Origin of the sequence: Pantoea sp. Ap-870 (genome assembly GCF_011752515.1) — a bacterium.
GTDB classification, from domain to species: domain Bacteria; phylum Pseudomonadota; class Gammaproteobacteria; order Enterobacterales; family Enterobacteriaceae; genus Pantoea; species Pantoea dispersa.
Genome location: NZ_VWXG01000012.1, coordinates 1 through 56154, shown reverse-complemented (window position 1 = coordinate 56154; position 56154 = coordinate 1). Strand labels below are relative to the sequence as shown.

Sequence of the window (56154 nt, the reverse complement as noted above, 5' to 3'; positions counted from 1 at the left end):
GTGGTAACGCTGGTGCTTGGCCTGTTGCTGGGCACCTGGAATGGCTGGTGGGTCGCGTACCGTAAAGTGCCCTCGTTCATCGTCACGCTGGCGGGCATGCTGGCGTTTCGCGGCATTCTGGTTGGTATTACCGATGGCACCACCGTAGCGCCAACAACGCCGGCGATGTCGCAGATCGGACAAAGCTATTTGCCCGGCGGCGTCGGCTTTGGCTTCGGCTTCGCCGGTCTGGCACTGTTTATTCTCTGGCAATGGCGGCTACGGCTGCGTCGCCAGCAGCTGGGGTTATCACAACCGGCCGCCAGCGGCACGGTGGCACGCCAGGCGATTACCGCTGTTCTGGTGCTGGGTGCCATCTGGTTGCTGAACGATTACCGCGGCGTGCCGACACCGGTCCTGCTGCTGGCACTGCTGCTGCTCGGCGGCATGTTTATGGCCACACGCACCGCCTTCGGACGACGGATTTATGCTATCGGCGGCAACATTGATGCAGCGCGCCTGTCGGGCATCAACGTGGCGCGCACCAAGCTGGCGGTGTTCGCCATCAACGGCGTCATGGTGGCTATTGCCGGCCTGATCCTCAGTTCACGTCTTGGTGCTGGCTCGCCCTCAGCGGGCAATATTGCCGAACTGGACGCCATCGCTGCCTGCGTGATTGGCGGCACCAGCCTGGCGGGCGGCGTCGGTTCGGTGGCCGGCGCGGTGATGGGCGCCTTCATCATGGCGTCTCTGGATAACGGCATGAGCATGATGGACGTGCCGACCTTCTGGCAGTACATCGTTAAAGGGGCGATTTTACTGCTGGCGGTGTGGATGGATACGGCTACGCGCCGCCGGGTGTAATCGCGTGGGCGATCACAATGTGGCGCAAACAATTTCTGCTGCCTTCTCCGCCGTGCTATGCAATGCGCAACAGGTTTAAGGGAGCGCGCCACGATGCACGAAAAACGTTACCGTATTACGCTGCTGTTTAACGCCAACAAGGTGTATGACCGTCAGGTGGTGGAAGGGGTCGGCGAGTATCTGCAGGCTTCGCAAACCGACTGGGATATCTTCATTGAAGAGGATTTCCGCTGCCGCATCGACAACATCCGCGAATGGCTGGGCGACGGCGTCATTGCGGATTACGACGACAGCTCGATCGAGAGCCTGCTCAGCAATGTGCCGGTGCCGATTGTCGGCGTTGGTGGCTCTTATCACCGGCAGCAGGATTATCCGCCGGTGCACTACATCGCCACCGACAACGCTGCGCTGGTGGAGAGTGCCTTTCTGCATCTGAAAGAGAAAGGCATTCATCGCTTTGCGTTTTACGGCCTGCCCGCCGCCAGTGGCAAACGCTGGGCGCAGGAGCGCGAGCAGGCGTTTCGCCAGCTGGTGATGCGCGAGCGCTATCAGGGCGTGGTGTATCAGGGGATGGAAACCGCGCCGGAAAACTGGCAGCACGCGCAAAACCGCCTCGCCGACTGGCTGCAAACGCTACCGCCGCAGACCGGCATTATCGCGGTGACCGACGCGCGTGCACGCCATTTGCTGCAGGCTTGTGAACACCTGAAAATTCCGGTACCGGAGAAGCTCAGCGTAATCGGTATCGATAACGAAGAGCTGACGCGCTATCTGTCCCGCGTGGCGCTCTCTTCGGTAGCCCAGGGTACGCGCCAGATGGGTTATCAGGCCGCCAAACTGCTGCATCGTCTGCTCGATCGGCAAACGCTGCCGCTGCAACGCATTCTGGTGCCGCCGGTAAAAGTCATTGCCCGCCGCTCTACCGATTTTCGCTCGCTGCGCGATCCGGCGGTGATTCAGGCGATGCATTACATCCGCTTTAACGCCTGTAAAGGCATCAAGGTCGAACAGGTGCTGGATGCGATTGGCCTGTCGCGCTCCAATCTGGAAAAACGTTTTCGCGATGAGACCGGCGACACCATTCACGCCATGATTCACCGCGAGAAGCTGGAGAAAGCGCGTGAACTGCTGGCCTGCTCTTCATTGAATATTAATGAAATTTCGCAGATGTGCGGCTATCCTTCCCTGCAGTACTTCTATTCGGTGTTTAAGAAAAGCTACGCCACCACGCCAAAGGAGTATCGGCAGCATCACGGCGAGAAGGTGCAATAACGCCCCGCTGCGATCAAGATTTTACCGCCAATTGCCGCTATACTGCGCGGCATCTTCAAAGGAAGATCGTCGTCTCCGGTGAGGCGGCCGGATTTCAAATCCGGTTGGGGCCGCCAGCGGTCCCGGGCAGGTTCGACTCCTGTGATCTTCCGCCAATTTGCTTTTTCTGAATTCCACCGCTTCAGGTGATCATTTTTACAACCTATAATTAGCGCTAACTCTAATCTTTCGTTAACGCTAATGAACGCATCTGAGAGAACTACCTTAAATATTTACAGGGTGCCTTTCAGATACGTACTCATTCAAGCTTCCTTATTACTTTTAATATCCCATCCCGACTGCGACTCAGCACCTTTACCGCCAGAGGAAGACTGTTCCCAATACTGAATCTTAACTTTTGAAGCCTGAAACTGATAAGATAAGGCTAAAAGCTCTGAATGGTTTGCTCCATTGAAGAGAACGTTGGTAATAAGGACATCTTCCAATGTTATCCTGCAATATTCAGTTTGGCTGCCCCCTGCCTTACAGGCGGAAAGTTCCACCTTACTAATATGGTTGCCGTTCGAAACATACTTCATCACTGCTGGTGTGGCTTTGTCGATATGAGTCTGAACTGTTAGGTCCCGGTACTGCACTTTTCCTGCACCACCACCGCCACCCACACTCATGTTGCCTGGCTGACTGGCACCCCAGGTAAAAGAATCAACATTAATCCATCCCTTATGATTCGAGTCTTGAGATTCGCCTGTGATGCCTTCAATTTTGAGAAAAATATCAATGCTCATTTGTCTTCCTTTTCGACTCCAGTTATTTTAGGATCTGATTAGCCCTGTTAATTGAAAGCTATGTTTACACAAAGGTATCGTTATGGACAACTACTGGAATAAGAACAGATTTTCAGATTACTTCCTCACAATGGGTAATCTTCAGGCAAATCAAATAGTAAGCTTAGCTAACAATCTTTCTCTCATTCATCTGAAAGATGGAATGCTTAGGATGCGATTTCATGATGAAGTACGGGACTTCATTAATCTTCAACTTAATACCATCCGTTCTGCTACCAGCGATGAACAATGTCAGGAGTGCATTCAGAATCTTAAGAAAGAGTCTCATAACCTTTCAATTCAGGACAGAATGCTCAGAACCGGCCAGGCGACGATATCCTCATCAGTAAAGTTCTACCATGATAATGAAAAGGTCATCGGTTATGTTATTGACGGTATAAGCGTTGTCCTAAGTGGCTTACAAATTGTGGCAGGGGCGGGTGTATTAGTCGGGTCTGCAGCAACAGGCAATGTGCTAGGCGTAATCGCCGGTTCAACACTCATTATGAATGGTGTAGGTTCAGGTATTGAAGGAATTGGAAAGCTGAGAGGTGTACCTAACCCTTCAAATCCGGTCAGAGACGCATATGAGGATATAGCTGAGTTTTTTGGATTTGACCAAAGGCTGGGATTACTTGCATATCAGGTAGTTGATTTAACCACCTCTTATTATGGTATTTTCAAACTTACATTAAAGCCGGAAGCCTGGAGATTATACAAATATCTTCCTGCTGATTATTATCGCAAAGTTCAGACTATGAGCAAGCCCGCCCTTGCTATAAAAGGTGCAGGAGCGGCGATCAAAGGGACTGGAATAGGTTTGAATCTTTATCAAATGCAAAACAACCCTGCAAATAATTAACTATTATCGTTCTTCTTAATAAACCTATAGGCTTTCCAGGATAATCTCAATGGAGTAACGAAATAGATAATCAAAAAAGCGAAGCCAAGGACAATCACATAAGAGAGGAAATCTGATTTATCGGCATTAAGGGCACCATATAATCCTATGAGGATCAATATAGATACTCCGATAACACCTCCCCAAAAACGTTTGCTTAAATCAATAACCAGAGTTTTAAGGGTATCAGATTGGGACTCATCCTTTTTTACGATACTCCTGAGCTTACCGATATCTTTACTAGTGAAACCATTATCAAACAGCTTTTTCTCATATTCGTTCATATAAATCATCCCGATTAGACATCCTGTTCCGAATCAAATATATCACAATCCAATGATGAAAAGCCACATGAAATCCAGGTATGCCACGCCAGTTTGATTGAAATATGAATACAAAGTGGCATGGCTCCAATACCCATCTCAATCTATAAAATAAAAAATACATCAATCCACTCTTCGTCATATAAATCAATGAATTAATAAGTTTTGATATTAACAACCAAGCCTGAGGATTTAAAGTAGCTTCTGGCTTATACGCTCTCACTCAGACTCGTTAGATATGAATCATTAAAAAACTTGCACGAAACTCAAGTTTGATGTGCTGCCTGCAAATCCGGTATCAATTAAGCATAAATGAAACCGGAATCACTACCCTCAAATTCATAAAGTCATCAGACCAAAAGGGCAACACTGTCTTTGCTCGGAACGCTCATAATTTTTCAGGTTTTTAGTTATTGCTGCGATCTGCTGCCAGATTCAGTAAACCGGCTTGTGCTGAATGACTTGATCGGTAGTATGAATGTGAGAGCTGCCCGGTTCTTGTATCAGGTTCAACTCTCCGGTCAAAACCAGTAGCTATGAATCTCTTAAATTCATAATTTAAAAACATCACCCTACATCGGTGATCTTCCGCCACTCACCACTCAGGCCCAGCCATGCTCATCCATCCATCCGACAACCTTCCGTTCTCTGGCGATCCGCGTAAGGAAGAGCTGCGCCAGCGGCTGATGCGACCGGATGCGCCCAAAGTCATTGCCGTGTCACTGTCGAAGGAGCTGGATCGCGAGCGACGCACGCATCGTCATGCCGCCGGTCAGCTGTTTTGTCTGCGCCAGGGATTGATGACGGTGAACACCTCGTCGGGCATTTTTGCTAACCCGCCGCGGCTGGTCGGCTGGATTCCGCCGTGGTTTGACCATGCCCTTGTCGGGCCGGGGCGCGTGCTGGGCTGGACGGTACTGATTGACGAAGCGCTGGCTGCGCCGTTGCCGGATCGGCCGGTGCTGCTCTCCTGCCCGACCGTGCTGGAGCCGCTGGCAGAACGGCTGGCGGTGCTGGAGCCTGAACTGTGGAGCAGCGCGCGCTATACCCGGCTGGGTCAGGTGTTTCTTGATGAACTGTACGAATCCACGCCGCAGGAACTCACCCTGCCGCTGCCGGATGAGCCGCGGCTGCGGCAGATTGCACGCCTGCTGATGGACGATCCGGCTGATACACGCACCGGGCCGGAGCTGGCGCAGTGGGCTGGTCTGAGCGCGCGCAGCCTGAGTCGCCACTGGTCCAGCGCGGTTGGCATGAGCCTGAGTAAATATCGTCAGGTGTCGCGCCTGCTGAAATCGCTGGAAGGGCTGGCGGCAGGCCACAGTGTGCAGCAGGTTGCCTGGCAGGTGGGCTTCGACAGCGTCAGCAGCTATATCAGCGCGTTTCGCGCCGCCTTCGGCTCAACGCCAGGCAAATACTTTACGACGCCAGCCGACTCTGCGAATGCAGCATCAGCAGGCTAGCCGGACCGTCAATCGGTGGCAGGCTGTGCCGGTATTTGCGGCGATAAGCGCCCGGCGGCAGGTCAAACATGCGCCGAAAGGTGCGGCAGTAGGTTTGCTGTGAATCGAAGCCAAACTGCAGCGCAATCTGCATCAGCGACGTGTTACTGCTGAGCAGGGTGATGACGGAAGCCGTCAGCTTGCGTTCACGGATATAGGCTCCCAGCGCCACGCCAGTGTAGCTGCGGAACAGCCGCTGCAAATGCCACTGCGAATAACCGGCCCGCTGTGCGACCGTCTCCAGCATGAGCTTTTGTTCAATATTCGCCTCTATCCACATCATCAGCTGATGCATAAAAGCTGCGTTAATATCCATCCTCTCCTCCTGATGCCGTGGTGCGACTCAATCTGCGACATTGTAAAAACAGGACGACTGGCTGTGTTTGCGCATAAAGCCAATAAATAGCGATAACTCGCCAATATACTCTCCCATGTTCAGGCGCGGGAAACCGCAGTTGCGGCATGACCCATCATGTAATACTGTAAGTTACATGAAAGATGATCAGCAGCTCTCACTGCGCTTAACGACATGAAGGAGAAAAGTCTATGCAAGCATTTATAACGTCTGAATTGGGTGTCTGTGTGGCGATTGCGCTAGCCTCAGCCAGCATCGCGATGACCATGACGCAGACCGAACTGTTTGCCGGTTTGCGCGCCTGGACCGCACGCAAACACGCCTTGCTCGGCCATCTGTTTCACTGTTTCTATTGCCTGAGCCATTGGGTGGTGTTTGCCGCGATGCTGATTTACCACCCGACGCTGCTGAACAGCGGTTGGCCGCTGGTCGACTGGATCATGACAGCCTTCATCACGCTGACGCTGACCACGTTTGTCAGCGGTATGATGTTTAAAGTGTTTCAGGCCGCCGTCACCACGCATGTGATGAAACATGACGCGCAGATCAAATTGCAGAAGCAGGATTAACGGCCGCGCCGGCTAGTCGCTGCAGCGCGGAAAGGTGTGCGGATCCAGCCCAAGACTGGCCATTTTTTGCAGGTAATCGTCGGCGATGTCCGCCACGGTAATCTGGCTAAAGCGCTGCAGCAGTAACGCTTCGGCTTCACCCAGCGCCTGGTCGAGCCGGGCGTCTACCGCATGTTCCACCAGGCAGGGCGAAGGATCGGCCGCCGGGCCAATGCTGAACAGCGCCGGTGAGCCGATGGCCTGGTACACATCCAGCAGCGTGATATCGCGCAGGTCCGCGCGCAGCTCCCAGCCGCCGCCGTGTCCCTTTTCCGACACCAGATACCCCTTTTCACGCAGCCCCGACATCATGCGACGCACCACCACCGGATTGGTGCCGAGCATTTTTGCCATGGCATCGGAAGTAGCGCGTTTAACGTGACGATCAAGATGAATGAGCGCGTGCAGCGAGCGGGACAGGCGGTTATCGCGTGGCATGGACGTTTCCTCTGAAATTCCCGCTACTGTAGCAAACCACGCTGGCGGCAACAATTTATCCCGGCTGAGCGTGGATGACGCCCTGACCAGGCATCCGCGTTAATCAGGCTGCCAAATGGGAAAAGGCAGACCGCCACAGTAAAAGAAATTACGGTGAAAAGGCGATTGGGCATCAGTTAATTAATTAATGAACTGAGTGAAAGAAAGGGAATATTTATTTCCCACCAGGAAAGATAACTCCTCCAGGCGGAATAACCATTTCCCTTTTATAATTAATTTAATCTTGTAGGACATAGACTACAAATAATTATTTTATTGTTCTTGATCATACGCAATATATAAAATTCAACGAGCGGCTAAAGTTTGACCTGTCATTCACTCATCAGGAAAAGGTTAACTATGGCTCAGGTCGTTGTGGTTGATGACCATCCGATCGCGCGGATGGCCATTCGTTATTTGCTGGAACAAAATGGACATACAGTGCTGGCCGAGAGCGCCGATGGCCGGGAAGCGGTAACGCTGATTCAGCAGCAGCAGCCGGATATCGTCATCATTGATATCGACCTGCCGTCACTGGACGGAATTGAAGTGGTTAAGTCATTGCGCGATCAGAGTTTTCCAGGAAAAATCATTGTTATCTCCGGGAAAAATGAAAACGTGTATGCCGTGCAGAGCCTGCGCAGCGGCGCCAATGGCTTTGTCAGTAAAAAAACCGATATGCCAGAGATCGCCACTGCTATTCAGGCGACACAACGTGGTTACGGTTATTTCCCGCTGGGCGGTTTTATGCAGCAAATGGAGCAGGAAAGCACGCAGGCGGAGAAAAAAATGATTGAATCATTGTCACCACAGGAGTTTCAGGTTTTTCATCACATTATTAAGGGCCTGAATAATATGCGCATCGCGGCGCGGATGGGCGTCAGTAATAAAACCGTCAGCACTTATAAAAGCCGGTTAATGGATAAACTGCACTGCAAAACCATGAGTGATTTATTTGCTTTCGTGCATCGCAATCAAATGGAAGCCTCATGATCCGTCTGCTGATGTTTATCGGACTGGTGCTGTGCTGCAGCCCCACGGTGGCGCAGCCGATGCCACAGCTCTATATTCCGCTGGAGCGGGAACCGCTGGCACCGCTGATACCGCAACTGTCGCAGGACGATTGGCAGGCATTGCGTCAGTTGCCCACGCTGCGCATTGCGCTGTGGGCGCCCGATATTCCGCCTTATCTCACCTTCCTTGATATGTCATCTGAGGAAAAAAACGTGGAAGGCGTATTTGCTGATTACGCCCGGCTGATAGGCCAGGCACTCGGCATGCGGATAGAGATGCTGCGCTATGCCGATCGTGACGCGGCGCTGGCCGCTATCGCTGCCGACCAGGCTGATATGCTGTTTAGCAAAGCCGGGAACACTGTGCCTTCCAACGCCCAGCTGGACGCCTCACACAATCTGCTGATCAACCGACCGGTGGTGGTGACCCAGCGCGATCGCGCCATGCAGCCGGTGCCTTATGCAGCGCCAGTCAGACTGGCGGTGGACCAGCACTATCTCAGCGACAGCGCAATCCGGGCGCAATTTCCTCAGGCGCACATCATGCGTTATGCCTCCAGTCGCGTCGCGCTGTCGGCGCTGGCGACCGGCGAGGCGGATTACGTGCTCGATAATCTGACCTCCGCCAGCTTTTTAATTGAACGCAACTACCTCAATCAGCTGGCGCTGGCCGACATTCTCGCCCCACGCGCGCAGGATGCCAGTCGGCTACTGGTGAGTCAGCGCAGGCCGGTATTGCTGCGTGCGATAAATCGCGTCATCGCGGCGATCCCCGCAGAGCAGCATCGCGCGATCTCACGCCAGTGGACACAGCGCCCGGACATCTGGCGTCTGCAGCAGCCGCTGGCGCTTACGGCTGCTGAACAGCGCTGGCTACAGCAGCACGGCAGCGTGCGCGTGGGTTTTAATCCGTTTTTTGCGCCACTGGCGCTGCTGGATGGACGTAATCAGTTTCAGGGCATCAGTGCCGAACTGCTGCACCAAATCCACCTGCGCACCGGTATCAATTTTGTCGCCGTGCCGGAGTATCACGAAGACACGCTTCTGATGCAGCTTCAACAGCATAAAATCGACATGGTGGCCGCACTCTCCTATAACGCGCAGTGGCCAGGCCGTTTTACCCAGCCGTGGCTGCACACGCCGTTTGTGCTGATTACCGCCGCTACCGCGGGTGCACCCGCCGCGCTGCACTCGGGCTTACGTATCAGCGTAATGAAAGGCAGCCCGGTCATTGGCTGGCTGCAGCAACACTATCCTGAAGTACAGCTACAGCTGGTAGACAATGCCAGTCTCGGCATGCAGCAAGTGGTGGAAGGCAAAGCCGATGGCATGGTGCATAACCAGCTGGGCGCCGCTTACCTGATCAAACGCTATTTTTCCGGACGGATGCGCATTGCCCAGCGCGTCGGCACCCAGCCCGCTCACATCAGTTTCGCCGTGCACGCTGGCGATCCCGAGCTGCTCAGCATCATGAATAAGGCCCTGAATGAAATATTACCCAGTGAGATCTCGCAGCTCACCAGCCGCTGGCAGGGTACGCCCGAGGTGACGGCCAGCAGCTGGCCACTGTATCGCACGCCATTTTATGCGCTGGCGGGCGTGGCAGCCGTCGTCTCCCTCGCCTGCCTGCTCTGGGTGTATCAGCGCGGCCGGGAAATCCGCCGCCGCCGCCGGGCGCAGCGGCAATTGCAGATCGCCCGCGATCGTGCCGATCGTGAAAATCAGGCCAAAAGCCGTTGGGTTGCTACCGTGAGCCATGAGATTCGCAATCCGGTCAACGCGATCATCGGCCTGCTGGCGCTGGAAGCGCGTAAGGCCGGTGCCAGCGAGGCGCTGCTGACTGCATGGCAATCGGCACAGGCATTAAGCGGCCTGGTGGGCGATATTCTGGATATGGCGAAGATTGAGCGCGGGCAGCTGACGCTGGCACCGCAGTGGCATAGCATCGCGACCCTGTGCCAGCCGGTACTGCAGCTCTATCAGGGGCTGGCGCATGAAAAAAACCTTACGCTTACCTATCACACTACGCTGCCTGATCTTGAAGTCTGGGTTGATGCGCCGCGCCTGCGTCAGGTGATCGCCAATTACATCAGCAACGCCATTAAATTCACGCCGCAGGGAAACGTGGCGGTGTATCTCAGCGGTGAGCAAAACGCCACTGGCGAACTGGTGCTGGAAATTGAAGTGCAGGATAGCGGCATTGGCATCAGCGAACAGGAGCAACAGCAGCTGTTTCAGCCATTTGCGCAGACCACAGCCGGTCGTCAGCAAACTGGCAGCGGACTGGGGCTGGTGATCAGCGCGCAGCTGCTGCAACAGATGCAGGGCAGCATGCGCCTGCACAGCGAGCCGGGTGAAGGCACCCTGGTTCACGTCACGCTGCCGCTGCCGAGTCGTGCACCGCCGCCGGTAGCCCTGTGCGCGACTGATGCGCCCCCCGCCGTGCCGGCACTGCATATCCTGGTGGTTGACGATCATCCGGCGAATTGTTTGCTGCTGACCCGTCAGCTGGAAGCGCTGCAGCATCGTGTTACTGCGATCGGCCAGCCTGACCTCGCACCTGAGATCATCGCAACACAGCAAATTGACGCGGTAATCACCGATTGCCATATGCCGCAGATGGATGGTTTTACGCTGACCAGTGTGTTACGTCGCCGTGGTTATCGTCACAAAATCATCGGACTTACCGGCAGTGCACTGGTTGAGACGCGCGAACGCGGCCTCGCGGCTGGTATGGATGCGTGCCTGTTTAAGCCGCTGCATCCGGATCAGCTTAACGCTGCCCTGGCGCAGCCTGTTGCCCTGCCGGCATTGCTGTCTTTGCCGCAGCTGCGCGCCATGGTGCACCACGATGACGATATGGTGGCAAAACTGCTGCTCAGGGTATGCGAAGAGAATCAGCGCGATTTGCAACAGGCCCAGCAGGAACTGGCGCAGCAGCAGTGGCCGGCGCTGGCACGCACGCTGCACCGGCTGGCCGGGGCAGCTCAAATTATCTATGCAGCAGATATCAATCAGCTTTGCCAGCAGCTGGAGCAGGCCTGCGTCGATGCGCGCGATGGCGACCTGCTCAGCGTGGGTCTGGCTGGCCTGACTACGCGTATCGAGCAGCTACAGCTGGCCATTGATTGCTGGCTGCCGTTCAATCGTGTTGTAAAGCAATAAACATCCTGCTTACCGCTTCACCAGGCTGATTTGCCAGGCGTGGAACAGGGTGAGCCAGTTTTGCACCGGCAGATGTTGCTTCTGGCCGGTGCCAAAGCCGTGACCGCCCTGCTGGAACAGATGCAGCTCCACGTTGACCTTGTTCTGCCGCAGTGCGCTGAACATGCCCAGCGCGTTTTGCGGTGAGGCGGTGCCATCATTCAGCGCCTGCACCAGAAAAGTCGGCGGCGTGTGCGCGCTGACGCGATCTTCCTGCGAAAGCTGCGCCATTTGTTGGGCAGTGAGATCTTTACCATACAGCGCCGTGCGCGTGCCTGGGTGGGTCACGCCCTGTTTCAGCGACAGCACCGGATAGATGAGCGCGCTGAAATCCGGGCGCGCCGACACCTTATCCTGCGCATCGACCGCCTGATAGTTAGCTTCATCGGGAGTGTTGCTAAGATTGGCGGCAAGAAAGGCACCGGCGGAAAAGCCCATCACGCCAATGCGGTCAGGCGCTACCTGGTACTGCTGCGCATTGGCCCGAATCAGCCGCAGCGCTCGCTGGGTATCGGCAAAAGCCTGCTGGCGATACTGCGCTGAACCGTCGTGTGGCAGACGATAAATTAACACAAATGAAGCATAGCCCTGCTGGCTGAGCACGTTGGCCACATCCAGCCCTTCAAGATCTTTCATAATATAAGAAAAACCCCCACCGGGAATGATTAGCACCGCCGCATGATTATTTTTTCCGGTTGCCGGAACATAAATCATTTGTGGCGCATCGACGTGGGTAACAGCCCGGTTATTAATGGCCGGATTTTTACTAAAATTAATAAATTTATTATTTGCTGACACTTCATCTGGCCAGATCGGAATTTCCTTATTGGCAAACGCGGCCGGAAGATACAGTAAAAAAAACAGGCTAAATATCCGCAACCCTCTCATCGCACTGGCTCCAAATCCTGAATAAAAACAGTAACAAAAGTCAAACTGAGCGGATAAAATCGCTCAGTGACGCTCCAGCTCCCCGCGAGATAATGAAAAAAAATACTCATCGAAAAATTTCTGTGGAAACGGTAGCAAATAAATATGGCAAAACCTATTCAATATAATATCGGACCAGGAAAAATTAGACTTTTCTCATGTTTACGTTAACAAGGCCGTATGTTATAAGTGAATTTTAAACTATAAGAATCTGTGACCATGGGAATTTACTGGATCATAAGTCTTAGCCTGACTTTCGTCGCTATTGTCGAAATCATGTTAAGTAAAAATGAAAACACAGCGCAAATCAGGACGTGGCTTTATTTTGTTGCCGTTGTAGTACTTTTTACTTTTGGCGGTATTCGTGGCCTGGGAACCGGCCTTGATGACTTCCAGTATCGCGACTTCTATGCCCAGTTTATCGATAAAATTATTATCGAAGGTTTCTGGCGTGCGGTCGTGGAATTCCGTTATGAACCAGCCATTTACGCCATTGCCGGCGCGACACGTATCTTTACCGCTAATCCGGACATTTTCATCTTTGTCTTCGCGGTCATCGCTGTTGGTGTCAACGCGCACTACTTCCGTAAGCTGACACCGCTGCCGCTGGTGGCCCTCGCCGTCTACTCTGCGCACCTGTTTATCAACAAAGACATGAACCAGATTCGCTTCGGTTTATGTTCGGCGTTTTTAATGGGCTTCGTCTGGCACATGTCGCGGCGCAGCAAGTCTGGCATGATCACCACCTTCATCCTGTCGTTTATCAGCCACGCCACCGCGATTGTCGCGCTGCTGATTCCGCTGGCGATGATTGTGCGTAAAAACAAATACATCCCGATTGCTATCGTGGTCGCCAGCCTGCCGCTGGCGTTTCTCGGCAGTTCAGCGCTGATCGCCGCGCTCTCCAGCCACCTCGGTGCGCTGGGCGACAGGGCCATGGGCTATGCCGATGCCGATTCTCGCCAGGAACAGGGTATTCTGACCCTGTCGAACCTGAAGAATATCGGCTTCGTCTTTATCTTCAGCTACATGTTGCTGAGCGATAAAATTAAAAATTTCGACCCGGAAAAGTTTAATACCTATTACATTCTGGTGATCACTTTTGCCATCGGCAGTGGCCTGAGGATGGCGCTACAGGATTACGCTTCTGGTGGTCGTCTGGCGAACTATTTGCTGCAGGTTGAGCCGGTGCTTATTTCGCTGTGTATCTGGGAAACCAGAAAGCTGAAGAAGGTGCTTGCCGTGGCTGTCACCATTCTGATGGTGCTGTACTATCTCTACTACAACACCGTATCGAGCAAGCAGTCGATTGTCGGCTATGAGGTGTCACGCACTTTCCAGCTGTTCCGTTAGGTCCAGAAATAACGCTAGCCAACTGGTTAGCGTTTTTTCATTAATAAGCCCTTTCTCATCGTCATCCAGGGAAAATCCGAATATTTTACTGGTCCTGAACATTGCTTGCTTTTTATGTGGATTAAAATTCTAATAGATTGCATCTGCTCACGCAGAACACCTGTGATAAGAATATTCCGAAGCAACCATGCAAAGTCTTTCATGGCTTTTCCTGGCACGTCGTCACTCAATGAAAGAATGCTGACATGAACGAAAAAAACAATTTTGACATCGTACGACTTTCCCTCGCCTTTATCGTAATGCTGGTGCATTCCGCTGAGGTGACGAGAAACGCCGATATCCGTTTCCTGGCGCATTTTCTCAATAGTGATTTTGCCGTCAAAGGATTTTTCGCAATAAGTGGTTTTCTTATTGCAAAAAGTTACTTAAGAAGTAAATCGCTGACGTCCTATTTTATTAAGCGCGCGCAACGTATATTGCCGGCTTATATTTTCACCATCATCATGTGTTTTGTGATTGGCATGTGTCTTACTACTCTGCCGCTGATGGATTTCCTGAAAAATAAAGAAACCCTTAAATATCTGGTCGCCAACTTCTCGTTTCTTAACTTTATTCAGCCGTCGCTGCCGGGCGTGTTTACCAACAACCCCAATCAGCCGCTGGATGGTTCACTGTGGACCATCAAAGCCGAGCTGACGCTCTACGTGCTGCTGCCCTTTATCGTGCCGTTGCTGAAGCGAAGCCCGCTGAAGGTGTGGAGCGTGATTTTTATTATCTCCTGCGCCTGGTACTTCTACTTCACCGCGCTGTACAGCGGCCCGAAAGCCGATACGCTGGCCAAGCAGTTTATTGCGCTGTCGTCCTACTTCTTCTTTGGCAGCCTGCTGGCGGTGCATCAGCCAACCTTTGACCGTCTGAAAGAGATCACCATTGTGTCACTGGTGGTGTTCCTGCTGTTCAAGAGCACGGATTACGCGTTTATCGTTGAGCCGGTGGCGTTTTCGGCGGTAGTGATTCTGTTCTGCACCAGCCTGTGTAAAGAGATTAAAATCAGCCAGTACGGCGATCTCTCTTACGGCATGTACCTCTATCACTGGCCGATTATTCAGGTGCTGCAGCATTTCGGTGTGTTCGATGCCAACGCGTTTGCTGGCCTGGGGCTGACAATTGTAATGACGCTGGCGCTGGCTTACACCTCGTGGAATTTGCTGGAGAGCCGTTTCCTGAAGCGCACCCATCACGCTCAGCCGTCGATTGTGCCGCCCACCGCTGCACGCGACTAAGCGTTAATTATGCAGGCGCACGTCGCGCCTGCACCAAAGCGCCACCGCTCAAATGGTGGCGCCCATCGACAGCTGATAATGCAAATCCACCTGTTCAATGGTGGGCTGCTGGTTAATCTTCTTCAGCACAATTTCCGTTGCCACTTTGCCCATCTCGAAGCGCGGTGTAATCACACTGGCCAGCCGCGGCGTTGTCGCCTGACCAATCTCCAGTCCGTGGAATCCGGCAATCGCCAGCGCCTGCGGCACTGCAATACCTGCCGCCTGACACTCCTGCAGCACGCCGACCGCCAGATCATCGTTGGTACAGAGAATGGCATCCATCTGCGGATAGAGCTGGCGCGCCAGCGTCATCATGCCAGTACCAATCGACACCGAAGAGACTTTGTTCGGAACGATGCGTCCGGCCGGCAATCCGGCCGCCGCCACGGCATCGCAATAGCCGGCGTAGCGCTGCTGGTCACGGCGGTCGGACATCGAGCCAAAATAAATCACCCGCTGTTTGCCGCTGGCCAGCAGCATCGCAGTCATGTCGTAGCCGGCACGGTAATTATCAAAGCCGACGTTAATGCGCCCGCGCGTCTCGCTCAGTCCCATCACTTCGGCGACCGGAATAGTGGCCGCGTTGAGATACTTTTCCGCACGCACGGTGTGCACCGACTCGGTCAGGATCAATCCCTGCACGTTAAAAGCCAGTACCGTGGCAATTTGCTCCTCTTCGCGCTGCGGATTGTAGTCGTAGTTGACCACCAGCGTCTGATAGCCGTGGGCGCTGGTGACCGATTCGATACCGGCCAGCAGATCGGCAAAAATTTGATTATTGAATGAGGGGATCAGCACGCCGATGCGCGGCGGATTGTGCCGCGACGCCGCGGTATTTTCCTGCTCAGCGATATAACCGATTTCGGCCATCACGCTGGCGATTTTCGCCGCCGTTTCCGCCTTCACCTTTTCCGGCGTGCGCAGATAGCGGCTCACCGTCATCTTGGTGACCCCAGCGAGAGTCGCAATATCGTCCAGAGTGATGCGCTGCGTTTTCATTGCGCGGTCCGCAAAGAGAGCCTGTCAATCAACGTATTATGCCCGCTGGCGAGTCAAAAAAGAAACGCTGCTCCGCCGGTCATACCGGTCGCTCGTAGTGCTCAATCACCGCCAGCGCCAGGCCATTGGCCGGATCGATGCGCTGCGGCAGAAAGTGCAGCGCGGTATGGGCAAAGGTAAACGCCAGCGTGCCGGCCTGTGCCGCCTGCTGTACCGCCTGCACAAACGCCGGTTGCGCATTCCACGGACCGTCGATGATGATGCTGGCCGGATTGACCAGCTGCATTACCTGGCTCAGCGCATGGCCGAGATAGCGGCCGGTCTGCGCCATCAGCTCATACACGATCTCCGGCTCGCTGTCGCCAGACTGCCAGCGTAAGCCGGGCTTACGCCGGGCCAGCTGCTGCTGGATCGCCGGCAGGCTCACCAGCGTCTCCAGACAACCCTGTCGCCCGCAGCTGCAGCGCGCGCCGTTGGGCTGCACGCTCAGATGGCCGATCTCACCGGCGGTCCAGCTGCTGCCGCTGAACACCTCGCCGCGCTCCACCAGCGCGCCGCCCACGCCGTCGGCGATGCGCAGATAAAAGTGGCTTTGCGCTTTATTGAGCTCCAGCTGCTGCACCGCAAGCAGCGCGGCCGCTTTGACGTTATTCATGATGCGCAGCGGCAGCTCAACGCCGCGCCGCAGCGGCGTCAGCACATCGACATCCTGCCAGCCGAGCGGCGCAGAAAAGTGCACCCGCCCGCGCTGAGAATCAATGATGCCGGGAAAACCGATGGCGACGCCCAGCAGCGCCGGATGCGCCGCGCGCAGCGTCTGACACACTTCCGTCAGCTCGTGCAGCAGCCCGTCGGCATCGGCCGTTTCGGTGCGCCAGGTTTGCTCGGCCACCACGCGCGAAAAGTAGTCGCACACCCGCCAGTGAATCGCCTGGCGCTCCACCATGATGCCCGCGCTTTTCAGCTGACCCGCGCGCAGTTCGATCTCAATTTTGGGCCGACCGGCCGCAGCCACGCTGACCGGGCCAAGCTCGTGAATCAGCCCCTGCGCCAGCAGGTCATCGATAATCAGGGAAACGGTGTTTTTGCTCAGGTCGAGCGCCAGCGCCAGATCCTGGCGGGAAGTGATGCGGGTGGTGCGCAGCTGCGTCATCACCCGTTTGAGGTTGTTCAGTCGAAGTACCGCTGGTCCTTTCCCGGCTGCTTTCATCGCACCCTCACCTGACAAAGAGTAATAGGTGTAAGTTTAGCAGCCCGCACCGGCGGTTAATCGCCGGTAAAACCGGGTTTTTACCGCTTCTGCCGCGTATCAATACTCGTCGCCGCGCACGCGGCTGCGGTAACTTTCCCAGTCAAAACGCACCCACAGGCTATTACCGAGGCGCATGCGATCCATCACCCGTTCGCCAAGCAGCGTGTTCATGCCGGCCGGATCGAGGTTGGAGAGCATGCCGGTCGGCCGCTTTGACGACGAACGGCGATCGACAATCTGATTGATGATCACTTTCTCGTAGCGCGATTCGCTCTGCATACCGATCTCATCGATCACCAGCAGATCGACATGGCTGAGATCCTGCAGCAGCCGCTCTTCGGTCAGGTCGCTGCCGCCGCTGAAGGTGCCTTTCATGCTCGACATCAGATCGGCCACCGTGACAATCAGCACGCTTTTACCGCGCAGAATCAGATCGTTACCAATCGCCGCCGCCAGATGGTTTTTACCGGTACCGGGACGGCCGGAGAAGACAAAGCTGGCGATGCTGTTCTCGAACCCGGCGGCGTATTCACGCGCCAGACTGAGCGCCTTGCGCTGGCCGTCATTTTCGACGCGGTAGTTGTCGAACGAGCAGTTCATGTGCAACTCACGGATGCCGGAGCGGCCCATGATGCGCTGCATCTTCATGGCGCGGTTTTCGCGCACAATCGCTTCTGAGCGCAGCCGGCCCTGCTCCTGATTCCACGCCAGCAGCTCGGCGCCGTTTTTAAACTTTGGCTGCACATCCGCGGGCATAATTTTTTTCAGGCGACTGAAAAGATCGTTCGGCGTTTTCATTACTCACCTCGGAATCCATCGGGAATATCATAATCAGTATTGCTGATCTGGGTGATATCGCGCTTTGGCTGACCGCCGTTGGCGGCGCGGTTCATCTGCACGCTGCGCGCCAGTTTCTGCTGCCACTGTACATGGTGAAACAGCCGGCCTTCCGCCTGCCAGTAGGCGATGAAAGCCGCCAGCTCTGCGGCGGTCACCGGCTCGCTCAGCGCCACGCCCCAGATCGCCGCCTGGCGCTGGAAGTCGCTGTCCGGCTGCCAGCCCGGATACATGGCAAACTTACCCACCGGCACGGTGATCGGCGCGGCGTCGCTGTGAAACAGGCTGTCGTCCAGCGTGACATCATTCGGCTGCTGCGCCGCTGCTTCCAGCGCCAGCAGGTGCGCAAGGCGCTGCGGCGTGATCGCGTAAAACGCCGGAACATTGTTGTGCAGCACCGCCAGCGTGCCGTTATCGGCCTGCTGCAGCGTGGTGAGGGGATCGTGGCAAAAGCCGTCCAGCCCCACCAGCGTTGAAGATAAGATTTTGACTGACATGAAGAAACCTGACGTTGACTCACCCGGTGCACCGGCGACCCGGTGCTAAGCGGTCAGTGTACCTGTTTTAGCACCGGGGATCGCCATAAAACCGCGCGGATTTAACGCGAGGCGAAGTGCGGTTCAGCCGCCTCAATGCTGACCACGCGAAGGCTGGCGTGGGCCGTTGCCAGCGCCGGGCGGGTTTGCCACAGATAGCGCAGCGATGCCACCAGACACAGGCTGTAGCCAAACAGCTCGCTGCCCTCTTCCGCCATGTTCTTCACCACGCGGTTATAGCCATCCAGCATCAGTTGCTGCCACAGCTCATGCATGCCAAACAGCCGCGAGAACACCAGCACCGCCAGCAGCCCGGCGGCCATCATTTGCCAGCTGCGATGCTGCAGCAGTGCCGCGAGGCCCGGCAGGATTTGCCGCGGCTGACGCAGCGCCATCGCCAGCGAGGCCGCGGTGGTTGCCAGCGCAAACCACAGCCATGCGCCGTGCTGCACCACGTCGAACAGAAAATCCATTTCACGAATCAGCATGCAGCTGAAGAAGCCACCGACCAGGATCAGCGCGCTGCGCTGCTGCGGTCGCTGCCAGGCGGCGAGGAAGAACAGTGCGGCAATGGCCGCCAGCATCAGCTCCTGTGTCGCTTCGGTGAAAGAGGTTTCGTGCAGTGCATCGTTCATCCAGTTGACGTCGATGTAGACCATCGCCATACAAAAGACCAGCACCAATCCACTGATGATAAAGGCCGCCAGTTCGCGGCTAATAAGAATAATGTTTTCGCGCATTGTGATACCAAATCAGAAAATAATTAGCGCGCTTATTATATTTCCGCTGGCTGGCACCACTTCTCATTTCATGCCGCTTCAGAAGCTGGCGCTGACGCCGAGGTTGTAAATGAACTGTTCGCCACTGCTGACCGCACCGGTCTGGGCGAAGGAGGCGAACGCCGCCATGTTCTGGCCGAGCGGCAGACGGGCACCGACGCTGACATCCATCCAGTTCGTTTCCCGGTTCATCTCTTCCGGCCGATCGCGTGGCGCGGCCGTGCCGTCGAAGCTGAGCTGATGGCTGTAACTCACCTGCGCCCACGGCGATATCCAGCCAAAACTGGAATCCACGCGCCAGCCCAGTGAAGCGATGTGTTCGGCGTTGTTACGATCGACCGGCGCGCAGGCGGCGCAGCTCAGGGTGGAATCATCGACGGCAAACTGCGCCACCGGACCGGTGCGCAGGCGGTCATTCATCGGCAGGTTCCAGCCTGCCGAGTAGCGGTTCACCAGCGGCGAGTTGCCGACGCTGGCCGTTTCGCTGTGCAGCGCCATGCCGCCGCCGGGCGGATTGAGCGCGGCATCAAGCAGATCGCTGTCGCGGTTTTCTGTCAACATCAGATGATTACTGGAAATTTTTTCGGCAAGTATCGCATTGTAATCCGGCGCGCTGCTCTCGCTGGCCTGATCCCAGGCGTGCGCCGGCAGGGCCGCCACCAGTAGCCACCCACCGCTAAAGGCCAGCGCAAGGAGACGCTGGCCGGTCCGCTGACTGTTCTGCCACATGAAAGACTCCTGACGAGCCGGAAGGGATCGGGTTGGCCTTGAAATTGATGATCATCCTGAAGCGTTCACCCGGTTGCAGCGCGAACGTCCATGACGTTATTATCGGCACCCATTGATTAACTATTAATCGATTCTTTCAAACGTCAAGCGACTGACCGCTTTTTCTCATGCTTAGGGAGTGATGCAATGCAGCGATGTGGCTGGGTAACACAGGATGCGCTTTATCTGGCGTACCACGACACGGAATGGGGCGTGCCGCAGACCGATAAGCGCGCCTTATTTGAGATGCTGTGTCTGGAGGGGCAACAGGCTGGCCTGTCATGGATCACCGTGCTGAAAAAGCGCGAGAACTACCGCCAGGCCTTTCATGATTTTGATCCGCAGGCGGTGGCGCTGATGGATGAGGCCGATCTGCTGCGCCTGCTGCAGAACAGCGGTTTGATCCGCCATCGCGGCAAGCTGGAAGCCATCATCAATAATGCCAAAGCGCTGCTGGCGCTGGAGGCCACCGGTGAAGACTTTTCCCGCTTTATCTGGTCATTTGTCGATAACCAGCCGATTTTGCACCGTTATGCGGATTATAAACTGGCGCCCACCACCTCCGAACCGGCTATTGCGCTGTCTAAAGCGCTTAAGAAGCGTGGTTTTAAATTCGTCGGGCCTACAACCTGCCACTCTTTTTTACAGGCCTGTGGGCTGATTAACGATCATCAAACCAGCTGTTTCTGCCATCCCGATAATCTTTAAGGCAAAAGTTTACAAATTAAGACTGCGCCTCACGAATTTCCCCATCATTGAACGGCATAATAGTGCCGTTTTGGGGCGTTTTCCCCGTTTCCGTATGAGGGACTTTTTCATGAAAAAGCGTGTACTGGCGCTGGCCTTGTTAATGAGCGGCAGCGTGGCGCTGTCGGGTTGTACCACCAATCCTTATACCGGCGAATCGCAGGCCGGGAAATCGGGCATCGGCGCGGGTCTGGGCGCGGTGCTGGGCGCTGGCGTGGGCGTGCTCTCTTCGTCGAAGAAAGATCGCGGTAAAGGTGCGCTCATTGGCGCAGCGTCGGGTGCGGCACTGGGCGGCGGCGTCGGCTATTACATGGATGTGCAGGAAGCCAAACTGCGCGACAAGATGCGCGGCACCGGCGTCAGCGTAACGCGTCAGGGCGATAACATCGTGCTGAACATGCCGAATAACGTGACCTTTGACTCGAGCAGCGCCAACCTGAAACCGGCCGGCGCGAATACGCTGACCGGCGTGGCGATGGTGCTGAAAGAGTATCCGAAAACCGCCGTCAACGTGGTCGGCTTTACCGACAGCACCGGCACGCGCGCGCTGAACATGCGCCTGTCGCAGCAGCGTGCAGAAAGCGTTGCCAGCGCGCTGATCGTGCAGGGCGTGGCGCAGAACCGCCTGCGTACCCAGGGCATGGGCCCGGATAACCCGGTCGCCAGCAACAGCACCGAAGCCGGTAAAGCACAAAACCGTCGCGTCGAAATTACCCTGAGTCCGCTGGGCTAAGGCACAGGCCGGTCTGCCGCTGCAGGCCGGCTTTTGACGTGTTTTTACGCGCTTATTGACGCGCAAAGCAGCAGATAACGCGTAAACGTCGCCGGACGATAGAGCCAGCGATGACTTTATGCTAGCGTGATCAAAATTTGATCAGTGGAAAGCCATCATGTCACTCAAAGCTATCGCCTCCGCCCTTGGCCTCTCTGTGACCACCGTGAGCCGCGCGCTGAATGGTTTTGATGATGTCGCCGCTGCTACCCGCAAACGCATCGAAGAGGAAGCCGACCGGCGCGGTTATCGCCCGAATGCCGCCGCGCGCCGCCTGAAGACCGGCCGTGCCAATGCGGTCGGGCTGGTCTTTCCGGTCAGCAATGCCTCACTCAACGACAGCTACTACAGTGAAATGCTGCTGACGCTCGATCAGCGCCTTGCCCTGCACGAGATCGATCTGCTGTTGCTCCCCGACAAACCGCAGGATCAGCAGCGCAATTTGCTGCGTATGCTGCGCAGCGGCGTGCTGGACGCACTGATTGTCACCCATACCACGCCGCAGGATGTGCGATTGCAGCGCCTGCAGCAGAAGGGTTTTCGCTTTCTTACGCTGGGGCGCAGTCAGCTGCCGCAGCCTTACGCCTGGTTTGATTATGATAACCATGCCGGAACGCTACTGGCGGCGCAGCACTGCCAGCAGCAGGGCTATACGCGCATCGCTTATCTCGGCGGTAACGAGCCCAGCACCTACATTCTTGACCGCCGGCAGGGGTTTATCGACGCGCTGCCCGCCACGCCCTGCGCGCAGCAGGCTGGCTGGATGGCCGCGCTGCCGCCCTCGCGCCGCGCGGGCTATCAGCAAACCCGCGCCTGGCTGGCGCACGATATCCAGCCTGACGCCATCATCACCGACTGCAGCCCGCTCGGCGAAGGCGCAGCGATTGCTCTGCAGCAGGCCGGGCGTCTGAGCGGCGCGCAGGCAATTCCCCTGTACGTGTACGATGGTTTGCCGCATGACTCGATTATCACGCAACCGGTCAACGCGATTCTGCAATCATCACAGCAGCGGATTGGCGAACGCGTCGCCGAAATGGTGCTGCAGCTGCTGGAGGGCGCGCCGCCCGCGCAGTTACAGACGCTGTGGCAGCCAATGCTGCGCCTCACTTCTGACGCACAGTGATTGCGCGGGTGCCGCGCTGTGATAGTCTTCGCCTGATGCAATTAATCAGGTGTATGTGATGAAAACCAGGCCGCCACGAGCCACAATCAGTGACGTTGCCCGCACGGCAAAAACCGGTAAAACCAGCGTTTCCCGCTATCTGAATGGCGAAGTTCATCTGCTTTCGCCGGATCTGAAAGCCCGTATCGAACAGGCGATTGCCGACCTCAACTACCGCCCCAGCCAGATGGCGCGCGGACTCAAACGCGGCCGCACCCGGCTGATAGGCCTGATCATTGCCGATATCACCAATCCCTACTCGGTGGATGTGCTGAGCGGCATTGAAGCCGCCTGCCGCGCGCGCGGCTTCACGCTGCTGATGTGTAACACCAACAACGAAGTTGACCTCGAACAGCACTACCTGCAGCTGCTCAGCAGCTATCAGGTGGAAGGCATTGTGGTGAATGCAGTCGGGATGCACGAAGAGGTGCTCAACCGTCTGCAGCAGTCGATGCTGCCGATGGTGCTGATTGACCGCAAAATTCCCGACTTCGCCTGCGACGTGGTCGGGCTCAACAACCCGGAGGCCGCCCGCATCGCCACCCGGCATTTGCTGGATAACGGCTACGAAGCGCTGCTGTTTCTCAGTGAACCGCTCGGCAGCGTCAATACCCGCCGCGAACGTCTCGCCGCCTTCTTTGACACCATCAGCAGCGCGCCACAGGTGGTGGCAGAGAATGCCGAAGTGGTGTTGCATCAGCCGGCACAGCTGGAACAGGTGCTGCAGGCGTTTCATCAGCGCCATCCGGGCAAACGCTGCGCGGTGATGGCGGCCAACGGTGCGCTGACGTTACAGGTGGCGCGGGCGTTACAGCGCCTGACGCTGCGCTGGGGCGAGAGCATTGGCCTGCTGGGCTTCGACGAACTGGAGTGGGCGGCGCTGGCCGGCGTCGGCATCACCACGCTGAAGCAGCCCACCTGGCAGATCGGCTATGCCGCGCTGGAGCAGGTGATCGCGCGTATCGAAGGCAGCGAACAGCCGATTCGCGAGCAGGTTTTCTCCGGCGAACTGATTGTGCGCGGCTCCAGCCAGCCGCTGCGCTAATCCCGCTTTTCACGGCTCACTTCGTGAGCAGGATCATAATTCCGCACTCTGCCACTTTCCTTTGGAACCGGTTCCATTAAGCTTTTTACAGCACATTAACGTGCTGTCCGGCGCATAACGGTGCGGCGGGCAGTACAGCGAGACAGGCTGGAGGAAAGATGTCGAAAGCGGAAATTATTGTGGTCACGGCCGCCTACGGCGCGCACAAGGTGGCAGAACTGGGCGGCCAGGCAGCGCTGCTGCCGCTGATTAAAGCGGCCGGTGCCGATGGCGTCGAGATCCGCCGCGAGCTGTTCAGCGACGACGAATTGTGCCAGCTGCATACGCTCGGCGACGCGCTGCGTCTGCATCAGCTCAGCGTCAGCTATTCAGTGCCGGAAGCGCTGTGGCAGGCGGATGGTGCGCTCAATCCGCGTCTGGCGCAGTTCCTGCAGGAAGCTGAGCTGCTGGGCGCTCAGCGCCTCAAGCTGGCATTGGGTCACTATGTCTCGCTGGCCGATCGCCAGCTGGTTGAGGTGCTGGCCGCCTCGCGCGTCACACTGGTCATCGAAAACGATCAGACGCCGGACAGTAAGCTGACGCCAATGCTGCACTTCTTCCATCACGCCTGCGATGCCGCGCTGCCGCTGGATATGACTTTCGACATGGGCAACTGGCGCTGGACCGGCGAAGACGCCCTGCAGGCAGCGGCGCAGCTCAGTCGCTACGTGAGCTACATTCATGTTAAGGCGGCGGTGCCGCACGGTGACAGCTTCCGCGCGATTGCGCTGGATGACGCCGACGACAGCTGGCGCACGCTGTTGCAGGCGCTGCCGGCCGATGCACCGCGCGGTATTGAGTTCCCATTAGCCGGCGCAGATTTACTGGCGGTGACCCGCCACTACGTCGATCTGCTGCGCGCGGTGTAAGGAGTTGAGCATGACACACACCTCTCAGCTGGATGTCGTCACCATTGGTGAGGCGATGGCGATGTTTATTGCCGGGCAAACCGGCGATCTCGCCGCAGCCGATCAGTTCACGAAGCGCATTGCCGGTGCCGAGCTTAACGTGGCGATTGGTCTGGCGCGCCTCGGTTTGCAGGTGGGCTGGGTCAGCCGCGTCGGCGACGACAGCTTCGGCCGTTTTACCCTGCAGCAGCTGGCGAAAGAGCATGTCGACCATCGCTGCGTGACCATTGATAACCGTTATCGCACCGGTTTTCAGCTCAAAGCGCGCGTGGACGACGGCTCCGATCCGGAAGTGGAGTATTTCCGTAAAGGCTCCGCCGCCAGCCACCTGTCACCGGATGATTTCGACGAAAGCTATTTCGGCAGCGCGCGCCATCTGCATCTGAGCGGCGTGGCCGCCGCGCTTTCCGATAGCTCGCTGGCGCTGGCTAAACATGCGGCGAAAGAGATGCGCGCCCGCGGCAAAACCATCTCCTTTGATCCTAATCTGCGTCCGGTGCTGTGGCGCAGTGAAGAAGAGATGCGTAAGCAGCTGAATTTGCTGGCAGAATACGCCGACTGGGTGCTGCCAGGTGAAAAAGAGGGGCTGATTCTGACCGGCTACCGTCAGCCTGAAGCGATTGCGGATTTCTACCTCGATAAAGGCGTGCGGGCGGTGGTGATCAAAACCGGCAGCGACGGCGCCTGGTATAAAACCGCCGCGGGCGAGCAGGGCCAGATTGCGCCGATCCACGTGGAGAATGTGGTGGATACCGTCGGCGCGGGCGATGGCTTTGCAGTCGGGCTGATCAGCGCGCTGCTGGAAGGGAAATCGCTGCCGCAGGCGATTCTGCGCGGTAACAAAATTGGTTCGCTGGCGATTCAGGTTGCCGGCGACAGTGAGGGTCTGCCGACGCGCGCAGCGCTCGGCGATTATTAAACAAACGCACGGACCGGTAGCGGCGCAATTTATTGCGCACATGCAGGACGCAACGTCAACAACGCGCGATGAATCGCGCCGCTACGATGCCGTGCCAATACGCTAAAACTGTCTCTATACCCTAATTTCGAGACGCATCCACAGAATGCGCCCGCCTCAACCAGAGGAGTCACCCATGAAATCGCAGACAATCGCGCCAAAACGCTGGTGGTATATCATGCCCATCGTGTTTATCACCTACAGTCTGGCGTATCTGGACCGGGCGAACTTTAGCTTCGCCTCTGCCGCAGGGATAAATGAGGATCTCGGTATCACCAAAGGCATGTCATCGCTGCTCGGTGCCCTGTTCTTCCTTGGCTACTTCTTCTTTCAGATCCCCGGCGCGGTCTATGCCGAGCGCCGCAGCGTAAAAAAACTGATTTTCTGGTGTCTGATTCTGTGGGGCGGCTGCGCCTCGCTGACCGGTATCGTCAGCAATATTCCGATGCTGGCCGCCATCCGCTTTGTCCTCGGCGTGGTGGAAGCGGCGGTGATGCCGGCGATGCTGATCTACATCAGCAACTGGTTTACCAAATCCGAGCGCTCACGCGCGAATACCTTCCTGATCCTCGGCAACCCGGTGACGGTGCTGTGGATGTCGGTGGTGTCCGGCTACCTGATTAACTCCTTTGGCTGGCGCGAGATGTTCATCATCGAGGGCTTCCCGGCGGTGATCTGGGCGATTGCCTGGTGGTTTATGGTGCAGGATAAACCTGCCCAGGCCAAATGGATGAGCGACGAGGAGAAAGCGGCGCTGCAGGCGCAGCTGCAGAAGGAGCAGGAGAACATTAAAGCGGTGCGCAATTACAGCGAAGCCTTCCGCAACCGCAACGTTATCCTGCTGTGCCTGCAATATTTTGCCTGGAGCATCGGCGTGTACGGTTTCGTGCTGTGGCTGCCGTCGATTCTGCGTAACGGCACGCAGATGGGCATGGTCGAAGCGGGCTGGCTGTCGGCGGTACCGTATCTGGTGGCGACCATCGCCATGCTGGTAGTGTCGTGGGCGTCGGACAAGACGCAAAACCGTAAGCTGTTTGTCTGGCCGCTGCTGCTGATTGGCGCACTGGCGTTCCTCGGCTCGTGGATGGTGGGCTCCAGCAACTTCTGGCTGTCGTATGCGCTGCTGGTGATTGCCGGCGGGGCAATGTACGCCCCGTATGGCCCGTTCTTCGCCATCATTCCGGAGATGCTGCCGCGCAATGTTTCCGGCGGTGCCATGGCGCTGATTAACAGTATGGGCGCACTGGGTTCCTTCATCGGTTCATGGATCGTAGGCTATCTTAATGGGGCGACCGGCAGTCCTGCCGCCTCCTATGTCTTTATGGGTGCTGCGCTACTGGCGTCGGTGTGGCTGACGCTGATTGTTAAACCGGCGGCCAACAAAACGCCGCCGCCGATTCACGGGGCGAAGCACGCCTGAAAGCGTAAGCGATGACTTTTCCGGGCGACTCAGGTCGCCCGTCACACGTTCTACAGGGAGCAAATAATGAAACCTGCTGTGATTCTGTACAAGAGCCTGCCCGATGACCTGCGTGCCAAGCTGGACCAGCACTTCAGCGTCACGGAAGTGAAAGATGTCTCGCCGGAGACGGTGAAACAGCATGCGGCGCAGTTCGCCGCAGCGCAGGGTCTGCTGGGCTCCGGCGGCAAAGTGAATGATGAGCTGCTGGCCAGCATGCCGGCACTGCGTGCCTGTTCTACCGTCTCCGTCGGCTATGACAACTTTGACGTTGATGCGCTCAACCAGCGCAACGTTCTGCTGATGCACACGCCCACCGTACTGACCGAAACCGTGGCCGATACCATGATGGCGCTGGTGCTGAGCACCGCGCGTCGCGTCACCGAGCTGGATAAGTGGGTCAAAGCCGGTGAGTGGAAAAAGAGTATCGACGCTGAGCACTTCGGTGTCGACGTACACCATAAGACGCTGGGCATTCTCGGCATGGGCCGCATTGGTCTGGCACTGGCGCAGCGCGCGCACTTTGGCTTCGGCATGAACATTCTGTACAACGCCCGCCGCCAGCATGAAGAGGCGGAAACCCGCTTTGGCGCGCGCGCCTGCGATCTGGAAACGCTGCTGAAAGAGAGCGATTTTGTCTGCATCAGCCTGCCGCTGACCGAGCAGACGCACCATATGATCGGTGCGGAACAGCTGAAACTGATGAAGCCGAGCGCGATTCTGATCAACGCCGGACGCGGTCCGGTGGTCGATGAGCAGGCGCTGACCGCCGCACTGAAAGACGGCACCATTCACGCCGCCGGGCTGGATGTGTTTGAAGTCGAGCCGGTGCCAGCCGATGCGGAAATCCTCACGCTGCCGAACGTGGTCGCGCTGCCGCACATCGGCTCCGCCACGCATGAAACGCGCTACGGCATGGCGCGCGATGCGGTCGACAACCTGATCGCCGCGCTGAGCGGTAAAGTGGAGAAAAACTGCGTTAACCCGCAGGTCCTGGCCTGATCCCACGGCTTTAGCCATTGCGCCTGCCGGTTGCGGGCGCTATGGTGGTCTTCCCCCTGATAACAATGTTTTTACCTCCTATGGCTTTTTCTCAGTTCGGCGACAAATTTACGCAACATTCCGGCATCTCTCGTCTGATGGAAGATATGGGCGAAGGGCTGCGCACGCCTGGCACGATCATGCTGGGCGGCGGTAATCCGGCGCAGATTCCGGCCATCAATGATTATTTCAGTCAGCTGCTGCTGCAGATGCATCAGGACGGCAAGCTGAACGAAGCGCTGTGCAACTACGACGGCCCGCGCGGCAAAGCGCTGCTGCTGGAGGCGCTGGCCACGCTGCTGCGCGAGGAGCTCGGCTGGCCAGTGACGCCACAAAATATCGCGCTCACCAACGGCAGCCAGAGCGCGTTCTTTTACCTGTTTAATCTGTTCGCCGGCCGCCGCGCCGACGGCAGCAAAAAGCGCGTGCTGTTCCCGCTGGCGCCGGAATACCTCGGCTATGCCGATGCCGGGCTGGAGGAGGATCTGTTCATCTCCGCCAAACCCAACATTGAACTGCTGCCGGAAGGCCAGTTCAAATACCACGTCGATTTCGACCATCTGCCGCTGAATGATGAGACTGGCCTGATTTGCGTGTCGCGTCCGACCAATCCAACCGGCAACGTCATCACCGACCACGAACTGCTGCAGCTGGATGCGCTGGCACAGCAGCATGGCGTCCCGCTGCTGATCGATAACGCCTACGGCGTGCCGTTCCCCGGCATCATCTTCAGTGAGGCACGTCCGCTGTGGAACCCCAACACCATTCTGTGCATGAGTCTGTCGAAGTTGGGCCTGCCGGGCGCACGTTGCGGGATTATCGTTGCCGATGAGAGCACGATCGGTGCCATTGGTAACATGAACGGCATCATCAGCCTGGCGCCAGGCAGCATCGGTCCGGCGATTGCCAGCGAGATGATTGTGCGTGGCGATCTGCTGCGCCTGTCGCAGGAAGTGATTAAACCGTTCTATCAGGCCAAGGTTAGCGAAACTATCGCGATTATTCGCCGCTATATCAGCGAAGATCGCTGCCTGATCCACAAACCGGAAGGCGCTATCTTCCTGTGGCTGTGGTTCCGCGACCTGCCGATCAGCACCGAAGCGCTGTATCAGCGTCTGAAAGCGCGCGGCGTGCTGATGGTGCCGGGCCACTTCTTCTTCCCGGGGCTGGAACAGGCCTGGCCGCACACCCATCAGTGCATGCGCATGAATTACGTACCGGACAGCGACAAGATTGAGCGTGCGGTACAGATTCTGGCGGAAGAGCTGGATAACGCCTGGAACGCTTAATCCGCGCTTAACGACAGCTGGCACCACTGCGCCAGCTGCTGAATCGCCTGTTCGACTTCGGCATTCCAGCCAAAACCGGCGTTGAGCCGGAAGCAGTGATCGTAGCGGTGATCGGTGGCGAAGATGTGTCCAGGCGCGATGCCGATGCCCGCGTTGCGCGCCTTGAGAAACAGCGCGCGCACGTTCAGCGCCTGTTGCGGCATCTCCACCCACAGCACGTAACCGCCCTCTGGATCCGACACACGCGTGCCCGCCGGGAAGTAGCGCAGCACCGCCTGGCGCATATGGTGGATCTGATTTTTCAGCTCGCGCCGCAGCTTGCGCAGGTGCGCATCGTAACCGCCGCTGCGCAGCAGTTCGGCAATCGCCGCCTGCGACAGCACCGACGTGCCCATGCTGGTGGTGTACTTCAGCGAGGCGATTTTGCGCATGTACTTGGTGCTGTGCACCCAGCCAATACGGATGCCGGGCGCCACGGTTTTGGAAAAGCCGCTGCACAGGATGGCATTGGGGCTGAAGGCGCGCATCGGAAACGGCCGGCGCTCGCCGAAAGCCGTATCGCCAAAGATATCGTCCTCAATGATCACTACATCATTCTCATCGGCCTGGCGCGCGATATACGCCTTGTGCTCGTTGGGAATGCTTTTGCCCAGCGGATTATTGATGTTGTTGATGGTGAGATAGGCCTGCACCGCTTTACGCCGGAACAGCCCGGTGAGTTTCGCGACGTTAACGTAACCCTCCGGCCCGGCTTCCACTTCAATGACGCGCAGGTTGAGGTTGTGCAGCATCTGTAGCAGCACGAAGTAGCACGGCGACTCCACCGCCACGATATCGCCTGGCCGCGTGGTGGCGCGCAGCGCCAGCGAAATCGCCTCAATACAGCCGTTAGTGACCAGGATGTCATCAGCGCTGATATTGCAGCCATAATCCACCGCGCGCCGGGCAATTTCCGCCTTGAGCGGCGCATAGCCGGTGCCTTTCACCGTATTACCGAGCAGCGCCGGTTTGCTGTAACCCATCTGCCGCATCAGCAGGCCAATTTTTTTCACCGGATAGAGCGAGATGTCGCCGTTGGCCAGATCGAGCCGCACGCGGCAGTCCGATCCCAGCATCGCCAGGTGCAGTTCGGTTTGCTCATCCAGCGGTGCCACTTCGCGCGGCTGCTCGCTGAATACTGCCGGCACTTTTTTCTCTGTGGGACGCGGTGCGACAAAAAAGCCAGACTTCGGCCGCGCCACCGCGTAGTGCTCATCCTCCAGCGTGCGTAATGTTTTCAGCGCAGTGGTCATACTGACGCGATACTGCGTCGCCAGCGTGCGCACCGACGGCAAACGGCTGTCGGGCGGCAGCGATCCGCTGTGAATGGCCTGTTTTATCTGCTCAGCGATCTGACGGTAACGACTGCTCTGACTCTCCTGTTCCTGCGTTTCACCCGCCATCTGTTCCACCCCATATCGTGCTGATCTGTGCGTATTCATCAGATTACATTCAAAGTACTTTAGGCTGCATCTGTTAATTCAGCTTCACGCAGCACCTTCGTGGCCCGTTTTCCAGCCCGTTGTCGCCCGCACGGCAGCGGCGATTTTATTAGCCAAAGGATGAAGTGAAAAATGAATAATCTGTCCGCGATGATGAGTGAAATTGAAGAATACCTGACGCCCGCGATTCTCGATTCCGCCCAGTACTGTGCTCAGCGACTGCTCGCCGCCCTGCCCGATCCCGACCATCCCGAACGTAACCGCGTACTGCTGGCCTATGGCGGCGGCAAAGACAGCAGCTATATGGTGGCCTACGTACGTTACATTCAGGGGTTAATCTGGCAACAGCGCAACAGCACGTTTCAGCTGCGCATCAGCACTAACCGCCATGCCGCCATGAACGACAGCGTGATGGAAAACATCGACCGCGTCTATCGTGCGCTGCGTATCCATGACGACGCGTTCACCGAGTGCCTGGTGACCGACGGGCTGCAGATTCGTCCCTTCGATCGCCATTTGCCGATGCCGCAGAGCGTGCGTCAGCAGAACCGCGACGATGTGCTGATGAATGGTCACCGCTTCCGTGCCGACGCGCGCTCCACCTTCTGCAACGCCTGCAACCTGAGCATGGTGAATTCGTTTGGCCTGGCGGCGCACTACGATGGCGGCGTCGATGTGATCATCACCGGCGATTCGCCGCAGGAACAGACCGCTTACCTTGCGTGGGCGCGCCACCTGTCAAAACTGTTTGATGCGCCGATGGCCGATAAGTCGCGCGGCTTCAGCGGCTTTCTGCACACGCTGGACGGCGTGGCGGCACGCTACTTCGCCGACATTTACGGCGCTGACCAGGTCACGCCGGCACATCGCATTACCTGGCAGCTGGCGCGCGACCCGCTGTTCTTCAACATCTATCAGGACACCGCTTATGAGGCTGGCGCGCACTGGGCGCTGCTGACCGAATTCATGCATTTCCGCTTCGATGAGCTGATGTTCAGCTTCTCCGAGTCGGACTGCGGCAACCCGACGTTAATGGCACATATTCGCGGTCTGCGTGCGGAGACGCTGTTGCAGCGCAGCTACGCCGAAGGCATTCGCGAATATGTGCGCTTTGCGCTCGGCCTGATGGTGCAGAAGGACTTTCCGCCGCAGCTGATCGATGAGATGGCCGCGCGCTATCAGGACGATGCCGCGATTGCCCGCGCACGCCAGCGCGCCGCGCAGTTCGCACTCGACGCTTTCGGCCTCAGTGAAACCCAGCTGGTATGCATGATCTATTCACCGTTTATCGCCGCCGGCCAGCAGCTTAAAGCCTGGCTGCTGCAGCTGCCGGCCGCGCCGGAAGAAGCCGCGGTGCGCGCCTTGCTGAGCGGAGAGAGCGAGGATGTGGCGCTGGCGCAGCAGCTCACGCAGCTGTCGGGCCTCAGCGTGGCGCAGATGCGGCACTGCTGGCGCAGCGCGGCGGTGAGTTCGCTGCTGGACGGCGCGCGCGGCGATGCGCTGTCGCGCGTGTTGCGTTTCGACCCGCACAAAGCGGTGATTCAGGTTAACAACGGTGCGTTACAGGACATCGTTACTGAAGTGATTTCCGGGCGTTAACCCGGTAAGGCGACGCGATGAGAAAGATTTTTCTGCAGATTGGCGCCACGCGCGACGGGCAAAATCCCTACTGCGCGGTGGCAAAACGCGAAGGCTATTTTACTGTACTGGCCGAAATGGGGGATTTTGTCGACTATCAATCGCTCAGCATCGCCCTGCCGTTCGATCTGATTGTGCGTCTCGATCGCCCGGAAAACCCGTGGGATGTCCTCAATGCCTGTCTGCACGCCGGTCTGCTGGAGCATCCACAGGTGGTGCTGGCCGGTTTTGAGGCTTACAACGCCAGCGCTGGCCGGGTGCGTGAACTGCTGGCCGGCCCGGATGCCGGTCCGGGCTTTATCCCGCCGGATAAATACGCACAGCGCATGGCGCTGCGCAAAGCCTGGCCGCGTTTTCCCCAGCCGGAGTTCCGCTTCTTTGCTTCGCCGCTCAGTATTGGCGACGCGCGGGATGCGCTGCTCTACCCCTGCGTGATCAAACCGGTCGACGGCGGCGGCGGGCTGGGCATCTGGCTGGTGGAAGAGGCCAGCCAGCTGGATGCGGTGATTGCCCGGCTGCTCGACACCATGAACTATGGCGGACGCGGCTTTACCGGCTTTATCGTCGAAAGCTGGCTGGCCGGCGACGAATATTCGCTGCAGGGCGTGGTGGAGAATGGACACGCGGTGGCGCTGACCTGCTGCCAGAAGGTGATTGAGCAGCATACCGAGGCCGACGGCTGTATCAGCTTTTACGAATCCGGCCATGTGGCGATGGCGGCGCAGCAGCTGCCCGCCGCCTTCACCAGCCTGATGAGCTTCTGCTGTGAAACCTTCGGCTACCGGCGCGGCGCTTTTCACATTGATTTCATTATGGTAAACGGCGAACCGCACTTTCTCGAAATGGGCTTTCGCCTGTCCGGCATGGGCGTGGTGAACCTGGTGGAAGAGGTCACCGGCATCAACTGGGCCGAGGTGGCCTTTCAGGTTGAAGCCGGACGCGGCCTGCCTGAACTGCACTTCGCCTCACCGTCACAGGCCGTCGGCCGGCTGCGGTTGCGCCAGCGGCTGCAATATGACGCCGCCGGGCGCTGGATTGCCGAGCATCAGCGCGGCCAGCTGTTGCCACCGCTCAACTTACCGGCGCTGGAGGTCTCGCCGCGCTCATCGCTGTACGCCGATCTGACGCGCCACGCCGGGATTCTCGCCACGCTGCGTCTGCCTGCCGCTAGCCGCGACGAAATTCTGGCGGTGTTTCACGCCCTTCTTGCTGTTCCCGCTTTGACCTCACGGAGAGATTTACTATGTGCAGAATGATTCTGGCACACGGCCAGTTTGACGCCGCTGCGGTACTGGACGCCGCACGCGCCATGAGCTGCGGTGAAACCGCCGCGCACGATGGCCCGATTAAACAACATCCCAACGGCTGGGGCTGTCTGTGGCTGGAGCACGGTCAGATCCGTACGCTGCACGGTACCGGCACCTTTGCCGAAGCCCTGCCAGGCATTGACGTCACGCGCATGCAGCACAGCCGCTTTCTGGCGGTGCACGTGCGTCACGCCACGCTGAGCAAAAACCACGGCATTGCGTTCTCCCATCCGCTGCAGCGCACCAGCGGCACCACTCAGTGGTACATGATGCACAACGGCTTTTTGCCGACCGTTTATGCGCAGCTCGGCATGGCGCAGTCGCGTTTTGATTCCGCCGAGTATCTGGAATATATCGTCGATCGCATCACGCCCGCCGATTTCACCCGCGACTATCTGCGCGAAAAAATGGCCCGGGTGGCGCCAGGTGGCAGCGCGGCGAACGCCATTTTCGTCACCCAGGATAAGGCGTGGGCGTGGCAATGGCATCCTGATGACACGCCCTATCCCGACTATTTCACCCTGCATCGTTGTCAGCAGAACAACAGCACCTTTATTTCCTCTGAACCTGTTTCAACACTGGGCACGGCGTCAGCATGGCACCGTATGAGCAACCATGAACTTCATGAAATTCCTTTTGGAGAGTGAACCCATGGCCATTTTCAATCAGATTCGCGTCATTAACCCCAACATGTTCGTCGAAAGCACCTGGCTGGATGACATCGTCACCGCGCGCGTGCCGCTGCTGGTGCTGCGCAATTTCCTCACGCCAGAGGTGCGCAACGCGGTGGTGGCTGATCTCCAGCAGTGCCGCGAGCAGGTACGGGTTTCTCACTATCCAAATGGCGCGCTGACCACGCTCGGCCCGTATCTGGCGAAGCACACCGCCGCGCCGGAAAACTATTTCACCGAACTGCGCGACATCCAGCCAGCGCTGCCGGCCTCGCTGCACGCCCTGCGCGCGCAGATTTACCACTGGGTGCAGCATGCGCTGCGCCTTGAGAGTCTGCAAACCGCCAACGAACCGGCACTGGGTGATTACGCCGGCTCGATTGTGCGTTTCCACGCTGACGGCGTCGCTAATCCGCTGCATAACGACAACATCGTGCGCGATGCCGCCGGCAGCGGTCTGGCGGTGACGCACATTCTGCATCAGCTGAGCTGCGTCGTGTGCCTGCAGGAGTGCAACGCCGGCGGCGCGCTGCGCATCTTCAATAAGAAATGGCAGCCGGAAGACGAGCGCTTTAAAACGCCCGGCGAGCTGGGCTACCAGAGCGGCGTCATCGCCGGCAGCGAGACCTGCGAGTTCGCGCCGCGCAGTGGCGATATCTATCTGTTTAATCCCGCGTTTTATCATGAAATCGATCGCGTTGAAGGCGACACGCGCATCACCATGGGCTTTTTCTTTGGCCTGACCGACAAAAAAATGAAGCACGCCATTGCCTGGAGTTAATCCCGGCCTTAGACGAGGAAGACAGTATGACAACCTATGACAAAGTGATTGCGCTGCTGGATGCGCAGCAGGCCCGCTACCGCGTGGTGGAGCATGAGGCCATCGGCCAGACCGAGGTGATCAGCGCTATCCGCGGAAACGATCTCCAGCAGGCGGCCAAAGCCATGGTGCTGGAAGTCACTATGCCGGACGGTGCCGCGCCGCGCTATCTGCTGGCGATCGTACCCGGCGACTGCAAAATCAACTTCAAACACGCCGCGCGTGCCATTGGCGGTAAGAAGTCGACGTTTGCCACCCCTGAGCAGGCACAAGTGCTGACGCAGTGCGTGATGGGCGCGGTGCCGCCGTTTAGTTTTGATGACCGACTGGCGCTGCGCGTGGATGCGCGGCTGCGTGATGTCGGGACGCTGTGGTTTAACGCCGGTGCGCTGGACCGCTCGGTAGCGTTGGATGTGGATGATTATTTTCGACTGATCGGCGATGACTGCGGTGCAGAGATCGCCACACCGGTGACGGCAACCGCCTGATTGCCGCGCTGAGGAATGCGTATGTCCGTGAAAGATATGTTGTTAGCCCTGTGCGTCGTGGTGGCGTGGGGCGTAAATTTTGTGGTGATTAAGCTGGGTTTGCAGGGCATGCCGCCCTTTTTGCTGGCGGGACTGCGTTTTACGCTGGTGGCGTTTCCGGCGATCTTTTTCGTGCGTCGTCCGGCAATTCCGCTGCGCTGGCTGGTGGTGTATGGCATGACCATCAGCTTTGGTCAGTTCGCGTTTCTGTTCCTCGCCATCAAGCTTGGCATGCCAGCCGGGCTGGCTTCGCTGGTGCTGCAGGCGCAGGCATTTTTCACCCTGCTGCTCGGCGCGCTGCTGCTGGCCGAGAAGCTGCGCTGGAACCACATCGCCGGCATTCTGGTCGCCACGCTCGGCATGTTTATGCTGGCAACCGCCGGTATGGAGGGCCAGACAACCGCGGGCATCACGCTGACCACCATGATGCTGACGCTGGCGGCGGCGCTGTCGTGGGGGCTGGGCAATATCACTAACAAGATTATCCTGCGCAACCGCAAGGTGCCGGTGATGTCGCTGGTGGTGTGGAGCGCGCTGGTGCCGATTGCACCGTTCTTTGCCTGTTCGTGGTGGTTCGAGGGCGAATCCGCCATTGTCACCAGCCTGCTGGATATTTCGCTGCAGACGGTGCTGGCGCTGCTCTATCTGGCGTTTTTCGCCACCATCATTGGCTACGCCATCTGGGGCAATCTGCTCAGCCGCTACGAAACCTGGCGCGTGGCGCCGCTGTCGCTGCTGGTGCCGGTGGTCGGCATTCTCAGCGCCGCGCTGATCCTCGGTGAAACTCTGTCGGCGCAGGAGATTCTCGGCGCGTCGGTGATCATTCTCGGGCTGCTGGTGAATGTGTTTGGCGGTATGGTGAGCCAGCGCCTGCTGGTACGTACCTGATGATGCAGCCATAAAAAAACGCCGCGTTGCAGCGGCGTTTTTCTTTACTTCGTTAGCCTTATTTCAGGATTTCAATCCGGCGTGGTTTCGCCTCTTCCGGGACGATGCGTTCCAGATCGATACTCAGCAGGCCCAGTTCGAGACGCGCATCGCGCACCACGATGTGATCGGCCAGCTGGAATTTGCGTTCGAAGTTACGTTCTGCGATGCCCTGGTACAGGTATTTACGTTCCTGCTGCTCTTCAGGGTGGGCGCCGCGCACCACCAGCATGTTGTCATGGGCGGTGATATCCAGTTCGCTCTGCGCAAAGCCGGCGACGGCAATGGTGATGCGATAGTGGTTTTCGTCTACCAGCTCGACGTTGTACGGAGGGTAGCCGCCGTTAGCCTGGTTTTGGTTGGACTCAAGCAGGTTAAACAGACGGTCGAAACCAATAGCAGAACGATAAAGCGGAGAGAGATCAAAGTTACGCATAATAAGACTCCTGATAATCAGCAAGTTTTGGCAACCTTCCACCATGGACAGGTTGTCCGGCCCGTCGGTGTCCCTGTCGGCGACCGCGTCGTGACCGTAGCTTAAAGATGGGTGCGCTCAGGTCGCTTTCAAGGGTCAATGCGCTTTTTTTTGCAGCAATTCTGACGATATGGCATACACTCAGGGGACGCCTCGCCTGACGGGAAGGACATAACCACAGAGTTATGCGGATGTTAGGTGACACACTCCAGCCAGGGCCATGCCATGACTGTAGGGATGATGATGATGAAAATGATGAAACGCTTTCCACTCACCGGCCTGCTGGTCTGCTGCGCCTGTGCCACATCAGGCTGCTCCAGCGTGATGTCGCATACCGGTGCCAGCCAGGGTTACTACCCCGGCACGCGCGCCAGCGCAGAGATGCTGACCGATGACAATACCAGCTGGGCGATTAAACCGCTGGCGCTGATCGATCTGCCCTTCTCGGCGGTGATGGATACGCTGCTGCTGCCGTGGGATTACTTCCGCGCCGACGACGATAAAACCAAAGATTCGCCGCGCGAACGCGTGCTGCAGAGCGAGAAGATGGCTGGCACCCAAGCCAGCCTGGCCACCGCGGCGGCTATGCCGGCGGAATCGCACTGACGCAGAACAGCTGTCGCCAGCCGTCAACCTCGCGCATGTAGGCGATCTGCTTCCCGTCCGGCGACCACACCACCGCGTCGCCGCCCGGCGGTTGCGCGCTGCGCGCGGTAAGGCGCGTACACTTTCCGCTGGCTATCTCACACCGCATCACGCTGTTATCACAGATAAAGGCGATGGCCGTACCGTCCGGCTGCCAGCTGAAAGCAGACTGAATGCTGCTGCGCAGTGAGGTGATCTGACGCGCCGCGCCACCGTTGGGTGAGACCGTCCACAGCTGCACAATGCCCTGCTCGTCAGCCTGCAAAAAGGCGATCGCGCTGCCATCCGGCGCAGCGCGCAACCAGTGGCGCGGCTGCAGCGCCAGCCCTTTACTGTACGTGATCCGCCGCTGCTGCACGCCAGCCGGCGGTGCCGGCAGTTGCTCTGCCGTGCCCTGCAGCGGCGCATTGCCGGCTCTGGCATAGTCCGCCAGCGCCTCAGGCAGATCGACCACAAACACTTCCGGCACTTTTTCACCACTGGCATTGCGCGTATCGCCGATAAAGGCGATGGCCCAGCGCTGCCAGCTGCCGTCCGCTTTCTGATAGCCGCGCGCGCCAATCCAGCACTCTTCATAGGCTCGGTCAATCTGATCGCTGCCCGGTTGTGGATCGCGCCGGGTGTGGCTCACCAGCACGCAGTAGTGGCTGCCGTCATATTCGCGCGGATGCTGTTTTGGCGGGCACACCGGATGCAGCGGCACCGCCACGCCGACGTTGCGCAGGTCGTCACGCACATCGCGCTCATGCATCACGTGATCGTTATAGGTAAAGCTCAGCCGCGAGCCATCCGGACTGAACACATGCACGTGCGAGCCACCACGCAGCGCACCCGGAGTGTAGGGCGCGGTGATATCGCAGGCGTCGAGGTTCTCTGCGATGCCCTGCTGAACAATCACGCCGCGCCGGTGATGAAAGTCATAATGCCAGTGCGCATCGGGATGCTCCGGCCCATGAATACAGACATAGCGCGGCGGCAGATCCGGACTCACGGTTACCACGCCGACGTGCGCGCCATCGCGCGCCTGATACAGCACCTCGACCGCGCCGCTATGCACGTTGACGCGCTCAATGGTCAGGCTGGTAAACGAGGCGCCGGACGGCCGCACATCAAATGCCAGCCACTGGCTGTCGGCGGTCCAGACGTTGATATTGGTCAGCTGATGATGGCGCTGAGTAAAGGTGAGTTGTTTTTCTGACATGGGGCAACCTCAGATGTAACCGTTGCCGGACAAATTACGTGATGCCGTTCAGTTAAGCAAAAGCTGAGCAGCTAATGCGGGTGCGCAGGCATGCGCACCCGGAAGCTTAGCCCACGCGCTGCACATCCCCCACCAGCAGGATGTAAGAGAGCGCGCCAATCAGCGCAACGACGGAGATATACACCAGCGCGGGCGCAAAGCCGTAATCCTGCGCCAGATACCCCACCACCAGCGGTACCGTGATGCCACCGAGGCCGCCGATAAAGTTAAACATGCCGCCGGTCAGGCCAATCAGGCGTACCGGCGCCAGTGACGAGACCAGTGACCAGGTGATGGACGCAAACCCGTTGCCGAAAAAGGCCAGCGCCATCAGCACCATAATCCACAGCGGATCGTTGGTGTAGTTTGCGCCCATAATGCAGGTGGAGATCAGCAGGCCGCAGATGATCGGCGTCTTGCGGGCAAAACCGAGCGAGCGACCACTGCGCACCAGACGATCGGCCACCATCCCGGAGAGGATCACGCCAACAAAGGCGGCGAGAAACGGCACGGTAGTCATAAAGCCGGCCGTCAGCGCGGCAATATGTTTCTCCTGCGTCAGGTAGTTGGGGAACCAGGTAAGGAAAAACCACAGCGTTGAGGTCACTGCAAACTGGCCGAGATACACGCCGCACAGCTTGCGATGAAACACCAGTTTCCAGTCGGCCGCGGTGAGTTTAACGCGTGCTTTTTTCTCGCCGGGTGCATCGCCGTCGACCATCGCGCCACCGGCACGAATGTAATCCAGCTCGGCCTGATTGATGCCTTTGCTCTGGCTCGGCGCCTGATAAACCTTCATCCACACCAGCGACCAGACAATGCCAATGCCGCCGGTGATGATAAACACCCAGTGCCAGCTCAGCAGTTCCTGAATCCAGATCAGCAGCGGCGTGAGAAACGCCAGGCCGACAAACTGACCGGAGGTGTAAAAACCGACGGCCGAAGCGCGCTCCTGTTCCGGGAACCAGCTGGTAACCAGGCGATTATTGGTCGGGAAAGCCGGCGCTTCAAAAATACCGGTAATGGCGCGCAGACCTATCAGCGATAATAAGCCGCTGGCGAATCCCTGTAATAACGTCGCCACCGACCAGCCGAGAATAGCAATAAAATAGGTCAGGCGTGAACCTACGCGATCGAGAAACCAGCCGCCGGGAATCTGGCACAGCGTATATAACCAGGCAAAAGCAGAAAACACATACCCCATTTCTGCTTTGCTGATGCCAAACTCCTGCTGAATATGCGCCGAGGCCACGGCTAAATTAGCGCGATCGACATAACAAATGACCACCGTAATAAAAATCATCAGCAGCGTAATATAACGGCGACGCGTAGGTTTCGCCTGAACAGCAGAGAGATCCATGGTGTTTCTCCGTCAGATGTCAGCTGGCGGACGTGCCGAAACACGCCGCAGCCAACGCAGGGTAAGGTTATCGAAGATAAAAGCCGCAGCTGCGGCAAACTGGCAGCGCGGTGAAAACAGGTTGAGCGCTGCCCTGTGCCTTATATATTCCGCACATAGTTTAAATAGTCAGATGTTTAATCGCCTGATAATCGGCGCTGTTATAAATCGGTAAACGCAGCGACCGGGCGCAATACCACGGTTATTACCACTCGGCTACCGATCCATCCGGAAAGCGCCATAATGGGTTACGCCAGTCTGGCGCATTTTTACTGCGCGCAATCACCAGCTCTTCATTAATTTCCACACCGAGGCCGGGTTTATTTAACGGATAGAAATGGCCGTCATCCATTTTAAAATCATCTTTATTGATCACGTAATCGAGCAGTTCAGCGCCCTGATTATAGTGAATGCCCATGCTCTGCTCCTGGAACACCGCGTTACGCGACACGAAGTCGACATGCAGACAGGCAGCCAGCGCAATCGGCCCCAGCGGACAGTGCGGCGCCAGCGCCACGTCGTAGGACTCGGCCATCGCCGCGATTTTGTAGCATTCGGTGATGCCGCCGGCGTGCGACAGATCCGGCTGCAGAATCGCCAGCCCACCGGCTTCCAGCACGCGCTTGAACTCGAAGCGGGAGAACATGCGTTCGCCTGCGGCAATCGGCAGGTGCGTCTGCGCCGCCAGGCGCGGATAGTATTCTGCCTGCTCGGCCAGCACCGGTTCTTCAATAAACAGCGGGCGATACGGCTCCAGCTCTTTGATCAGCACTTTGGCCATCGGCGCGCTGACGCGACCGTGGAAATCGAGGCCAAACTCAATGTCACTGCCAAAGGCTTCGCGGATCTGCGCTACGGTGTTAACAGCGGCATCGACCTGACGAGAATTGTCGATGATGCCCATCTCTTCGCAGCCGTTGAGTTTGAAGGTGTCAAAGCCGATACCACGTAATTTCTTAATGCCATCAATCACTTCAGCCGGACGATCGCCGCCTACCCAGCTGTATGCTTTGATGCTGTCACGCACCAGACCACCCAGCAGCTGATACACCGGCACGCCCAGCGCTTTGCCTTTAATATCCCACAGCGCCTGATCGATACCGGCAATGGCGCTCATTAAAATCGGGCCGCCGCGGTAAAAACCGCCGCGATACATCACCTGCCACAGATCATTAATCCGCGCCGGATCCTGCCCAATCAGATATTCCGACAGCTCATGCACCGCCGCTTCGACGCTGCGCGCGCGCCCTTCAATCACCGGCTCGCCCCAGCCGATGATGCCTTCATCGGTTTCGATTTTCAGGAACATCCAGCGCGGCGGCAGGCGATAAGTGGTCAGTTTCGTAATTTTCATCGTACAGCGTCCTTATAGGCAGCAATAAATGCGCGGGCCTTCTCCACGGTGCGCGACAGCGGCTGACCGGCGCGATAGAGATCGCTGCCCAGGCCAGCCCCGACGCAACCGGCGGCGATAAATTCATGCAGGTTTTCCGGCGTGACGCCGCCCACGGCAAAGACCGGCACCTCCGGCGGCAGCACCGCTTTCAGCGCTTTGATGTAGCCCGGACCAAACGCCGACGACGGGAAAATTTTCAGCGCCTGCGCCCCAGCCTGCAGCGCGGTGAAGGCTTCGCTGGCGGTGGCACAGCCTGCGGCAACCAGCATGCCGTGCGCCACGGCCTGGCGAATCACCGCGGCATCGGTATTGGGCGTCACCACCAGCTTGCTGTTGAGCGCCGCCAGCTGATCGACCTGCGTCACCTGCAGCACGGTGCCGGCACCGATCAGCGCTTTATCGCCGAAGGTTTGCACCATCGCGCCGATACTTTTCGCCCACTCTGGCGAGTTGAGCGGAATTTCAATCGCATCGAAACCGGCGTCGATTAACGCCGCGACGTGCGCTTCAGCTTCATCCGGCGTGATGCCACGCAGAATGGCGATCAGCGGAAGTTTAGTGGGCCAGGACATGCGCAATACTCCTTATTCCGTGCTGGAAAGCGCGATCGCCCTCCAGCGTGACTGAATCTGTTCCGATAAAGGCCAGCGCCTGCTGATAACGCTGTGCCAGTTCACTGCCAGCGATAATGACAATCGGCTGGCGGCTATGCGTTAACTGCTGCGTCATCTGCGCTACTTCATGGCCGATTAACAGGCCAGAGAGAAAATCACTGATATGGCGCCGATCGCGCGCGCCGAGCACGTGGGCGGCCCGCACTTCAAACAGGCGCGCCAGAATTGAGCGGTCGTGGCTGCCCATCTGCAAACCGTCCCGGAACGCGTCCGGACTGGCTTCCTGCACAGGTAAACCGGCACCAATCAGCGACTGCTTCAGCAATAAATGGTGCAGCTCGCCAGTCATCACGGTGCGGAAATCGATGACGCGATCCTGTTCCATCTGCACCCACTTGGCGTGCGTGCCCGGCATGACATACAGCGGCGCGGGCTGCAGCGTGACCGCGCCGAGCAGCTGGGTTTCTTCACCGCGCATTACGTTGTAGTTGTCGTCACGTTCGACGCTCAGTCCCGGCACAATCCACGCTTTTCCTTCCACGCAGGTCAGGCGATCGCTTAATGCATTGAGCGCCACCGGACAGGCGAGATAAGGCACTGCCAGCCAGCCAGCGTTGCTGCCCACCATACCGGCCATGATCACCGGGACTTCGGCCACCGGCCAGCCGTCGGTAATGGTGGCAAACACCTGAGCAGGCGTGCGGTCGCCGAGGCGCGTCACACCCGCTTCCGAACGGCGCTCATCGACGCATTCACCGGCGCGGTAATACCAGGCGCGCAGGTTGGTGGAGCCCCAGTCAATGGCGATATAACGGGTCACAAGATCTCCTTGAGTCGGGCGGTTGAGCTGGCAATCATCGCCTTCGCCGCCTGTTCCGCCGCATCGCCATCCTGGTGACGAATGGCATCGAACAGCGCTTTATGTTCGGCTAACGTGCGCGGCATGTTGCCGGAGTCCGCCATGTAGGTTTGCGCAAACACCGCTTTTTGCAGCTGGCTGATCGCCACATTGAGCTGCTGCAGCACCGGGTTATGTACCGAGGCCATCACCGCTTCGTGATAGCGGATATCTGCGTCGTTAAAGGCATCACGGTTGAGGTGGTTGGCCACCATCTCGTTGTAGGCCAGCTCAATCGCCGCCAGATCGGTCGATGTTGCCCGCTCGGCCGACCAGCGCGCAATCTGCGGCTCCACCAGCACGCGCACCTCGTTCATGGCCGCAATCAGGCGCGGATCGTGATCGTGCGCCAGCGCCCACTGCAGTACATCGCTGTCGAGATAGTTCCACTGGTTACGTGAAGTGACAAACGCGCCGCGGTAGCGCTTCATCTCCATCAGGCGTTTAGCCATCAGGGAGCGATACACTTCGCGGATAATGTTGCGCGAGGTTGAAAATCGCTCGCACAGCTCCGCTTCCGCCGGCAGCGCGGCGCCCGGCACATATTTTCCGGCAACAATCTCTTCACCCAGCGTCTGGATGATGCGCTCTGTTTTACTCAGTGGTTCCTGCGTCATAGTGTTCGATTCCATGAAAGGCGTGAGAAATCAGATTACTGCTTTCGTAGTGCAAAGCCCAATCCCTGACGCATCCTGTAGCGGCGATTGTAGTACCATATATATTGTTTGTACTACAATATGGATCACAAAACAGACAACCCGCCGGCACACTGGCAGCAAAAAATTCAGCAGAGAACTGACGGGCAGCAGAACGCCGCCCGCATCAGAGGAGGGTTACAGCACTAGCTCTTCAATGGCGTGCGCGACACCATCTTCCATATTGGTCTTCGTCACGAACTGCGCAATCTGCTTCACGGAGTCAATCGCATTGCCCATCGCCACGCCGGTGCCGGCGTATTCAATCATCGCCAGATCGTTTTCCTGATCGCCAATCGCCATCACTTCTGACGGCTGCAGGCCGAGTTTCTCCGCCAGCATTTTTACGCCGTAGCCTTTATTGACCAGCGGATTAAGGATTTCGAGATAGTAAGGTGCACTTTTCAGAATGGTATAACTGTCGCGGGCGCGCGCCGGTAAGGCGGCGATGGCTTTATCCAGCAGCTCCGGTTTATCGATCATCATCAGTTTCGGGAAGCGCGTCGCCGGGTCCATCTCCTCTACGGCGCGATAGCGCACCGGAATGCCGGTCAGGCTGGCTTCATGGATGGTGTATTCGCTGATGTCTTTATTTGGCGTGTAGAGGAAGGATTTGTCGAACGCCTGAAAATGTACCCCAAGGTCGCGCGCCAGCTGTTCCAGGTAGAGATAGTCATCAAAGCCAAGCGTCTTCTCAGCCACCACCTCACCGCTGTCCGCGCTGTGCGCCAGTGCGCCGTTGTTGCTGATGCAATACTGCCCCGGCTGACGCAGATCCAGCTCCATCAGGTAGCGCTCCACACCAACAAACGGGCGTCCGGTGGCCAGCACGATCGACACACCTTTATCCCGCGCCCGACCAATCGCCGCTTTGACGCCCGCCGTGATTTCGTGCTGCGGATTCAGCAGCGTGCCGTCCATATCGATCGCAATCAGTTTTATCGCCATAACGTCCTCGGTTAATTCAGGGTCTGGCTTTAATGCTAGCGCGATTCAGCTCACATTGACCAGTTAATCGGCAGCGGAAGATGCGTTGCGAACAAAGAGGTTGGTGCTCAGGAGGGAATTAATAGCGGTGATTAAAACAAAAAACCCTTCCGTTTGGGAAGGGTTTTGCGATATCAGATATCGATGTTGGCGGCTTTCAGCGCGTTCTCTTCGATGAAGGCGCGGCGCGGTTCAACCGCATCGCCCATCAGCGTGGTGAACAGCTGGTCGGCGGCGATGGCGTCTTTGATGGTGACGCGCAGCATGCGGCGGCTGTCCGGATCCATGGTGGTTTCCCACAGCTGATCCGGGTTCATCTCGCCCAGACCTTTATAGCGCTGCACTGACAGACCGCGGCGCGACTCTTTCACCAGCCAGTCAATTGCCTGCTCGAAGCTGGCAACCGGCTGACGGCGCTCGCCGCGCTCGATATAGGCATCCTCTTCAATCAAACCACGCAGATGCGCGCCGAGTGCACAGATTTTGCGGTATTCCGCGCCGTCAATGAACTCGCTGTCCAGCGGATAATCGGTATCTACACCGTGAGTACGCACGCGCAGCACCGGCTCAAAGCGCTGCTGTTCGCGGTTTTCCCGCACCTGTGCCACATAGCTGCTGCCATGCGCTTCGCGCTCGTTCAGGTAAGCCACCAGGCTCTCCAGCCATGCGGTCACTGCTGTCTGATCGCTGAGATCGCTCAGGGTTGGATGATAAACCAGCGCGCGCAGCAGCGCAGACGGGAAGCGGCGCTCCATACGCTTGATCATCTTCTGGGTGCTGTTGTATTCCGCCACCAGGCTTTCCAGCGGCTCGCCGCCCAGCGCCGGTGCGCTGGCGTTGGTGTGCAGCGTTGCGCCGTCCAGCGCGATGGCAATCTGATACTGGTCCATCGCGTCGTCATCTTTAATGTACTGCTCCTGCTTGCCCTTCTTCACCTTGTACAGCGGTGGCTGCGCGATGTAGACGTGGCCACGCTCGATGATTTCCGGCATCTGGCGATAGAAGAAGGTCAGCAGCAGCGTACGGATGTGCGAACCATCGACGTCCGCATCGGTCATGATGATGATGCTGTGATAGCGCAACTTGTCCGGGTTGTACTCATCGCGGCCGATACCGCAGCCCAGTGCGGTGATCAGCGTGGCAACTTCCTGTGAAGAGAGCATTTTGTCGAAACGCGCTTTCTCCACGTTAAGGATTTTACCTTTCAGCGGCAGAATCGCCTGGTTCTTACGGTTACGTCCCTGCTTGGCGGAACCGCCTGCAGAGTCACCCTCCACCAGGTAGATTTCAGACAGCGCCGGATCGCGCTCCTGACAGTCCGCCAGCTTGCCCGGCAGGCCCGCCAGGTCCAGCGCGCCTTTACGGCGGGTCATTTCACGTGCACGACGTGCGGCTTCACGCGCACGCGCGGCATCGATAATTTTGCCGACCACGATTTTGGCGTCAGACGGATTTTCCAGCAGGTATTCGCTCAGCAGTTCGTTCATCTGCTGTTCCACCGCCGATTTCACCTCGGAAGAGACCAGCTTGTCTTTGGTCTGAGAAGAGAATTTCGGATCCGGCACCTTGACCGAAACCACTGCCACCAGCCCTTCACGCGCGTCGTCACCGGTAGCGCTGACTTTGGCTTTTTTGCTGTAACCTTCTTTATCCATGTAGGCGTTGAGCGTACGCGTCATCGCCGCGCGGAAACCGGCAAGGTGCGTTCCGCCGTCGCGCTGCGGAATATTGTTGGTGAAGCAGTAGATATTTTCCTGGAAACCGTCGTTCCACTGCAGCGCAACTTCAACGCCGATACCGTCTTTTTCGGTGGAGAAGTAGAACACATTGGGGTGAATCGGGTTCTTGTTGCGGTTGAGATATTCAACGAACGCTTTGATACCACCTTCGTAGTGGTAGTGATCGTTTTTATCGTCGCGCTTGTCTTCCAGGCGAATCGACACGCCGGAGTTAAGGAATGACAGCTCGCGCAGACGCTTCGCCAGGATTTCATATTCAAAATCGGTGACGTTGGTGAACGTATCGTGGCTCGGCCAGAAACGCACGCGCGTACCGGTAGCGTCGGTATCGCCGGTCACCGCCAGCGGCGCCTGCGGCACACCGTGCACGTAGGTTTGCTGATGCACTTTGCCGTCGCGACGAATGGTCAGTTCCAGCTTCTGCGACAGGGCGTTCACCACCGATACGCCGACGCCGTGCAGACCACCGGAAACTTTATAAGAGTTGTCATCAAACTTACCGCCGGCATGCAGTACGGTCATGATCACTTCGGCAGCAGAGACGCCCTCTTCCGGGTGGATACCGGTCGGAATACCACGGCCGTCATCCTGTACGGAGACAGAGTTGTCGGCATGGATGGTGACCACGATATCACTACAGTGGCCGGCGAGCGCTTCGTCGATGGCGTTATCCACGACCTCGAATACCATGTGATGCAGACCGGTGCCGTCATCCGTATCGCCGATGTACATACCCGGGCGTTTGCGTACCGCATCAAGCCCTTTCAGGACTTTGATACTTGAGGAGTCATAAGAATTCGACATCAACGTTTCTCGCTCATTTAATCTTCAGGTTGAACCGCTATTTTACCCTGTTCCACGCGGAACATCTTGCCCTTTTCGTCACTCATATCGATTACATGCTCGACACCAATGGCGCTGACAAACACCTGAGCCTGCGTGGCTTTCAGGCGTTCCGCCAGCAGGCGACGACGGGTGTCATCCAGCTCGGAGGCGAAGTCGTCAATCAGGTATAAACAGCGACGTCCGCTGCTGCGCGTCAGGTACTCGCCCTGCGCTAACCGCAACGCACACATCAGCAGCTTTAACTGACCGCGTGAGAGTAAATCTTCCACCGGCGTGCCTTCAGCACGAATCCGAAAATCGGCTTTGTGCGGACCGCTGGCGGTGTAGGTGAGCGCACGATCGCGCTCGAAGTTGCGCTCCAGCAGCTCGCCGAAGTCGCTCTCTTTGTCCCAGCCACGCTGGAAGGAGAAGCTCAGCGCAAACTCCGGTAAAAACTGGCTGCAGGTGACGGTGATTTCGCTGGCAATGGCTGCGCTGTATTCAGCGCGCCAGGCGCTGATCTGTTCTGCCAGCGGCACCAGCTCCTGATCCCATGGCCGGATCTGGCTGTAGCGCGCGACCAGGCGCAGCGCCGCGTTGCGCTGTTTCAGCAGGCGACGCAGATTGCTCCAGGCCAGAAAGAAACCGGGATAAGCATGAAAGCAGCCCCAGTCGATGTAGGCTCTACGGTATTTGGGGCCGCCGTTGAGCAAAGTAAACCCCTCTGGCGTAATCAGCTGCATCGGCAGCAGCTGCGCCAGCTCGGCGACTTTATGGCCGTCGCTGCCGTCGATGCGGACTTTGCTGTCGCCGGCGCGGTTTTTACTCAGGCCGACCGCCAGCTCGCGCTCGCTGCCTTCAATCCGCCCGTGCAATACAAACGCGTCCTGATCGTGACGAATTACGCGTCCGGCCTGCAAACTGCGGAATGCGCGGCCGTGGCCCAGTGTATAAATCGCCTCCAGCACGCTGGTTTTACCGCTGCCGTTGGCGCCCACAAGAAAATTAAAGCCCGGCGCCAGCGTGAGATCGGCCTGCTCGATATTACGAAAATCTTTAATCAGGAGGCGGGTTAAAGCCATGAACGAATCCAGCTGCGCATTAAGAAGTGGTGTTCACCTAACCCTGCAATCGAGGGCGTTAACGGCGAAGCTAGTTTGCGCACGGCCAGCGCACAGACCCTGGGAGCATACTGAAGTATGTGACCAGGGGCGAGCACTGCCCGGGTGCAAAATAGCGAGTAAGTTAGCCCGCCAGATGATCACAGGCGCATGGGCATCACGACGTAGGCCGCAGCCGGACTGGCTACATCTTCAATCTGCACGCTGGAAACCGAATCCGTCAGCAGCAGACGCACGTTTTCGCACTTCAGCGCGTTCAGCACATCCAGCACGTAGCTGACGTTAAAACCAATCTCCAGCTCGGTGCCGCTGTACGACACGTCCAGCATCTCTTCTGCTTCTTCCTGCTCCGGGTTATTGGCGGTGATGCGCAGCTGATTTTCGGTGATATAGATGCGAACGCCGCGGAACTTCTCGTTCGACAGGATTGCCGCGCGGGCAAAAGCCTGTTTCAGCAGATCACAGCCCGCTTCCAGTGCTTTGTCTGGATTCTTCGGCAACACGCGGCGATAATCCGGGAAACGGCCATCAACCAGCTTCGACGTAAAGATAAAGTCGCCGACATGCGCGCGAATGTTGCTACTGCCAATCTGCACCTGCAGCGGCGTCTCACCGCCGTCCAGCAGACGGACCAGCTCAATCACACCTTTACGCGGTACGATCACCGAATGGTTCGGCAGCGCCTGTCCGACAGGCATCGAACAGACCGCCAGGCGATGGCCGTCAGTGGCAACGGTGCGCAGCTCTTCGCCTTCGGTCTCAAACAGCATGCCGTTGAGATAGTAACGCACATCCTGATGCGCCATTGAGAACTGCGTGGCTTCAATCAGGCGTTTAAGCGTGGCCTGCGGCAACGTGAATTCCACTTCGCTCTGCCAGTCGTCGAGATTCGGGAAGTCGCTGGCTGGCAGCGTCGACAGCGAAAAGCGGCTGCGGCCGGAGCGCACCAGCATGCGGTCACCTTCCAGCGTCAGACTGATCTCTGCGCCTTCAGGCAGACCACGGCAGATATCAAGAAACTTACGCGCCGGCACGGTCGTCGCGCCCGGTTCGTGCGGCTGGGTCAGCGCCACGCGCGCCACCATCTCCATCTCAAGATCGGTACCGGTCAGCAGCAGCGTGCCTTCATTCACCTGCAGCAGTAAATTTCCGAGGATCGGCAGCGTCGGGCGTCCGCCAAGCGGGCCACTCACCTGTTGCAGCGGCTTCAGCAACTGCTCACGTTCAACAATAAATTTCATATGCGTCAGGAAGATAATGTTCGAATGAGGTTAGAGAAATCTTCTTTGATGTCGTGGCTCTCTTCACGCAGCTGCTCGATTTTACGGCAGGCATGAAGCACGGTGGTATGGTCACGGCCACCAAACGCATCGCCAATTTCCGGCAGGCTGTGGTTGGTGAGCTCTTTGGCCATCGCCATCGCCATTTGACGCGGACGCGCCACCGAGCGCGAACGGCGCTTCGACAGCAAATCCGCCACTTTAATTTTGTAGTACTCGGCCACCGTCTTCTGGATGTTGTCGATGGTCACCAGCTTTTCCTGCAGTGCCAGCAGGTCGCGCAGCGCTTCGCGCACAAAATCGATGGTAATGGCACGGCCGGTAAAGTTGGCATTGGCAATCACGCGATTCAGTGCCCCTTCCAGCTCACGCACGTTAGAGCGCAGACGCTTGGCAATAAAGAAGGCCACTTCGCCCGGCAGACGGATGTCGTTTTCGTCCGCCTTTTTCATCAGGATCGCGACACGCGTCTCCAGCTCAGGCGGCTCGATCGCCACGGTTAATCCCCAGCCAAAGCGTGATTTCAGACGATCTTCCACCCCGTTGATCTCTTTCGGGTAACGATCCGAGGTCAGGATGATCTGCTGATTACCTTCCAGCAGCGCGTTAAAGGTGTGGAAAAACTCTTCCTGCGAGCGCTCTTTATTGGCAAAGAACTGAATATCATCGATCAGCAGCGCGTCCACCGAACGGTAGTAGCGCTTAAACTCCTCGATGGCGTTGTTCTGCAGCGCTTTCACCATATCCTGCACGAAGCGTTCAGAGTGCATATAAACCACTTTGGCATTCGGCTTGCGCGCGATGATGCCGTTGCCCACCGCGTGCAGCAGGTGCGTTTTGCCGAGGCCGGTGCCGCCATACAGGAACAGCGGGTTATAAGCGCCGCCAGGATTATCCGCCACCTGACGTGCCGCCGCGCGCGCCAGTTGGTTGGACTTACCTTCAACGAAGTTGTCGAAGTTGTGGCGGTTATTCACGTTCGAGCGGTAGGTCACATCAGCCGGTGCCGGAACCGAATCCCAGCTCGGGCGCAGCGGCTGTGCCGGTGCCGGACGATTCTCAGCCGGTGCGGGCGCGCTGACGCTGCTGGCCATGGCGGGTTGCGTAGCAGCCACCGGCGCAACCGGGCGCGTGCCGACCTCAAAACGCAGCAGCGGCACGTTCGCACCGCAGAATTCATTCAGCAGCCCATTGATACTATTGAGATATTTATCCCGAACCCAGTCGAGTACAAACCGATTTGGTGCATACAAGGCCAGCGTATTGTCGTTCAATTCAGCCTGCAGCGGACGAATCCACATGCTGAATTCGGTGGCAGGAAGCTCATCCTGCAAACGGGCAAGACACTGTTGCCAAAGCGTAAGTGACACGGCGGACTCCACTCGTACAAAATCGATAAGAATTTCAGGCGCTAATAATAGAAACTGTCTTTTTTGACACAGGCGGTCAGAAAGCGCCTGCGACCGCTATCCGCGGTAGTCATCCCCGGCGATCGCAAGGAGGATCGTCAGCGGAAGGGCGGATCATAGCGCAAAGCGCCTCAGAGATCTTCCCTTTCTACACAGTTTTGATCCATTTTATCCACAGGGTGTCCAGGCATGCATCAGTTTACGCCGTCTGCGGAAAAAGCGAGCGGGGATCAGGCTGAAAGCGAGAAATTTTCCACCGCGCTCGCATTTTTGCCGTCACGATCGGCGCGGCGATCGCAAGAAGATCCTGGACGATCCTTGCGCTTTCCTTTATAGCCCGTATAATTCCCCACCCGGCATTGGCGCGTGAAGCTTTGATGCCCGGAATTAGCGGGCTGTATCAGAGTTTTCAGGTCTCGCGCCCAGCGAAGTAAATTGACTCCGGACTGTACAATTATTACAATCTCGCCTCTTTATTAAAGACACATTGAGGCGTCGGTCGTTTTACTGGCCCGAAAACGCGTCACCCAGTGAAATTTTTCAAGTTTAGGTAGAAATCGCCATGAAACGCACTTTTCAACCGTCCGTACTGAAGCGCAACCGTTCTCACGGCTTCCGTGCTCGTATGGCTACTAAAAATGGTCGTCAGGTTCTGGCACGTCGTCGTGCTAAAGGCCGTGCTCGTCTGACCGTTTCTAAGTAATAAAAGCTAACCCTCGTGGTTAAGCTCGCATTTCCCAGGGAGTTACGTTTGTTAACTCCCGCTCATTTCACTTTCGTCTTCCAGCAACCTCTTCGGGCTGGCACGCCGCAAATCACCATCCTCGGCCGCCTTAATTCGCTGGGGCATCCCCGCATCGGTCTTACCGTCGCCAAGAAGCACGTGAAACGCGCCCATGAACGCAACCGGATCAAGCGATTGACCCGCGAAAGCTTTCGTTTGCGTCAACACGAGCTGCCGCCGATGGATTTTGTCATCGTGGCGAAAAAAGGGATTGCTGACCTCGATAACCGTGCACTGACGGAAGCGTTGGAGAAATTATGGCGTCGTCACTGTCGCCTGGCGCGCGGCTCCTGATCGCCCTGATACGCGTTTATCAACGCGCCATCAGCCCACTGCTGGGACCTCATTGCCGGTTCCATCCCACCTGCTCGCAGTATGGGGTGGAAGCTGTACGCCGCTTCGGCATGTTAAAAGGCAGTTGGTTGACGATTAAACGCGTATTAAAATGCCACCCTTTGAACCCGGGTGGCGACGATCCGGTGCCGCCAAAAACCTTTGATACCAGAGAACATTAACGATGGATTCGCAACGCAATCTCTTTCTCATCGCTTTTCTGTTCGTGTCTTTTATGATCTGGCAAGCCTGGCAGACGGACCACGCTCCGCAGCCACAGCAGACCCAGACCACGCAGAACACAAGCAGCGCAGCGGGTGATGCCGCCTCTTCCGGCGTGCCGGCTAGCGGCCAGGGCAAAACGATCACCGTTAAGACTGATGTCCTGTCACTCAACATTAATACCCGCGGCGGTGATATCGAGCAGGCACAGCTGCTGACTTACCCGGACAAACTGGGTTCAGACGCACCGTTCCAGCTGCTGGAAACCACTCCGGCCTTCGTTTATCAGGCGCAGAGCGGCTTAACCGGCCGTAACGGTCCGGATAACCCGAACAACGGCGCACGTCCGCTGTATACCGCTTCCCAGGATCACTTCGAGATGGCCGATGGCCAGACCGAGCTGCGCGTGCCGCTGAGCTGGACCGGTGAGAACGGCGTGGTTTATACCAAAACCTTCGTGTTCAAACGTGGCGAATTCGCGGTTAACGTCGACTACAACATCAATAACGCCTCGCAGCAGCCGCTGGAAGTGGCGATGTTTGGTCAGCTGAAGCAGACGATCGATCTGCCGAAGCATCGCGATACCGGCAGCAATAACTTTGCGCTGCACACTTTCCGTGGTGCCGCTTACTCGACCAGCGATGCGAAGTATGAAAAATACAAATTCGATACCATCGCTGATAACGAGAACCTGAACACCACCACCAGCAACGGCTGGGTGGCGATGCTGCAGCAGTACTTTGCGACCGCATGGGTGCCGCGCACTCAGGGTAACAATACGCTGTACACCAGCAATCTCGGCAACGGTGTGGCGGCAATCGGCTATAAGTCGGCGCCGGTGACCATCGCCGCCGGCGCGCAGCAGGATCTCGGTGCCACCCTGTGGGTCGGTCCGGAAATCCAGGACAAAATGGCCGCTATCGCGCCGCACCTCGATCTGACCGTGGATTACGGCTGGCTGTGGTTCATCTCTCAGCCGCTGTTTAAGCTGCTGAAGTTCCTGCACAGCTTTATCGGTAACTGGGGCTTCTCCATTATCGTTATCACCTTCATCGTGCGTGGCATCATGTACCCGCTGACCAAAGCGCAGTACACCTCGATGGCCAAGATGCGTATGCTGCAGCCGAAGATTCAGGCTATGCGTGAGCGTCTGGGTGATGATAAGCAGAAGCAGAGCCAGGAGATGATGGCGCTGTATAAGGCGGAGAAAGTGAACCCGCTGGGCGGCTGTCTGCCACTGGTTATCCAGATGCCAATCTTCCTGGCGCTGTACTACATGCTGTCCGGTTCCGTTGAACTGCGTCATGCTCCGTTTGTACTGTGGATCCATGACCTGTCCGCGCAGGACCCGTACTATATTCTGCCGGTCATCATGGGTATCACCATGTTCTTCATTCAGAAGATGTCACCGACCACCGTGACCGATCCGATGCAGCAGAAGATCATGACTTACATGCCGGTTATCTTTACCGTGTTCTTCCTGTGGTTCCCGTCAGGTCTGGTGCTGTACTACATCGTCAGCAACCTGGTAACCATTCTCCAGCAGCAGCTGATTTATCGCGGGCTGGAAAAGCGTGGTTTACACAGCCGCGACAAGAAGAAAGCGTAACGCCCGGCAACGCTGAGCAGGACGCAACATCTCCAGGGGCGGCATTTATGCCGCCCTGTTTTTTTTTGGAAGAAGGTACTTATGAGCCACAGTGACACTATTGTTGCCCAGGCGACGCCTCCCGGCCGTGGTGGCGTCGGTATTCTGCGTATTTCCGGTGGCAAAGCCGCTGAAGTGGCGCAGGCCGTGCTGGGCAAGCTGCCGAAGCCGCGCTACGCCGACTATCTGCCCTTTAACGATGCTGATGGCAGCGTGCTGGATCAGGGCATCGCGCTGTGGTTCCCGGGTCCGAACTCCTTCACCGGTGAAGATGTGCTGGAACTGCAAGGCCACGGCGGTCCGGTGATTCTCGATCTGCTGCTGAAGCGCATCGTGGCGCTGCCGGGTGTGCGCATTGCGCAGCCGGGCGAGTTCTCGGAACGCGCCTTTCTGAATGACAAGCTCGACCTGGCGCAGGCAGAAGCGATTGCCGATCTGATTGATGCCAGCTCCGAGCAGGCCGCCCGCTCCGCCGTCAACTCGCTGCAGGGTGCCTTTTCACTGCGCGTTAATGCGTTAGTGGAAGCACTTACTCACCTGCGCATCTATGTGGAAGCAGCGATTGATTTTCCGGATGAGGAGATCGACTTCCTTTCCGACGGCAAAATCGAAGCGCAGCTGAATGCGGTGATCGGCGATCTCAACGGCGTGCGCGCCGAAGCGCGTCAGGGCAGCCTGCTGCGTGAAGGGATGAAGGTGGTGATTGCCGGTCGTCCCAACGCCGGAAAATCGAGCCTGCTCAACGCACTGGCCGGACGCGAAGCAGCGATCGTCACGGATATCGCCGGCACCACGCGTGACGTGCTGCGCGAGCACATCCACATCGACGGCATGCCGCTGCACATCATCGATACCGCCGGTTTGCGTGAAGCCAGCGACGAAGTGGAACGTATCGGCATTGAACGCGCCTGGCAGGAGATTGAGCAGGCGGATCGCGTCCTGTTCATGGTGGATGGCACCACCACTGACGCCACTGAAGCCGCCGCCATCTGGCCTGATTTCGTGGCGCGCTTACCAGCCGCGTTGCCAATTACGGTGGTACGTAATAAAGCGGACATGACCGGTGAAACGCTGGGCCTGACAGAAGTAAATGGCCACTCACTTATTCGCCTGTCGGCGCGCACCGGCGCTGGCGTCGATACGCTGCGCGAGCACCTGAAACAGAGCATGGGCTTCGCCGGCAATATGGAAGGCGGCTTCCTCGCGCGTCGCCGCCATCTGCAGGCGCTGGAGTTAGCAGCCACTCACTTACAGCAGGGCAAAGAGCAGCTGCTGGGAGCCTGGGCGGGCGAACTGCTGGCCGAAGAGCTACGGCTGGCGCAGCAGGCGCTGAGCGAAATCACCGGCGAGTTTACCTCCGACGACCTGCTGGGCCGGATTTTCTCCAGCTTTTGTATTGGTAAATAGTCGCCGTCACAGGTCGCCATAAATGGCGCCCCTTATATCCCGATCATTCTCCTCCGGGTATGATGATCCCCGACTGATCATCGGGAAGTTGCTGGTGAGATGGGGGCGCCCCCTGGGCATAAAGCCTGCTTCGTAGATTCATCCCCGG

At 57.6% G+C, this 56154-nt stretch carries 55 protein-coding genes and 1 tRNA gene (1 of these 56 only partly in view); 31 read left to right on the top strand and 25 right to left on the bottom strand.

The genetic code is table 11. The features are described from left to right. The 3 genes from xylH to F3J41_RS21895 form a co-directional block, all read left to right on the top strand. Positions 1-843: the 3' portion of a xylose ABC transporter permease XylH gene (gene xylH / locus F3J41_RS21905; protein ID WP_058758166.1), read on the top strand. Its footprint begins 339 nt before the window's first position; only the last 843 of its 1182 coding nucleotides appear in the window; the start codon falls outside the window, past its left edge; the stop codon is at positions 841-843. A gap of 93 nt (positions 844-936) precedes the next feature. After that, positions 937-2115 (top strand): D-xylose utilization transcriptional activator XylR, encoded by a 1179-nt coding sequence (gene xylR / locus F3J41_RS21900; protein WP_166712436.1) that lies wholly within the window; start codon positions 937-939, stop codon positions 2113-2115. A 60-nt stretch (positions 2116-2175) separates the two neighbouring features. Beyond that, positions 2176-2270, top strand: a tRNA-Sec gene (locus F3J41_RS21895). A gap of 147 nt (positions 2271-2417) precedes the next feature. On the opposite strand, the gene F3J41_RS21890 is transcribed toward F3J41_RS21895, so the two are convergent. Further along, positions 2418-2900 carry a type VI secretion system tube protein Hcp gene (locus F3J41_RS21890; protein WP_150059700.1) on the bottom strand — a complete coding sequence of 161 codons (483 nt, stop codon included), beginning with the start codon at positions 2898-2900 and terminating at the stop codon, positions 2418-2420. 82 nt (positions 2901-2982) lie between these two features. Here F3J41_RS21890 and F3J41_RS21885 point away from each other — a divergent pair, with 82 nt between their 5' ends. Continuing rightward, entirely contained in the window at positions 2983-3801 is an 819-nt protein-coding gene (locus F3J41_RS21885; protein WP_166712434.1) for a DUF4225 domain-containing protein, read from the top strand. Here F3J41_RS21885 and F3J41_RS21880 read toward each other — a convergent pair. After that, a complete protein-coding gene (locus F3J41_RS21880) occupies positions 3798-4124 on the bottom strand; it encodes a hypothetical protein (protein ID WP_166712432.1) in 327 nt (108 codons plus the stop codon). The two genes, F3J41_RS21885 and F3J41_RS21880, sit on opposite strands and share 4 nt — an antisense overlap. A gap of 653 nt (positions 4125-4777) precedes the next feature. Between F3J41_RS21880 and F3J41_RS21875 the strand changes: the two genes are divergently transcribed. Next, positions 4778-5626: an AraC family transcriptional regulator gene (locus F3J41_RS21875; RefSeq protein ID WP_058781886.1), complete on the top strand. Its 849-nt coding sequence runs from the start codon at positions 4778-4780 to the stop codon at positions 5624-5626. Here F3J41_RS21875 and F3J41_RS21870 read toward each other — a convergent pair. Beyond that, positions 5583-5981: a helix-turn-helix domain-containing protein gene (locus tag F3J41_RS21870; protein ID WP_166712430.1), complete on the bottom strand. Its 399-nt coding sequence runs from the start codon at positions 5979-5981 to the stop codon at positions 5583-5585. The genes F3J41_RS21875 and F3J41_RS21870 overlap by 44 nt on opposite strands. Positions 5982-6211: 230 nt before the next feature. Between F3J41_RS21870 and F3J41_RS21865 the strand changes: the two genes are divergently transcribed. Continuing rightward, the gene (locus F3J41_RS21865) at positions 6212-6589 is read left to right on the top strand and encodes a DUF1360 domain-containing protein (protein WP_211075346.1); all 378 of its coding nucleotides are present in this window, start codon (positions 6212-6214) and stop codon (positions 6587-6589) included. A 12-nt stretch (positions 6590-6601) separates the two neighbouring features. Here F3J41_RS21865 and F3J41_RS21860 read toward each other — a convergent pair whose 3' ends face one another. Continuing rightward, on the bottom strand, positions 6602-7066 hold the full coding sequence (locus tag F3J41_RS21860) for an Rrf2 family transcriptional regulator (protein WP_059010242.1): 465 nt from the start codon (positions 7064-7066) through the stop codon (positions 6602-6604). Between the two features lie 399 nt (positions 7067-7465). Here F3J41_RS21860 and F3J41_RS21855 point away from each other — a divergent pair, with 399 nt between their 5' ends. Together F3J41_RS21855 and F3J41_RS21850 are read left to right on the top strand one after the other, a co-directional pair. Beyond that, positions 7466-8098, top strand: a complete 633-nt coding sequence (locus F3J41_RS21855; RefSeq protein WP_166712428.1) for a response regulator — start codon at positions 7466-7468, stop codon at positions 8096-8098. After that, positions 8095-11283 (top strand): ATP-binding protein, encoded by a 3189-nt coding sequence (locus tag F3J41_RS21850; RefSeq protein WP_166712426.1) that lies wholly within the window; start codon positions 8095-8097, stop codon positions 11281-11283. The genes F3J41_RS21855 and F3J41_RS21850 overlap by 4 nt, the downstream gene beginning before the upstream one ends. Positions 11284-11292: 9 nt before the next feature. Here F3J41_RS21850 and F3J41_RS21845 read toward each other — a convergent pair whose 3' ends face one another. Further along, the gene (locus F3J41_RS21845; RefSeq protein ID WP_371815521.1) at positions 11293-12036 is read right to left on the bottom strand and encodes an alpha/beta hydrolase; all 744 of its coding nucleotides are present in this window, start codon (positions 12034-12036) and stop codon (positions 11293-11295) included. A 489-nt stretch (positions 12037-12525) separates the two neighbouring features. Between F3J41_RS21845 and F3J41_RS21840 the strand changes: the two genes are divergently transcribed. Further along, positions 12526-13602 carry an EpsG family protein gene (locus F3J41_RS21840; RefSeq protein ID WP_223815726.1) on the top strand — a complete coding sequence of 359 codons (1077 nt, stop codon included), beginning with the start codon at positions 12526-12528 and terminating at the stop codon, positions 13600-13602. Positions 13603-13628: 26 nt separating this feature from the next. On the opposite strand, the gene F3J41_RS21835 is transcribed toward F3J41_RS21840, so the two are convergent. After that, a complete protein-coding gene (locus F3J41_RS21835) occupies positions 13629-13958 on the bottom strand; it encodes a hypothetical protein (protein WP_166712405.1) in 330 nt (109 codons plus the stop codon). Between F3J41_RS21835 and F3J41_RS21830 the strand changes: the two genes are divergently transcribed. Beyond that, positions 13848-14885 (top strand): acyltransferase, encoded by a 1038-nt coding sequence (locus F3J41_RS21830; protein ID WP_058758174.1) that lies wholly within the window; start codon positions 13848-13850, stop codon positions 14883-14885. The two genes, F3J41_RS21835 and F3J41_RS21830, sit on opposite strands and share 111 nt — an antisense overlap. 48 nt (positions 14886-14933) lie before the next feature. Here F3J41_RS21830 and F3J41_RS21825 read toward each other — a convergent pair whose 3' ends face one another. The 6 genes from F3J41_RS21825 to F3J41_RS21800 all read right to left on the bottom strand — a co-directional run bounded on the left by F3J41_RS21825 (position 14934) and on the right by F3J41_RS21800 (position 20059). After that, on the bottom strand, positions 14934-15926 hold the full coding sequence (locus F3J41_RS21825; protein ID WP_021506881.1) for a LacI family DNA-binding transcriptional regulator: 993 nt from the start codon (positions 15924-15926) through the stop codon (positions 14934-14936). 79 nt (positions 15927-16005) lie between these two features. Beyond that, complete coding sequence (locus tag F3J41_RS21820; RefSeq protein WP_104094305.1) at positions 16006-17136, bottom strand: ROK family protein; 1131 nt, start codon at positions 17134-17136, stop codon at positions 16006-16008. Positions 17137-17235: 99 nt separating this feature from the next. After that, positions 17236-17976: a DNA replication protein DnaC gene (gene dnaC, locus F3J41_RS21815; protein WP_021506883.1), complete on the bottom strand. Its 741-nt coding sequence runs from the start codon at positions 17974-17976 to the stop codon at positions 17236-17238. Then, positions 17976-18512: a primosomal protein DnaT gene (gene dnaT / locus F3J41_RS21810; protein WP_058775603.1), complete on the bottom strand. Its 537-nt coding sequence runs from the start codon at positions 18510-18512 to the stop codon at positions 17976-17978. The genes dnaC and dnaT overlap by 1 nt, the downstream gene beginning before the upstream one ends. Before the next feature lie 101 nt (positions 18513-18613). Beyond that, complete coding sequence (locus F3J41_RS21805) at positions 18614-19291, bottom strand: hypothetical protein (protein WP_159377259.1); 678 nt, start codon at positions 19289-19291, stop codon at positions 18614-18616. Between the two features lie 78 nt (positions 19292-19369). Next, on the bottom strand, positions 19370-20059 hold the full coding sequence (locus F3J41_RS21800) for an autotransporter domain-containing protein (protein ID WP_058775605.1): 690 nt from the start codon (positions 20057-20059) through the stop codon (positions 19370-19372). A 186-nt stretch (positions 20060-20245) separates the two neighbouring features. Here F3J41_RS21800 and F3J41_RS21795 point away from each other — a divergent pair, with 186 nt between their 5' ends. The 9 genes from F3J41_RS21795 (at position 20246) to F3J41_RS21755 (ending at position 29518) form a co-directional block, all read left to right on the top strand. Next, positions 20246-20806, top strand: coding sequence for a DNA-3-methyladenine glycosylase I (locus F3J41_RS21795; RefSeq protein ID WP_058781878.1), 561 nt, complete (start codon positions 20246-20248; stop codon positions 20804-20806). A gap of 109 nt (positions 20807-20915) precedes the next feature. Beyond that, the gene (locus F3J41_RS21790; RefSeq protein ID WP_021506888.1) at positions 20916-21578 is read left to right on the top strand and encodes an OmpA family lipoprotein; all 663 of its coding nucleotides are present in this window, start codon (positions 20916-20918) and stop codon (positions 21576-21578) included. A 157-nt stretch (positions 21579-21735) separates the two neighbouring features. Further along, positions 21736-22740 (top strand): LacI family DNA-binding transcriptional regulator, encoded by a 1005-nt coding sequence (locus F3J41_RS21785; protein ID WP_058781877.1) that lies wholly within the window; start codon positions 21736-21738, stop codon positions 22738-22740. A 58-nt stretch (positions 22741-22798) separates the two neighbouring features. Beyond that, the gene (locus tag F3J41_RS21780; RefSeq protein ID WP_058770743.1) at positions 22799-23824 is read left to right on the top strand and encodes a LacI family DNA-binding transcriptional regulator; all 1026 of its coding nucleotides are present in this window, start codon (positions 22799-22801) and stop codon (positions 23822-23824) included. A 158-nt stretch (positions 23825-23982) separates the two neighbouring features. Next, a complete protein-coding gene (locus F3J41_RS21775) occupies positions 23983-24732 on the top strand; it encodes a sugar phosphate isomerase/epimerase (RefSeq protein ID WP_166712422.1) in 750 nt (249 codons plus the stop codon). Between the two features lie 10 nt (positions 24733-24742). Then, positions 24743-25690, top strand: coding sequence for a sugar kinase (locus F3J41_RS21770; protein ID WP_058758183.1), 948 nt, complete (start codon positions 24743-24745; stop codon positions 25688-25690). Between the two features lie 175 nt (positions 25691-25865). Continuing rightward, a complete protein-coding gene (locus F3J41_RS21765) occupies positions 25866-27149 on the top strand; it encodes an MFS transporter (RefSeq protein WP_021506893.1) in 1284 nt (427 codons plus the stop codon). A gap of 66 nt (positions 27150-27215) precedes the next feature. Continuing rightward, positions 27216-28190: a glyoxylate/hydroxypyruvate reductase GhrB gene (ghrB, locus tag F3J41_RS21760; protein ID WP_166712420.1), complete on the top strand. Its 975-nt coding sequence runs from the start codon at positions 27216-27218 to the stop codon at positions 28188-28190. An 80-nt stretch (positions 28191-28270) separates the two neighbouring features. Further along, positions 28271-29518: a valine--pyruvate transaminase gene (locus F3J41_RS21755; RefSeq protein ID WP_166712418.1), complete on the top strand. Its 1248-nt coding sequence runs from the start codon at positions 28271-28273 to the stop codon at positions 29516-29518. On the opposite strand, the gene F3J41_RS21750 is transcribed toward F3J41_RS21755, so the two are convergent. Beyond that, positions 29515-30960: a PLP-dependent aminotransferase family protein gene (locus tag F3J41_RS21750; RefSeq protein ID WP_058775612.1), complete on the bottom strand. Its 1446-nt coding sequence runs from the start codon at positions 30958-30960 to the stop codon at positions 29515-29517. The genes F3J41_RS21755 and F3J41_RS21750 overlap by 4 nt on opposite strands. Positions 30961-31131: 171 nt before the next feature. On the opposite strand from F3J41_RS21750, the gene F3J41_RS21745 reads away from it, so the two are divergent. The 6 genes from F3J41_RS21745 to F3J41_RS21720 are packed head-to-tail and all read left to right on the top strand — an operon-like array spanning position 31132 to position 36850. Continuing rightward, positions 31132-32598, top strand: coding sequence for a hypothetical protein (locus F3J41_RS21745; RefSeq protein ID WP_166712416.1), 1467 nt, complete (start codon positions 31132-31134; stop codon positions 32596-32598). 17 nt (positions 32599-32615) lie between these two features. Then, positions 32616-33893, top strand: coding sequence for an acetyl-CoA carboxylase biotin carboxylase subunit family protein (locus F3J41_RS21740; protein WP_150059689.1), 1278 nt, complete (start codon positions 32616-32618; stop codon positions 33891-33893). Then, positions 33881-34591 (top strand): class II glutamine amidotransferase, encoded by a 711-nt coding sequence (locus F3J41_RS21735; RefSeq protein WP_059010254.1) that lies wholly within the window; start codon positions 33881-33883, stop codon positions 34589-34591. The genes F3J41_RS21740 and F3J41_RS21735 overlap by 13 nt, the downstream gene beginning before the upstream one ends. Positions 34592-34595: 4 nt before the next feature. Continuing rightward, positions 34596-35396, top strand: a complete 801-nt coding sequence (locus tag F3J41_RS21730; protein WP_166712461.1) for a hypothetical protein — start codon at positions 34596-34598, stop codon at positions 35394-35396. Positions 35397-35422: 26 nt separating this feature from the next. Further along, entirely contained in the window at positions 35423-35923 is a 501-nt protein-coding gene (locus tag F3J41_RS21725; protein WP_166712415.1) for a YbaK/EbsC family protein, read from the top strand. Between the two features lie 21 nt (positions 35924-35944). Beyond that, complete coding sequence (locus tag F3J41_RS21720) at positions 35945-36850, top strand: EamA family transporter (protein WP_021506902.1); 906 nt, start codon at positions 35945-35947, stop codon at positions 36848-36850. Between the two features lie 58 nt (positions 36851-36908). On the opposite strand, the gene ibpA is transcribed toward F3J41_RS21720, so the two are convergent. Beyond that, the gene (gene ibpA / locus F3J41_RS21715; protein WP_010617843.1) at positions 36909-37325 is read right to left on the bottom strand and encodes a small heat shock chaperone IbpA; all 417 of its coding nucleotides are present in this window, start codon (positions 37323-37325) and stop codon (positions 36909-36911) included. Between the two features lie 285 nt (positions 37326-37610). On the opposite strand from ibpA, the gene F3J41_RS21710 reads away from it, so the two are divergent. Further along, a complete protein-coding gene (locus tag F3J41_RS21710) occupies positions 37611-37970 on the top strand; it encodes a YceK/YidQ family lipoprotein (RefSeq protein WP_040679624.1) in 360 nt (119 codons plus the stop codon). Here F3J41_RS21710 and F3J41_RS21705 read toward each other — a convergent pair. The 11 genes from F3J41_RS21705 to dnaA all read right to left on the bottom strand — a co-directional run bounded on the left by F3J41_RS21705 (position 37948) and on the right by dnaA (position 51573). Beyond that, positions 37948-39210, bottom strand: a complete 1263-nt coding sequence (locus tag F3J41_RS21705) for a DUF3748 domain-containing protein (RefSeq protein WP_166712413.1) — start codon at positions 39208-39210, stop codon at positions 37948-37950. The two genes, F3J41_RS21710 and F3J41_RS21705, sit on opposite strands and share 23 nt — an antisense overlap. Positions 39211-39316: 106 nt before the next feature. Beyond that, entirely contained in the window at positions 39317-40609 is a 1293-nt protein-coding gene (locus F3J41_RS21700) for an MFS transporter (RefSeq protein ID WP_166712411.1), read from the bottom strand. Between the two features lie 244 nt (positions 40610-40853). Continuing rightward, the gene (gene dgoD, locus F3J41_RS21695) at positions 40854-42002 is read right to left on the bottom strand and encodes a galactonate dehydratase (RefSeq protein ID WP_021506906.1); all 1149 of its coding nucleotides are present in this window, start codon (positions 42000-42002) and stop codon (positions 40854-40856) included. Further along, positions 41999-42616: a 2-dehydro-3-deoxy-6-phosphogalactonate aldolase gene (locus F3J41_RS21690; RefSeq protein ID WP_166712409.1), complete on the bottom strand. Its 618-nt coding sequence runs from the start codon at positions 42614-42616 to the stop codon at positions 41999-42001. The genes dgoD and F3J41_RS21690 overlap by 4 nt, the downstream gene beginning before the upstream one ends. Then, positions 42600-43478 carry a 2-dehydro-3-deoxygalactonokinase gene (locus tag F3J41_RS21685; protein ID WP_132466920.1) on the bottom strand — a complete coding sequence of 293 codons (879 nt, stop codon included), beginning with the start codon at positions 43476-43478 and terminating at the stop codon, positions 42600-42602. The genes F3J41_RS21690 and F3J41_RS21685 overlap by 17 nt, the downstream gene beginning before the upstream one ends. Beyond that, the gene (locus tag F3J41_RS21680) at positions 43475-44173 is read right to left on the bottom strand and encodes a FadR/GntR family transcriptional regulator (protein WP_058770730.1); all 699 of its coding nucleotides are present in this window, start codon (positions 44171-44173) and stop codon (positions 43475-43477) included. The genes F3J41_RS21685 and F3J41_RS21680 overlap by 4 nt, the downstream gene beginning before the upstream one ends. Before the next feature lie 216 nt (positions 44174-44389). Continuing rightward, on the bottom strand, positions 44390-45199 hold the full coding sequence (gene yidA, locus F3J41_RS21675) for a sugar-phosphatase (RefSeq protein ID WP_058758197.1): 810 nt from the start codon (positions 45197-45199) through the stop codon (positions 44390-44392). Positions 45200-45372: 173 nt separating this feature from the next. Then, on the bottom strand, positions 45373-47781 hold the full coding sequence (gene gyrB, locus F3J41_RS21670) for a DNA topoisomerase (ATP-hydrolyzing) subunit B (protein WP_058758200.1): 2409 nt from the start codon (positions 47779-47781) through the stop codon (positions 45373-45375). Between the two features lie 17 nt (positions 47782-47798). After that, the gene (gene recF / locus F3J41_RS21665) at positions 47799-48884 is read right to left on the bottom strand and encodes a DNA replication/repair protein RecF (protein WP_166712407.1); all 1086 of its coding nucleotides are present in this window, start codon (positions 48882-48884) and stop codon (positions 47799-47801) included. 179 nt (positions 48885-49063) lie between these two features. Next, entirely contained in the window at positions 49064-50164 is a 1101-nt protein-coding gene (dnaN, locus tag F3J41_RS21660) for a DNA polymerase III subunit beta (RefSeq protein WP_010617831.1), read from the bottom strand. Between the two features lie 5 nt (positions 50165-50169). Continuing rightward, positions 50170-51573 (bottom strand): chromosomal replication initiator protein DnaA, encoded by a 1404-nt coding sequence (dnaA, locus tag F3J41_RS21655; protein ID WP_031279599.1) that lies wholly within the window; start codon positions 51571-51573, stop codon positions 50170-50172. A 601-nt stretch (positions 51574-52174) separates the two neighbouring features. Between dnaA and rpmH the strand changes: the two genes are divergently transcribed. From rpmH to mnmE, 5 genes are all read left to right on the top strand, one after another. Next, complete coding sequence (rpmH, locus tag F3J41_RS21650) at positions 52175-52315, top strand: 50S ribosomal protein L34 (protein ID WP_000831330.1); 141 nt, start codon at positions 52175-52177, stop codon at positions 52313-52315. A gap of 15 nt (positions 52316-52330) precedes the next feature. Next, a complete protein-coding gene (gene rnpA, locus F3J41_RS21645) occupies positions 52331-52690 on the top strand; it encodes a ribonuclease P protein component (protein WP_040679622.1) in 360 nt (119 codons plus the stop codon). Then, positions 52654-52911, top strand: a complete 258-nt coding sequence (gene yidD / locus F3J41_RS21640; protein WP_071813586.1) for a membrane protein insertion efficiency factor YidD — start codon at positions 52654-52656, stop codon at positions 52909-52911. Before rnpA ends, yidD begins: the two co-directional genes overlap by 37 nt. A 2-nt stretch (positions 52912-52913) precedes the next feature. Continuing rightward, positions 52914-54560: a membrane protein insertase YidC gene (yidC, locus tag F3J41_RS21635; RefSeq protein ID WP_021506916.1), complete on the top strand. Its 1647-nt coding sequence runs from the start codon at positions 52914-52916 to the stop codon at positions 54558-54560. A gap of 81 nt (positions 54561-54641) precedes the next feature. Next, on the top strand, positions 54642-56006 hold the full coding sequence (gene mnmE / locus F3J41_RS21630) for a tRNA uridine-5-carboxymethylaminomethyl(34) synthesis GTPase MnmE (protein WP_088516155.1): 1365 nt from the start codon (positions 54642-54644) through the stop codon (positions 56004-56006). Positions 56007-56154 lie beyond the last annotated feature (148 nt).

Excerpts from the sequence above, each read along its gene's own strand:
- F3J41_RS21780 (WP_058770743.1), top strand. The coding sequence starts at position 22,799 with ATGAAAACCAGGCCGCCACGAGCCACAATCAGTGACGTTGCCCGCACG.
- F3J41_RS21830 (WP_058758174.1), top strand. The coding sequence starts at position 13,848 with ATGAACGAAAAAAACAATTTTGACATCGTACGACTTTCCCTCGCCTTT.
- F3J41_RS21725 (WP_166712415.1), top strand. The coding sequence starts at position 35,423 with ATGACAACCTATGACAAAGTGATTGCGCTGCTGGATGCGCAGCAGGCC.
- ghrB (WP_166712420.1), top strand. The coding sequence starts at position 27,216 with ATGAAACCTGCTGTGATTCTGTACAAGAGCCTGCCCGATGACCTGCGT.
- F3J41_RS21705 (WP_166712413.1), bottom strand. The coding sequence starts at position 39,210 with ATGTCAGAAAAACAACTCACCTTTACTCAGCGCCATCATCAGCTGACC.
- F3J41_RS21855 (WP_166712428.1), top strand. The coding sequence starts at position 7,466 with ATGGCTCAGGTCGTTGTGGTTGATGACCATCCGATCGCGCGGATGGCC.
- F3J41_RS21735 (WP_059010254.1), top strand. The coding sequence starts at position 33,881 with ATGTGCAGAATGATTCTGGCACACGGCCAGTTTGACGCCGCTGCGGTA.
- mnmE (WP_088516155.1), top strand. The coding sequence starts at position 54,642 with ATGAGCCACAGTGACACTATTGTTGCCCAGGCGACGCCTCCCGGCCGT.
- F3J41_RS21730 (WP_166712461.1), top strand. The coding sequence starts at position 34,596 with ATGGCCATTTTCAATCAGATTCGCGTCATTAACCCCAACATGTTCGTC.
- xylR (WP_166712436.1), top strand. The coding sequence starts at position 937 with ATGCACGAAAAACGTTACCGTATTACGCTGCTGTTTAACGCCAACAAG.
- F3J41_RS21775 (WP_166712422.1), top strand. The coding sequence starts at position 23,983 with ATGTCGAAAGCGGAAATTATTGTGGTCACGGCCGCCTACGGCGCGCAC.
- F3J41_RS21875 (WP_058781886.1), top strand. The coding sequence starts at position 4,778 with ATGCTCATCCATCCATCCGACAACCTTCCGTTCTCTGGCGATCCGCGT.
- F3J41_RS21825 (WP_021506881.1), bottom strand. The coding sequence starts at position 15,926 with ATGAAAACGCAGCGCATCACTCTGGACGATATTGCGACTCTCGCTGGG.
- ibpA (WP_010617843.1), bottom strand. The coding sequence starts at position 37,325 with ATGCGTAACTTTGATCTCTCTCCGCTTTATCGTTCTGCTATTGGTTTC.
- F3J41_RS21885 (WP_166712434.1), top strand. The coding sequence starts at position 2,983 with ATGGACAACTACTGGAATAAGAACAGATTTTCAGATTACTTCCTCACA.
- dnaN (WP_010617831.1), bottom strand. The coding sequence starts at position 50,164 with ATGAAATTTATTGTTGAACGTGAGCAGTTGCTGAAGCCGCTGCAACAG.
- F3J41_RS21840 (WP_223815726.1), top strand. The coding sequence starts at position 12,526 with ATGTTAAGTAAAAATGAAAACACAGCGCAAATCAGGACGTGGCTTTAT.
- F3J41_RS21700 (WP_166712411.1), bottom strand. The coding sequence starts at position 40,609 with ATGGATCTCTCTGCTGTTCAGGCGAAACCTACGCGTCGCCGTTATATT.
- dnaT (WP_058775603.1), bottom strand. The coding sequence starts at position 18,512 with ATGTCAGTCAAAATCTTATCTTCAACGCTGGTGGGGCTGGACGGCTTT.
- F3J41_RS21795 (WP_058781878.1), top strand. The coding sequence starts at position 20,246 with ATGCAGCGATGTGGCTGGGTAACACAGGATGCGCTTTATCTGGCGTAC.
- F3J41_RS21745 (WP_166712416.1), top strand. The coding sequence starts at position 31,132 with ATGAATAATCTGTCCGCGATGATGAGTGAAATTGAAGAATACCTGACG.
- F3J41_RS21865 (WP_211075346.1), top strand. The coding sequence starts at position 6,212 with ATGCAAGCATTTATAACGTCTGAATTGGGTGTCTGTGTGGCGATTGCG.
- F3J41_RS21820 (WP_104094305.1), bottom strand. The coding sequence starts at position 17,136 with ATGAAAGCAGCCGGGAAAGGACCAGCGGTACTTCGACTGAACAACCTC.
- F3J41_RS21755 (WP_166712418.1), top strand. The coding sequence starts at position 28,271 with ATGGCTTTTTCTCAGTTCGGCGACAAATTTACGCAACATTCCGGCATC.
- yidC (WP_021506916.1), top strand. The coding sequence starts at position 52,914 with ATGGATTCGCAACGCAATCTCTTTCTCATCGCTTTTCTGTTCGTGTCT.
- F3J41_RS21835 (WP_166712405.1), bottom strand. The coding sequence starts at position 13,958 with ATGCGCCAGGAAACGGATATCGGCGTTTCTCGTCACCTCAGCGGAATG.
- F3J41_RS21790 (WP_021506888.1), top strand. The coding sequence starts at position 20,916 with ATGAAAAAGCGTGTACTGGCGCTGGCCTTGTTAATGAGCGGCAGCGTG.
- F3J41_RS21770 (WP_058758183.1), top strand. The coding sequence starts at position 24,743 with ATGACACACACCTCTCAGCTGGATGTCGTCACCATTGGTGAGGCGATG.
- gyrB (WP_058758200.1), bottom strand. The coding sequence starts at position 47,781 with ATGTCGAATTCTTATGACTCCTCAAGTATCAAAGTCCTGAAAGGGCTT.
- F3J41_RS21850 (WP_166712426.1), top strand. The coding sequence starts at position 8,095 with ATGATCCGTCTGCTGATGTTTATCGGACTGGTGCTGTGCTGCAGCCCC.
- dgoD (WP_021506906.1), bottom strand. The coding sequence starts at position 42,002 with ATGAAAATTACGAAACTGACCACTTATCGCCTGCCGCCGCGCTGGATG.
- F3J41_RS21870 (WP_166712430.1), bottom strand. The coding sequence starts at position 5,981 with ATGGATATTAACGCAGCTTTTATGCATCAGCTGATGATGTGGATAGAG.
- rpmH (WP_000831330.1), top strand. The coding sequence starts at position 52,175 with ATGAAACGCACTTTTCAACCGTCCGTACTGAAGCGCAACCGTTCTCAC.
- F3J41_RS21805 (WP_159377259.1), bottom strand. The coding sequence starts at position 19,291 with ATGCGCGAAAACATTATTCTTATTAGCCGCGAACTGGCGGCCTTTATC.
- F3J41_RS21680 (WP_058770730.1), bottom strand. The coding sequence starts at position 44,173 with ATGACGCAGGAACCACTGAGTAAAACAGAGCGCATCATCCAGACGCTG.
- yidA (WP_058758197.1), bottom strand. The coding sequence starts at position 45,199 with ATGGCGATAAAACTGATTGCGATCGATATGGACGGCACGCTGCTGAAT.
- F3J41_RS21690 (WP_166712409.1), bottom strand. The coding sequence starts at position 42,616 with ATGTCCTGGCCCACTAAACTTCCGCTGATCGCCATTCTGCGTGGCATC.
- recF (WP_166712407.1), bottom strand. The coding sequence starts at position 48,884 with ATGGCTTTAACCCGCCTCCTGATTAAAGATTTTCGTAATATCGAGCAG.
- F3J41_RS21890 (WP_150059700.1), bottom strand. The coding sequence starts at position 2,900 with ATGAGCATTGATATTTTTCTCAAAATTGAAGGCATCACAGGCGAATCT.
- F3J41_RS21765 (WP_021506893.1), top strand. The coding sequence starts at position 25,866 with ATGAAATCGCAGACAATCGCGCCAAAACGCTGGTGGTATATCATGCCC.
- F3J41_RS21710 (WP_040679624.1), top strand. The coding sequence starts at position 37,611 with ATGAAAATGATGAAACGCTTTCCACTCACCGGCCTGCTGGTCTGCTGC.
- dnaC (WP_021506883.1), bottom strand. The coding sequence starts at position 17,976 with ATGAAAACGCCGAACGATCTTTTCAGTCGCCTGAAAAAAATTATGCCC.
- F3J41_RS21845 (WP_371815521.1), bottom strand. The coding sequence starts at position 12,036 with ATGATTTATGTTCCGGCAACCGGAAAAAATAATCATGCGGCGGTGCTA.
- F3J41_RS21860 (WP_059010242.1), bottom strand. The coding sequence starts at position 7,066 with ATGCCACGCGATAACCGCCTGTCCCGCTCGCTGCACGCGCTCATTCAT.
- F3J41_RS21880 (WP_166712432.1), bottom strand. The coding sequence starts at position 4,124 with ATGAACGAATATGAGAAAAAGCTGTTTGATAATGGTTTCACTAGTAAA.
- F3J41_RS21740 (WP_150059689.1), top strand. The coding sequence starts at position 32,616 with ATGAGAAAGATTTTTCTGCAGATTGGCGCCACGCGCGACGGGCAAAAT.
- F3J41_RS21800 (WP_058775605.1), bottom strand. The coding sequence starts at position 20,059 with ATGTGGCAGAACAGTCAGCGGACCGGCCAGCGTCTCCTTGCGCTGGCC.
- F3J41_RS21785 (WP_058781877.1), top strand. The coding sequence starts at position 21,736 with ATGTCACTCAAAGCTATCGCCTCCGCCCTTGGCCTCTCTGTGACCACC.
- yidD (WP_071813586.1), top strand. The coding sequence starts at position 52,654 with ATGGCGTCGTCACTGTCGCCTGGCGCGCGGCTCCTGATCGCCCTGATA.
- F3J41_RS21720 (WP_021506902.1), top strand. The coding sequence starts at position 35,945 with ATGTCCGTGAAAGATATGTTGTTAGCCCTGTGCGTCGTGGTGGCGTGG.
- F3J41_RS21750 (WP_058775612.1), bottom strand. The coding sequence starts at position 30,960 with ATGGCGGGTGAAACGCAGGAACAGGAGAGTCAGAGCAGTCGTTACCGT.